General features: G+C 68.1%; 50 protein-coding genes. 15 read left to right on the top strand and 35 right to left on the bottom strand.

Features of this window, described 5'->3' with window-relative positions:
• Positions 1-1409: NAD(P)/FAD-dependent oxidoreductase (locus ABKW28_RS11225; protein WP_348609427.1), on the top strand; the 1409-nt coding region annotated here is incomplete at its 5' end.
• 25 nt (positions 1410-1434) lie between these two features.
• On the top strand, positions 1435-2721 hold the full coding sequence (locus ABKW28_RS11220; protein ID WP_348609425.1) for a helix-turn-helix domain-containing protein: 1287 nt from the start codon (positions 1435-1437) through the stop codon (positions 2719-2721).
• A 3-nt stretch (positions 2722-2724) separates the two neighbouring features.
• On the opposite strand, the gene ABKW28_RS11215 is transcribed toward ABKW28_RS11220, so the two are convergent.
• The 5 genes from ABKW28_RS11215 to ABKW28_RS11195 all read right to left on the bottom strand — a co-directional run bounded on the left by ABKW28_RS11215 (position 2725) and on the right by ABKW28_RS11195 (position 7470).
• A complete protein-coding gene (locus tag ABKW28_RS11215) occupies positions 2725-3270 on the bottom strand; it encodes a DUF1990 domain-containing protein (protein ID WP_348609422.1) in 546 nt (181 codons plus the stop codon).
• A 22-nt stretch (positions 3271-3292) separates the two neighbouring features.
• Positions 3293-4633 (bottom strand): MFS transporter, encoded by a 1341-nt coding sequence (locus ABKW28_RS11210; protein WP_348609419.1) that lies wholly within the window; start codon positions 4631-4633, stop codon positions 3293-3295.
• 204 nt (positions 4634-4837) lie between these two features.
• Positions 4838-5779 carry an alpha/beta fold hydrolase gene (locus ABKW28_RS11205; protein WP_348609416.1) on the bottom strand — a complete coding sequence of 314 codons (942 nt, stop codon included), beginning with the start codon at positions 5777-5779 and terminating at the stop codon, positions 4838-4840.
• Between the two features lie 49 nt (positions 5780-5828).
• The gene (locus ABKW28_RS11200) at positions 5829-6977 is read right to left on the bottom strand and encodes an ATP-binding protein (protein ID WP_348609413.1); all 1149 of its coding nucleotides are present in this window, start codon (positions 6975-6977) and stop codon (positions 5829-5831) included.
• 79 nt (positions 6978-7056) lie between these two features.
• Positions 7057-7470, bottom strand: a complete 414-nt coding sequence (locus ABKW28_RS11195; protein WP_348609410.1) for a BLUF domain-containing protein — start codon at positions 7468-7470, stop codon at positions 7057-7059.
• A 70-nt stretch (positions 7471-7540) separates the two neighbouring features.
• Between ABKW28_RS11195 and ABKW28_RS11190 the strand changes: the two genes are divergently transcribed.
• Entirely contained in the window at positions 7541-8701 is a 1161-nt protein-coding gene (locus ABKW28_RS11190) for a M20 family metallopeptidase (protein ID WP_348609407.1), read from the top strand.
• 21 nt (positions 8702-8722) lie between these two features.
• Here ABKW28_RS11190 and ABKW28_RS11185 read toward each other — a convergent pair whose 3' ends face one another.
• The 7 genes from ABKW28_RS11185 to ABKW28_RS11155 are packed head-to-tail and all read right to left on the bottom strand — an operon-like array spanning position 8723 to position 15168.
• Complete coding sequence (locus ABKW28_RS11185) at positions 8723-9631, bottom strand: ribokinase (protein ID WP_348609404.1); 909 nt, start codon at positions 9629-9631, stop codon at positions 8723-8725.
• The gene (locus ABKW28_RS11180) at positions 9628-10581 is read right to left on the bottom strand and encodes a nucleoside hydrolase (protein ID WP_348609402.1); all 954 of its coding nucleotides are present in this window, start codon (positions 10579-10581) and stop codon (positions 9628-9630) included. The genes ABKW28_RS11185 and ABKW28_RS11180 overlap by 4 nt, the downstream gene beginning before the upstream one ends.
• On the bottom strand, positions 10578-11333 hold the full coding sequence (locus tag ABKW28_RS11175) for a glutamine amidotransferase (RefSeq protein ID WP_348609399.1): 756 nt from the start codon (positions 11331-11333) through the stop codon (positions 10578-10580). Before ABKW28_RS11175 ends, ABKW28_RS11180 begins: the two co-directional genes overlap by 4 nt.
• Positions 11334-11378: 45 nt before the next feature.
• Positions 11379-12416, bottom strand: coding sequence for a phosphotriesterase-related protein (locus ABKW28_RS11170; protein ID WP_348609396.1), 1038 nt, complete (start codon positions 12414-12416; stop codon positions 11379-11381).
• Positions 12417-12420: 4 nt separating this feature from the next.
• Positions 12421-13452 carry an ABC transporter permease gene (locus tag ABKW28_RS11165; protein WP_348609394.1) on the bottom strand — a complete coding sequence of 344 codons (1032 nt, stop codon included), beginning with the start codon at positions 13450-13452 and terminating at the stop codon, positions 12421-12423.
• Between the two features lie 4 nt (positions 13453-13456).
• On the bottom strand, positions 13457-14218 hold the full coding sequence (locus tag ABKW28_RS11160; protein WP_204797172.1) for an ATP-binding cassette domain-containing protein: 762 nt from the start codon (positions 14216-14218) through the stop codon (positions 13457-13459).
• The gene (locus ABKW28_RS11155; protein WP_348609391.1) at positions 14215-15168 is read right to left on the bottom strand and encodes a substrate-binding domain-containing protein; all 954 of its coding nucleotides are present in this window, start codon (positions 15166-15168) and stop codon (positions 14215-14217) included. Before ABKW28_RS11155 ends, ABKW28_RS11160 begins: the two co-directional genes overlap by 4 nt.
• Positions 15169-15318: 150 nt before the next feature.
• On the opposite strand from ABKW28_RS11155, the gene ABKW28_RS11150 reads away from it, so the two are divergent.
• Entirely contained in the window at positions 15319-16311 is a 993-nt protein-coding gene (locus ABKW28_RS11150) for a LacI family DNA-binding transcriptional regulator (protein WP_348609389.1), read from the top strand.
• Between the two features lie 3 nt (positions 16312-16314).
• Here ABKW28_RS11150 and ABKW28_RS11145 read toward each other — a convergent pair whose 3' ends face one another.
• A complete protein-coding gene (locus ABKW28_RS11145; RefSeq protein ID WP_348609387.1) occupies positions 16315-17214 on the bottom strand; it encodes a glucosyl-3-phosphoglycerate synthase in 900 nt (299 codons plus the stop codon).
• Positions 17211-17837 carry a hypothetical protein gene (locus ABKW28_RS11140; RefSeq protein WP_348609436.1) on the bottom strand — a complete coding sequence of 209 codons (627 nt, stop codon included), beginning with the start codon at positions 17835-17837 and terminating at the stop codon, positions 17211-17213. Before ABKW28_RS11140 ends, ABKW28_RS11145 begins: the two co-directional genes overlap by 4 nt.
• Positions 17838-17928: 91 nt before the next feature.
• On the opposite strand from ABKW28_RS11140, the gene ABKW28_RS11135 reads away from it, so the two are divergent.
• From ABKW28_RS11135 to ABKW28_RS11120, 4 genes are all read left to right on the top strand, one after another.
• Positions 17929-18240 (top strand): hypothetical protein, encoded by a 312-nt coding sequence (locus ABKW28_RS11135; protein ID WP_348609385.1) that lies wholly within the window; start codon positions 17929-17931, stop codon positions 18238-18240.
• Positions 18241-18336: 96 nt separating this feature from the next.
• Positions 18337-18717, top strand: coding sequence for a histidine kinase dimerization/phospho-acceptor domain-containing protein (locus ABKW28_RS11130; protein WP_348609382.1), 381 nt, complete (start codon positions 18337-18339; stop codon positions 18715-18717).
• A gap of 48 nt (positions 18718-18765) precedes the next feature.
• On the top strand, positions 18766-19179 hold the full coding sequence (locus ABKW28_RS11125; RefSeq protein ID WP_348609380.1) for an ATP-binding protein: 414 nt from the start codon (positions 18766-18768) through the stop codon (positions 19177-19179).
• A gap of 23 nt (positions 19180-19202) precedes the next feature.
• Positions 19203-19385, top strand: coding sequence for a DUF1059 domain-containing protein (locus ABKW28_RS11120; RefSeq protein WP_193670697.1), 183 nt, complete (start codon positions 19203-19205; stop codon positions 19383-19385).
• 7 nt (positions 19386-19392) lie between these two features.
• On the opposite strand, the gene ABKW28_RS11115 is transcribed toward ABKW28_RS11120, so the two are convergent.
• From ABKW28_RS11115 to ABKW28_RS11100, 4 genes are all read right to left on the bottom strand, one after another.
• Positions 19393-19980: a rhomboid family intramembrane serine protease gene (locus tag ABKW28_RS11115; protein WP_348609377.1), complete on the bottom strand. Its 588-nt coding sequence runs from the start codon at positions 19978-19980 to the stop codon at positions 19393-19395.
• 105 nt (positions 19981-20085) lie between these two features.
• Entirely contained in the window at positions 20086-22704 is a 2619-nt protein-coding gene (locus ABKW28_RS11110) for a reprolysin-like metallopeptidase (RefSeq protein ID WP_348609372.1), read from the bottom strand.
• A gap of 67 nt (positions 22705-22771) precedes the next feature.
• Complete coding sequence (locus ABKW28_RS11105) at positions 22772-23461, bottom strand: dihydrofolate reductase family protein (RefSeq protein WP_348609370.1); 690 nt, start codon at positions 23459-23461, stop codon at positions 22772-22774.
• A gap of 108 nt (positions 23462-23569) precedes the next feature.
• Positions 23570-24340: an enoyl-CoA hydratase-related protein gene (locus tag ABKW28_RS11100; RefSeq protein WP_348609368.1), complete on the bottom strand. Its 771-nt coding sequence runs from the start codon at positions 24338-24340 to the stop codon at positions 23570-23572.
• 237 nt (positions 24341-24577) lie between these two features.
• On the opposite strand from ABKW28_RS11100, the gene ABKW28_RS11095 reads away from it, so the two are divergent.
• Positions 24578-25981: a sugar transferase gene (locus ABKW28_RS11095; RefSeq protein WP_348609365.1), complete on the top strand. Its 1404-nt coding sequence runs from the start codon at positions 24578-24580 to the stop codon at positions 25979-25981.
• 70 nt (positions 25982-26051) lie between these two features.
• Here the strand turns inward: ABKW28_RS11095 and ABKW28_RS11090 are convergent, their stop codons facing one another.
• The 11 genes from ABKW28_RS11090 to cysD form a co-directional block, all read right to left on the bottom strand.
• A complete protein-coding gene (locus ABKW28_RS11090; protein WP_348609363.1) occupies positions 26052-27026 on the bottom strand; it encodes a GDP-L-fucose synthase in 975 nt (324 codons plus the stop codon).
• Positions 27019-28068, bottom strand: coding sequence for a GDP-mannose 4,6-dehydratase (gene gmd, locus ABKW28_RS11085; RefSeq protein ID WP_348609361.1), 1050 nt, complete (start codon positions 28066-28068; stop codon positions 27019-27021). Before gmd ends, ABKW28_RS11090 begins: the two co-directional genes overlap by 8 nt.
• A gap of 116 nt (positions 28069-28184) precedes the next feature.
• Positions 28185-29393, bottom strand: coding sequence for a glycosyltransferase (locus ABKW28_RS11080; protein WP_348609358.1), 1209 nt, complete (start codon positions 29391-29393; stop codon positions 28185-28187).
• Positions 29368-30189, bottom strand: a complete 822-nt coding sequence (locus tag ABKW28_RS11075; RefSeq protein ID WP_348609356.1) for a glycosyltransferase — start codon at positions 30187-30189, stop codon at positions 29368-29370. Before ABKW28_RS11075 ends, ABKW28_RS11080 begins: the two co-directional genes overlap by 26 nt.
• Complete coding sequence (locus ABKW28_RS11070) at positions 30176-31153, bottom strand: hypothetical protein (RefSeq protein ID WP_348609353.1); 978 nt, start codon at positions 31151-31153, stop codon at positions 30176-30178. Before ABKW28_RS11070 ends, ABKW28_RS11075 begins: the two co-directional genes overlap by 14 nt.
• Before the next feature lie 319 nt (positions 31154-31472).
• On the bottom strand, positions 31473-32669 hold the full coding sequence (locus ABKW28_RS11065) for a hypothetical protein (protein ID WP_348609351.1): 1197 nt from the start codon (positions 32667-32669) through the stop codon (positions 31473-31475).
• Between the two features lie 62 nt (positions 32670-32731).
• Positions 32732-33742, bottom strand: a complete 1011-nt coding sequence (locus ABKW28_RS11060; protein ID WP_348609350.1) for a glycosyltransferase family 4 protein — start codon at positions 33740-33742, stop codon at positions 32732-32734.
• 70 nt (positions 33743-33812) lie between these two features.
• The gene (locus ABKW28_RS11055) at positions 33813-34910 is read right to left on the bottom strand and encodes a glycosyltransferase (RefSeq protein ID WP_348609347.1); all 1098 of its coding nucleotides are present in this window, start codon (positions 34908-34910) and stop codon (positions 33813-33815) included.
• Between the two features lie 1071 nt (positions 34911-35981).
• On the bottom strand, positions 35982-36866 hold the full coding sequence (locus tag ABKW28_RS11050; protein WP_348609345.1) for a glycosyltransferase family 2 protein: 885 nt from the start codon (positions 36864-36866) through the stop codon (positions 35982-35984).
• A 55-nt stretch (positions 36867-36921) separates the two neighbouring features.
• On the bottom strand, positions 36922-38169 hold the full coding sequence (locus ABKW28_RS11045; RefSeq protein WP_348609434.1) for a GTP-binding protein: 1248 nt from the start codon (positions 38167-38169) through the stop codon (positions 36922-36924).
• Between the two features lie 62 nt (positions 38170-38231).
• Positions 38232-39146: a sulfate adenylyltransferase subunit CysD gene (gene cysD, locus ABKW28_RS11040; protein ID WP_348609342.1), complete on the bottom strand. Its 915-nt coding sequence runs from the start codon at positions 39144-39146 to the stop codon at positions 38232-38234.
• Between the two features lie 140 nt (positions 39147-39286).
• Between cysD and ABKW28_RS11035 the strand changes: the two genes are divergently transcribed.
• Entirely contained in the window at positions 39287-40453 is a 1167-nt protein-coding gene (locus tag ABKW28_RS11035) for a nucleotide sugar dehydrogenase (protein WP_348609432.1), read from the top strand.
• Positions 40454-40493: 40 nt separating this feature from the next.
• A complete protein-coding gene (locus ABKW28_RS11030; protein ID WP_348609340.1) occupies positions 40494-41078 on the top strand; it encodes a hypothetical protein in 585 nt (194 codons plus the stop codon).
• On the opposite strand, the gene ABKW28_RS11025 is transcribed toward ABKW28_RS11030, so the two are convergent.
• The 3 genes from ABKW28_RS11025 to cysC all read right to left on the bottom strand — a co-directional run bounded on the left by ABKW28_RS11025 (position 41003) and on the right by cysC (position 45200).
• A complete protein-coding gene (locus ABKW28_RS11025; RefSeq protein WP_348609337.1) occupies positions 41003-42205 on the bottom strand; it encodes a glycosyltransferase in 1203 nt (400 codons plus the stop codon). The two genes, ABKW28_RS11030 and ABKW28_RS11025, sit on opposite strands and share 76 nt — an antisense overlap.
• 62 nt (positions 42206-42267) lie before the next feature.
• Positions 42268-43323: a sulfite exporter TauE/SafE family protein gene (locus ABKW28_RS11020; protein WP_348609335.1), complete on the bottom strand. Its 1056-nt coding sequence runs from the start codon at positions 43321-43323 to the stop codon at positions 42268-42270.
• Entirely contained in the window at positions 43323-45200 is a 1878-nt protein-coding gene (gene cysC, locus ABKW28_RS11015; RefSeq protein WP_348609333.1) for an adenylyl-sulfate kinase, read from the bottom strand. The genes ABKW28_RS11020 and cysC overlap by 1 nt, the downstream gene beginning before the upstream one ends.
• 65 nt (positions 45201-45265) lie before the next feature.
• Between cysC and ABKW28_RS11010 the strand changes: the two genes are divergently transcribed.
• From ABKW28_RS11010 to ABKW28_RS10995, 4 genes are all read left to right on the top strand, one after another.
• The gene (locus ABKW28_RS11010) at positions 45266-46222 is read left to right on the top strand and encodes an asparaginase (protein WP_348609331.1); all 957 of its coding nucleotides are present in this window, start codon (positions 45266-45268) and stop codon (positions 46220-46222) included.
• Positions 46223-46422: 200 nt separating this feature from the next.
• Positions 46423-46713 carry a DUF2516 family protein gene (locus tag ABKW28_RS11005; protein ID WP_302710158.1) on the top strand — a complete coding sequence of 97 codons (291 nt, stop codon included), beginning with the start codon at positions 46423-46425 and terminating at the stop codon, positions 46711-46713.
• A gap of 89 nt (positions 46714-46802) precedes the next feature.
• The gene (locus ABKW28_RS11000) at positions 46803-47165 is read left to right on the top strand and encodes a phosphomannose isomerase type II C-terminal cupin domain (protein ID WP_348609328.1); all 363 of its coding nucleotides are present in this window, start codon (positions 46803-46805) and stop codon (positions 47163-47165) included.
• 82 nt (positions 47166-47247) lie between these two features.
• Positions 47248-48657 (top strand): polysaccharide biosynthesis tyrosine autokinase, encoded by a 1410-nt coding sequence (locus ABKW28_RS10995; RefSeq protein WP_348609325.1) that lies wholly within the window; start codon positions 47248-47250, stop codon positions 48655-48657.
• 213 nt (positions 48658-48870) lie between these two features.
• Here ABKW28_RS10995 and ABKW28_RS10990 read toward each other — a convergent pair whose 3' ends face one another.
• The 3 genes from ABKW28_RS10990 to ABKW28_RS10980 form a co-directional block, all read right to left on the bottom strand.
• A complete protein-coding gene (locus tag ABKW28_RS10990) occupies positions 48871-50610 on the bottom strand; it encodes a DUF4012 domain-containing protein (protein ID WP_348609322.1) in 1740 nt (579 codons plus the stop codon).
• 136 nt (positions 50611-50746) lie between these two features.
• Complete coding sequence (locus ABKW28_RS10985; RefSeq protein ID WP_193669870.1) at positions 50747-51142, bottom strand: hypothetical protein; 396 nt, start codon at positions 51140-51142, stop codon at positions 50747-50749.
• Positions 51143-51673: 531 nt separating this feature from the next.
• On the bottom strand, positions 51674-52738 hold the full coding sequence (locus ABKW28_RS10980) for a homoserine O-acetyltransferase (RefSeq protein WP_348609430.1): 1065 nt from the start codon (positions 52736-52738) through the stop codon (positions 51674-51676).
• Positions 52739-52784 lie beyond the last annotated feature (46 nt).

The following is a 52784-nucleotide window of genomic DNA, read 5'->3' as shown; positions in this document are numbered from 1 at the left end:
CCGCCGGGGGGGGCGGCTGCGGGCCCAACGGGCTCGCTGCCGCCCTCACCCTCGCCGCCGAGGGCGTGCAGGTGCGGGTGCTCGAGGCCGCCGACACCGTCGGCGGAGGCACCCGCACCAACGAGCTGACGGTGCCGGGCCTGCTGCACGACGAGTGCTCGGGCTTCCACCCGCTCGCGGTCGACACGCCCTTCTCGCGCCGCTTCGACCTGTCCGGCCACGGGCTGGAGTGGCTGTGGCCCCAGGCGCAGTACGCCCACCCGCTCGACGGAGGTCGTGGAGCGGTGGCCTGGCGCTCGGTGGAGGACACCGCGGCCGGGCTCGGCGCCGACGGGAGGGCGTGGCGCTCGGTCTTCGGCTACCTGAGCGAGCAGTTCGGCGACATCGCCGAGGACTTCCTGCGCCCGATGCTGCACGTGCCGCGGCACCCCTTCAAGCTCGCCCGCTTCGGGCTGCTCTCCCTGCCACCGGCGGCGCTGACCGCTCGCCGCTGGTCCTCCGCCGAGGCCCGTGGCCTCTTCGGCGGCGTCGCCGCACACGCGATGCGCCCCTTCGGCTCCCCGGTGTCCTCGGCCATCGGGGTGGCGCTCGGCACCGCCGCGCACCGCTACGGCTGGCCGGTGGCCCGCGGCGGCTCGGCCTCGATCGCCACCGCCCTCACCTCGCTGCTCGCCGAGCACGGCGGCACGGTGGAGACGGGGGTGCGGGTCGAGTCGCTGGCCGAGCTCGACTCCCCCGACATCGTGATGCTCGACGTCGCTCCGGGCGCCGCGGTGCGCATCGTCGGTGACGCCATGCCGAGGCGCATCGCCAAGGCCCTGACCCGCTACCGGCACGGGCCGGGCGCGTTCAAGGTCGAGTTCGCCGTCGAGGGCGCGGTGCCCTGGCAGCACGAGCAGTCCCGGCTGGCGGGCACCGTGCACGTCGGGGGCAGCTTCGAGGAGATGGCCGCCGCGGAGTCCGAGGTGCACCGGGGCCGGATGCCCGAGCGGCCGTTCGTGCTCGTGGGCCAGCAGTTCGTGGCCGACCCCTCCCGTGCGCGTGGTGACACCGTCCCCGTCTACGCCTACGCCCACGTGCCGGCGGGCTTCACCGGCGACGCGACGGCGGCGCTCGAGGCCCAGATCGAACGGTTCGCACCCGGCTTCCGCGACCGCGTGGTGGCCAGGCACGTGCGGTCGACGCTCGAGATGGAGCAGCACAACCCCAACTACGTCGGGGGTGACGTGGTGACCGGCGCCAACGACGCGCTGCAGCTGGTCTTCCGACCACGTCCGGCCCTGGACCCCTACACCCTCGGGGTGCCGGGCGTGTACCTCTGCTCGGCGGCCACACCGCCGGGCGCGGGCGCGCACGGGATGGCCGGCTACAACGCCGCCCGTTCGGCGCTGGCACGGCTCGGGGCGTGAGCGCGCAGCGATGGACGGAGCCCCCATGACCGAGCAGGTGCCGCACCGCCGGACCGTGCCGCCGGACTCTCCCGAGGCAGCGGAGATCGCCCGGCTCACGGCCCTGGTCGGCGAGCGTCTGCAGCGCCGCTTCGACGACCTCAACGCGAGCATGAACGAGGCCATCGAGGAGGCGATCGTCGACCTGGGCGACCCCGACCTGACCGACATGCTCCACGCGAGCGTGGAGGGCAACATCGCCACGATCCTGCACATGCTGCGCCACGACATCCCGCTCGAGCGGGTCCAGCCGATCACGGCCGCCACCGAGTACGCCATCCGGCTGGCGCAGCGCGGGGTGCCCGGCACCTCCCTGCGCCGGGCCTACCACTTCGGGTCCGACGACCTGCTGGGGCAGGCCTTCGAGGAGGTGCGCCAGATCGACGTCGACCCCGACACCCGGTTGCGGCTGCTGCACCACCTGGCCGGCTGGATGCACTCCTACGTCGACTGGATCACCCGGATCGTGCTCGACGCCCACGAGGGCGAGCGCCGCCAGGTCGAGGAGCGCAGCGCCTCGATCGCTGCGACCCTGGTCCGGCGGGTGCTCGAGGACTCGACGGGGGCCCACCACGACTTCGCCGAGCGCACCGGCTACCGCCTCGACCAGCACCACGTCGCGGCGGTGGTGTGGATGGCGGGGGCGAACCCTGCGGTCGACCACACCGACGCGCTCAAGTCGCTCGCCGACGAGCTGGGCTCGGCCACCGGGTCGAGCGCGGCCCTCTTCACCGCCGTCGACCGCAGCACGGCCTGGGTCTGGTGGGGCCGCAACGGCGACGCGAGCCCGCTGGCCGCCGACGTGGTCGAGCTCGTGCTGACGCGCCACGAGCAGGCACGCGTCGCGCTCGGCCAGACCGGACGGGGCGCGGCCGGGTTCCGCACCAGCCACCGTCAGGCCGGCGCCGCTCGCGACCTGGCCCGGGCGGCCAGCACCGGCCAGCAGGTCACCGCCCACGGCGACCGGGCCGTGGCCGTGGTGGCGATGCTGCTGCACGACATGCACGACCTGGCCGGGTGGGTGGGCGACGTGCTGGGACCGCTGGCGGCCGACACCGACAACGCGGCACGGCTGCGCGAGACCCTGCTGACGTTCCTCGTCAGCGGCAGCTACCAGGCCACGGGGGAACGGCTGATGCTGCACCGCAACACCGTGAAGTACCGGGTCGACCGTGCGCTCGAGCTGCGCTCGCGCGGCCTCGAGGACCGGCTCGACGTCGAGCTGGCGCTCGAGTCGGTGCGGCTGCTGGGCGACGTGCTGCTGTCGCGGTGAGCGTCACCCCGCCCGGTGGGCCTGGCGCACCGCCCGGGCGATGGCGCGCGCGTAGCGGCGGGCCATCACCTGCTGGAAGAGCGGCAGCAGGGGCCCGGCGGCCCGGACCAGCGGCCACGCGGGGCGGGAGTACGCGGTGACCGTGAAGACCACCGAGCCGTCGGGCTCGAGATGCACCACGAACGCCTCCTCGCCGTTGAGCGGGTGGCCGGGCAGGGTGCCGTAGGCGAACCCCCGCCGGTCCGGCTGGTCGACGACGTAGAGCACGCGCGCGGGGGCGCGGAGCGCCCACGGCCCCAGGCCGAGCCGCACCCCGACGACGTCGCCCTCCGCGGCCGGCCGGTCGCCCGGCTGCACCCTCGACCCGAGGAGGTCCTGCGCCTGCCAGCCCAGCACCGCCCGAGCGGCGGTCTCGAGCTGTGGCCTGCCCCGGCCCACCACCCGCGAGTGGCGCAGGTGGTCGAACCCGGCAGGCAGCTCACCGCGCGTCGCGCCGACGGGCTCGTAGGTCAGGGCGCCCTCGCGCCCGGCCCCCTCCCCCTGGTTCACGAGCGAGAGACTACGGGCCGGCTCAGTCCGCGGCGTCAGCGAGCACGGCCTCGGGCGAGCTCCGCAGGATCGGGATCAGCGCGGTCATGCCCAGCAGCGGCAGCACCCCGAGGATCGCCAGCGCCCACGGCAGCCCGGTGACGCCGCCGAGCCCGCCGACCATGGCGGAGCCGACGGAGCCGCCGGTCATGAAGACCAGGGTGGCGATGCCGAGGGCGACACCGCGCACGTGCACCTGCACCGCCTCGCCGACCGACGCCGAGAGGGCGGGCTGGCCGGCGCCGAAGGCGAAGGTGACCAGGATCAGGACCAGGGCGAGCAGCACCGGGGAGAGCACGGCGGAGCCCCACGCGGCGAGGAACAGCGCCAGCGACGAGGCGATCGCACCGATGGCCAGCGTGCGCACCGCCCCGATCCGGGTGAGCAGCGGGCCGGTCAGCCGCGGCATCAGCACCGCCACGAGGGAGGCGGGCAGCAGCAGCAGGCCGACCTGCCAGGGCTCCCAGCCGGCCTCGCCGACCAGCACCGCCGGCACCGCGATCAGCAGCCCGAACCACGCGGCCGGCACGGCCGCGGCGGCCAGCGCCGAGCGCACCACCACGGGGTTGCGGATCACGTCGCGGGGCAGGAACCCGTCGGGCCGGCGCCGCACCTGCAGCGCCACCAGCGGGGTGCCGAGCCCGAGCAGCAGCAGCCCGACGAGCGCGATCACCAGACCGGTCGACGGCGACTGGATCAGCAGCACCAGCCCGGCGGCGGTCAGCGCGACCAGGATCGCGCCGAGCACGTCGAGGCGCGCCCCGCTGCCCTCGGTGGTCAGCGCCCGCCACACGAACGGGATCACCAGCGCCCCGAGCATCGGGATCGCCATCACCGCGCGCCACCCGAAGGCGGCCTCGGTCAACCCGCCGAGCAGCGGGCCGAGGCTGGTCACGGCAGCCGCGGTGCCGGCCAGGCGGCCCAGGGCCAGCCCGCGCACGGCGCCGTCGTAGCGGCCGCTGAGGATCGCCACCCCGAGCGTCGGCACAGCCGCGGCGCCCGCGCCCTGCACGAGGCGGGCGAAGAGGAGCACGCCGTACGTCGGCGCCAGCGCCGCCAGCAGCGCGCCACCGGTCATCAGGCCGATGCCGACCAGCAGCGGGGTGCGGATGCCGACGAGGTCGGAGAAGCGGCCGTAGAGCGCGGTGGTGACCGCGAACATCAGCGCGTAGAGGCTGATCGTCCAGGCGGTGGCGCCGACGCCGATGCCGAAGTCCTGGCCCAGCGCGGGCAGCGCGACGGCGGCCGCGGCCGAGCCCATCCCGGCGAGCCCGAAGAGCACGCCGATGAGCATGGACACGCGGCGTGAGTCGTCGATGGGCACGATCTCTCCCAACTCCGCGGCACGGCCCCGCATTCCCGCCACCCTCGCACCGCGTCGGGACCCCACAAAGATAAATCCTGGAATTTCCTCGGAGGGATGTATGAGACGTCCACCTCGGGGAACAGGTCTAGTGACGCCAGGCCCGGCGTGTACACACCCCCCAGTGATGCCGGGCCTGGCGTCCTCACGTTCCCGGCCCGGAGATCAGCCGGCCGGCGGCGGCCCGCCGACGAACGGCAGCACCACCGAGCACCCGACCGGCGTACGCCGCTGCGGGTCGAGGGCGTGCAGCACGTGCCCGGCCGCGACCGGGTCGGCGACGATCTGGAAGTGCTCGGCGTAGTCGGTGGCGCACTCGTCCTGCACGACGATGTTGGTCATCCCCCGCTCGATGCCCGAGGTGTGCGGCACCACCAGCTCGTCGTAACGGGTCACGATGTTGGTGTAGTCGATGCCCTCGACCGCGACCCCGCCGCGACGGATCCTGCGCAGGAACCGCGAGTCGGGCGAGAACTGCCCGCAGGCCACGCAGAAGGGCACGGAGGAGTCGACCGGCATCCCGAAGGCGCTGCCGGCGAGCGCGGCGGCGCCACCGACCTCGGTGCCGTGCCACAGCGGGGCGATCGAGACGTAGCGCTTGACGTGCTCCGCCCCGCCGAGGAACTTCACGTACCAGCTCGGCATCAGGGTGCCCTGGGAGTGCCCGACGAGGTCGACCTTGCGGGCCCCGGTGGCGCGGCGTACGTCGCCGACGAAGCGCTTGAGCTCACGGGCGCTCGACTGCATCCGCCGCATCCCGCCGAAGACCTCGGTCGCCGGCCCGCCGACGTCGTCGACGCCGTAAGTCAGCGCGAAGACGCAGTAGCCCTCGTTGGCCAGCAGCGGCCCGTAGGTCTGCCAGTTGGTGGCCCGGTTGCCGAAGGTGCCGTGCACCAGCACCACCGGGCGCGGGTGCCGGCGGCTGGGTCGGCAGTCCCAGTCGTTGGTGCCGGGGGCGTCGCTCTGGGCGCCGCCGAGCAGGGCGTAGGGCAGGAAGTTGTAGGGCACCGGGTAGCGCTCGGCCGCCACCGCACCGGCGGGCAGGAGGGCGCCGGTGAGACCCAGGGCGGTGAGGAGCACGACGAGGACGGTTGGGAGGCGACGCATGCCCCCTCAACGACCCGCTGCCCCGACGGTGACGCCGGTCCTGGGTGCGTCAGTCGTCGGGCTGGCGCTGCGGCAGCTGCACGGTGACGGTGGTGCCCTTGCCGGGGGTGCTGGTCAGCGCGACGCTGCCGCGGTGCGCCTCGACGATGCCGTGCACGAGCGCGAGGCCCAGGCCGGTGCCGGGCACCTGGTCGGCGGTGGCGCTGCGGCTGCGGTAGAGCCGCTCGAAGACCTTCTTCTGCTCCGCCGGCTCGATGCCGGCGCCGGTGTCGGCGACGGTGATCACGGTGGAGTCGGCGAGCGCGCTGACGGTGACGTCGACGTGGCCGCCGGCGGGGGTGAACTTCACGGCGTTGGCGACGAGGTTGTCGACGACCTGGGTGAGCCGGTGCTTGTCGCCGGTCACCGGGGCCAGCGTCTCGGAGTCGCCGTGCACGTGCACGGCCACGCCCTTGCGGCGCGCGTCGCGGTGCCGCTCGGTGACGACCTCGCTGGCCAGGTCGAGCACGTCGACGTCCTGCAGCCGCAGCCGGATCTGGTCGAGGTTGCCGACGGCGAGGGTGAGCAGGTCGGTGACCAGGCGCAGTTCGCGGTCGGCGTTGGCGCGGATCCGCTCCAGCATGTCGCGCCCCAGCGGGCTGAGCGCGTCGTGCTCGAGCTCGTCGAGCAGCTCGGCGTAGCCGATGATGGAGGTCAGCGGGGTGCGCAGCTCGTGGGTGACGGTGGCCAGCAGCTCGTCGCGCAGCCGGTCGGCCTCGGCCTCCAGGCGCAGCCGCTCGGTGATGTCGCGCACCGTGGCGACCGCGAGCCGACCGTCGCCGTAGGGCACGGAGGCCAGCGAGATCTCGGCGGGGAACTCCACCCCGTCGCGCCGGTAGGCCGGCAGCTGCAGCAGCCCCATCGGCCGGTGGCTGTAGCCGTCGCGGCGCCGGGGGTGGGTGGGGCGCAGCCGGGGCGGCACCAGCACCTCGATCCGCTCGCCCTCGAGCTCGGCGGGGCGCCAGCCGAAGACCGGCTCGACCTGGGTGTTGGCGGCGGTGATCAGCCCGTCGTCGCCGACGACGATGACGGCGTCGGGCACCGCGTCGAGGGTGGCGCGGAAGAGGTCGGCGCTGGGCAGGACGCCGGTGTGCGGCGCCTGGCGCCCGCGGTCGCTCGAGGTCGACGCCGGGGCCCCGTCCTCGTCCGTCGACCGCACCCCGGCTCCTCGCTCTGTCGCTGCCCCGGCTCCGGGGACCGTCGCCAGTGTGCCAGGACCACGCTCACCCCCCGGGGATTCAGCGCATGGTCTGGCGGAACAGTCCGAGCAGCCACATCGGCCCGTTGCCGGGTGCCTCACCGGCGCCCGGGGTGCGTGTGCGCAGGAAGTCGCTGAAGCCGTCGAGGGGCGCATCGAGGTCGTCGACGTAGCGGAAGCCCATCGTCCACTGGGCGAAGGTGCGCTCGGCGATGCTCTCGCGGAGCAGCTCGATGATCCCGTGGTGGCGCGGGTCGGCGCAGATCTTCGCGTAGGTCTCGACCACCGCGTCGTCAGGGCCCTCGAGGGCCTGGATGATGTTGCCGTCGCGGTAGAGCATCATCCCCGTCAGCCCGAGCGCCTGGTTCTTGGCGCGGACCGCTCGCAGCATGTCGAGCAGCTGGGGCTCGGTGAGCAGCTCGGCGGCCGAGCTGACGTAGGTGATCGAGAGCACCTGGTCACCCTAGGAGCAGCATCCGCAGCCGTGGCGCCGCCGCACCGTGGCGCGACGTTAGGCTCGCCCCGTGACGGACCGTTGGCGGCAGGCTGCCGAGCGCCAGGAGTGGATGGTCGGGCACCGCCGCCACCTGCACCGCGAGCCGGAGGTCGGGCTCGAGCTGCCCGACACCCACGACCACCTGGCCACGGCCCTGCGCGAGCTGGGCCTCGAGCCGACCGTGCACCCGGGCGCCGGCGTCACCGTCGAGGTGCCGGGCACGACCGACGAGCGCCCGGTGGTGCTGCGCGCCGACATGGACGCGCTGCCGGTCACCGAGCGCACCGGTCTGCCGCACACGTCGCGGCGCGACGGCGCGATGCACGCCTGCGGCCACGACCTGCACATGGCGATGCTGCTGGGCGCCGCGTCGTGCCTGGTCGAGCAGCCGCCCCGGCGGCGTACGGTGCTGGTCTTCCAGCCCGGCGAGGAGACCGACCGGGGCGCGGTGCCGACGCTCGCGCAGCACGCCGCGCTGGCGGTGGACGACGCGGAGGCCTTCGCGATCCACGTGCACGCGACCTGGCCGGCGCACACCGTGCACCTGCGCGCGGGCACCTTCATGGCGTACGGCGACTGGTTCCGCGTCGACTACCGCGGCCCGGGGGCCCACGCCAGCCAGCCGCACCTGGCCGGCAACCCGGTGGTGGCGGCCAGCGAGCTGGTCCGGCGCCTGGGCGAGCGCGTCGAGGGGCTGCGCCGTGACGAGCACCTGGTCGCCACGGTCACGGAGTCGCTGATCGGCAACACCGTCAACGTCATCCCCACCGACGGGCGCCTGCGCGGCACGATGCGCACCCTCTCGCCCGAGCGGCGCGACCGGCTGCACACCGCGCTGCGCGACCTCGCGAGCGCCACCGCGGCCGAGGTCGGCGTCGAGGCGCGCACCACCGTCACCGAGGGCTACCCGGCCGTGGTCAACGACGCGGCGTACGTCGACCGGGTGCGCGCCGCGCTCGGCGGGCGCCCCGCGCCGGTCGAGGTGGTGGAGATGAGCGAGCCGTCGATGGTGATCGAGGACTTCGCCTACTTCCTGCAGCGCTGGCCGGGCGCGATGGTCTACCTGGGCGCGCAGGTGCCCGGCCACGAGGCGTTCAACCACGCCGCCGACGCGGTCTTCGACGAGGCGGTGCTGGCGACCGGCGCCGCGCTGCACCTGCTCGCAGCCGACGGCCTGCCGGCGGCCTGAGGACCACCGGCAGGCCGGGCGTCAGTGGGCGGCCAGGTCGGCGCGCACCCGGGCACCGGCGTGCACGGTGTGGGCCGCGGCCAGGGCGTTGGCCCGGCGTACCGCCTCGAGGAGGTCGGCGCCGTCGGCGAGCTGCTGGGCCAGGGTGCCGCAGAAGACGTCGCCGGCGCCGCTGGCGTCGGTGGCCTCGGTGGGCACCCCGGGCACGGCGACCGGGGCGTCGTCGCCCTGGAAGCACAGCGCACCGGCGGCGCCGAGGGTGACCACGACGCTGCCGTGGTGGCCGAGCGCCGCGACGCAGACCGCGACCCCGGTGGGGTCGGTCGGCTCGGGCCGGCCCACCAGCCGGCCCAGCTCGCTGCGGTTGGGCACCAGCACGTCGACCCCGGCCAGCAGCTCGCGCACCGGGGTGGGGTCGGCCGGCATCGGCGCCGGGTTGAGCACCACCCGGGCGCCGTCGGCGGCGGCGACGGCTGCGGCCACCGCGTCGACCGGCACCTCGAGCTGCAGCAGCAGCACGTCGGGCCGGGCGGCCGCGACGGCGGCCTCGACCTCGCTCGCGGTGAGCGAGGCGTTGGCCCCGGGGTCGACGACGATGGTGTTCTCGCCCTCGGCGTCGACGGTGATCACGGCGATGCCGGTGCCGAGGTCGTCGCGGCGCGCCACGGGCGAGACGTCGACGTCGAGGTCGGTGAGCGCGGCGAGCGCCCGCTCCCCCGGCTCGTCGTCGCCGACCGCGCCGACCATGCTGACCCGGGCGCCCAGCACGGCCGCGGCGGCCGCCTGGTTGGCGCCCTTGCCGCCGGGCGAGACCAGCCGGGTGCCGCGGGTCAGGGTGGTCTCCCCGGGCCTGGGCAGCGCGGCGACGCCGAGGGTGGTGTCCTCGTTGAAGGAGCCGACCACGCAGACCCGGCCGCTGGCCGCGCTCACGTCGTCCCCAGCCGGTCGAGCGCCGCGAGCACCAGGTCCCAGTAGCGCTCGGCGTCGAGCCCCATCGCGACGTGCACGTTGGCGGGGTGCTCGGGGTAGCGGTCGTAGAGGTCGACGACGGTGGTGCCGCGGGTCCAGGTGCCGTCGAGCTCGACGGCCACGAACGCCTCGCGCCACTCGATGACGTCGGGGTCGAGCAGCGGCGCGATCGTGCACGGGTCGTGCACGGGCGGCGCGGCGAACTCCCAGATCCGCTCGTAGGAGTCGCCGAAGAAGCCCATCCAGGCCGCGCAGGTGCGCCCGACCTCGTGCGGCATCGCCGACATCCGCTCGACGACGGCGGGGGTGGCCAGCGCCTGGTGGGTCAGGTTGAGCCCGACCATCCGCAGCAGCACGCCCGAGCGGAGCACCACGTCGAGCGCCTCGGGGTCGGCGTAGGTGTTGAACTCCGCGGTCGGCGTGTGGTTGCCGCGCTCGGTGGAGCCGCCCATGAAGACGAGCTCGCGGATGCGGTCGGCCAGGTCGGGGCGCTCGGTGAGCAGGTGGCCCAGGTTGGTCATCGGCCCGGTCACCACGACCGTGACCGGCTCGGGCGACTCCTCGAGGCTGCGGGCCAGCAGCTGCACGGCGCTCTCCTCGACCGGGGCGACGGTGGCCTCGGGCAGGTCGGGCCCGTCGAGGCCGCTGACCCCGTGCACGTAGTTGCCCAGCGCCAGCTCGCCGCGCATCGGTCCGGCGGCGCCGACGGCCACCGGCACGTCCTCGCGCCCGGCCAGCGCCAGCACCCGCTGGGCGTTGCGGGTGGCGTCCTCGACGGCGCAGTTGCCGAAGCAGGTGGTGATGCCGATCAGGTCGGTGCCGGGCGACCCCAGGGCGAGCAGGATGGCGACGGCGTCGTCGTGGCCGGGGTCGCAGTCGAGCAGGACCGGCACCGGGGTGGCGGCGCTCATGCCTTGGCCAGCCAGCGCAGCATGCCGCCGACCAGCGGGGCGAAGCCGTCCCAGGCCAGGAAGTCCTCGGGGCACCAGTGCGGGCCGATGTCGGAGGTCCACACCAGCGAGCGGCCCTCGCCGACCTCGCGGGTGGCCACCAGCACGTCGTCGTCGACGGTGGCCACGACGGTGGCGTCCTCGCGGGGGCGCACCACGTTGTAGCCGAGCAGCGTCGGCGCCGAGGCGGCCTGCTCGCCCCAGCCGGCGGCGACCGGGTGCGAGGGGTCGGTGACCGCCATGGCCACGCCCTGGGGCGCCTCGACGCGATCGTCGGCGTCGAGCATCGTCACCGGCAGCACGTCGGCCACGGCGGTGCGGGCGAAGTTGGCGCGGGCCTGGAAGCCGGTGAAGCTGAGGTAGCCGCCGGCCATCATCAGCCCGCCGCCACCGCGGGTCCACTCGGCCAGCGCGAGCAGCGGGTTGTCGGTTCGCCTGCCCTCGAGGAAGACCTCCGGGGAGAGCACGAAGCTGTTGGCGCCGACGTCGGAGAGGATCACCACGTCGTACGCCGACAGCGCCTCGACGGTGCGCGGGAACGAGCCGGGCACGTCGTGGGCGTACATCTGCTCGATCTCGAGGCCCTCCGTGGCGGCGGCGGCGATGAACGCGTCGGCGCCGGTGTGGAAGGTGGTGCTCGAGAACTCGTCGAATCCCTTGACGTGGGTCGCGGTCGAGATCCAGCTCTCGCCGGCCAGCAGGATGCGGGTCACGGTGTCTCCTCGTGGTGGTGATCAGGGTGGTGATCGTGGTGGTGATCAGGGTGGTGGTCGGCGGCGCGGGTTCTCGGTGAGCAGGCGCAGCACCTGCGCCTCGTCGACACCGTGGCGGTGCAGGCGGGGCACGAAGTACTGCAGGAGGTGGGCGTAGCCCGGGCCCCCGTGGCGGCGCAGGAGGGACTTGACGAAGACGTCCTGGCTCAGCAGCAGCCGGTCGCCGTGGCCGAGCCCGACGAGCCGGGCCAGGTGGGCGGCGTTGTCGTCGTCGGAGGGGCACTGCACGCCCTGGTCGGCGTAGAAGACCTCCATCCCGAGCATGTCGTACTGCACCCACGCGCCGCGCTCGAGCACCGCGCGCTGGTAGTCGAGGTCGGCGCCCGAGGGCCCCATGTGGCACAGCACGACCTTGGCGGGGTCGGCCCCGACGGCCTCGACGAGGTCGAGCACGTCGCCGGCGAGCCGGAACCAGCCGGGCAGGTGGACCTGCACCGGCAGCCCCGTCTCGACCTGGGCGAGCAGGGCACCGCGCAGGCTGACCTGCTCGGCGGGGGTGAAGCCGGCGCTGACGCCGATCTCGCCGATGATGCCGGCGCGCACCCCGTCCTCGCCCTCGCGCAGGTCGGCGAGGATGCGCTCGGCGACGCCGTCGGCGCCCAGCGCCTCGACGTCGACCGGGTGGGAGTCCTCGAGGTAGAAGCCGGTGCCGGCGACCACGTGGACGCCGGTGCGCTCGGCGATCCGTCGCAGCCCGGCCAGGTCGCGCCCGATCCCCCAGCCGGTGGTCTCGACGATGGTGGCCCCGCCCAGCGCGGCGAACCGCGCGACCTCCTCGCAGGCCGCCTCGACGTCGTCGAGGGCCAGGTTGGCGCGGTTGCCGAAGGGGTCCTGGCGCAGGTCCCACAGCAGGTCGGCGGTGATCGGCGCGTCGGCGTACGCCGCGGGGTCGAGGCCGCGCGAGGTGGTCGGGGTCCACCACGACGAGACGTCGTTGAGCAGGTGCTCGTGGCTCAGGGTGATCCCGAGGTCGGCGACGGGCACCGGCCCCAGGACCGTCTGGACGGTCTTGACGGGGGTCATCGGCTCAGCCCTGCTGGCCGGTGACCCGGCCGAAGAGCTTGGCGTTGAGCAGGATCGCCACGATCAGGATCAGGCCCTGGGTGATGGGCACCCAGTAGACGTCGACGCGCAGCAGCACCAGCCCGTTGCTGATCACGCCCAGGGTCAGCGCACCGATCGCGGAGCCGACGATCGAGCCCTTGCCGCCCATCAGCGCGGTGCCGCCGAGCACCACCGCGGTGATGACCTCGAGCTCGAAGAGGGTGCCGGAGTTGGCCGACCCGCTGGCCAGGCGGCTGGCGGTGATGACACCGGCCAGGCCGGCGGCCAGCCCGGTGAGCGTCAGCACGGCGAGCTGGATGCGGCGTACGTCGACACCGGCGCGTCGCAGCGACTCGGCGTTGGAGCCGGTGGCCACGACGTAGCGCCCGAAACGGGTGTGGTTGAAGACGTACCAACCGAGCGCGACGACCACCAGCGCGATCCAGGTGGGGGTGTAGAGCCCGGCGAGCTTGCCGTTGCCGATGGGCAGCAGCACGTCGGAGGTGATCGGGGTGCTGTAGCCGTCGGTGATCAGCAGCGCCAGCCCGCGCACCGCGGTGAGCGCGGCGAGGGTGACGATGAAGGACTGCAGCTTGCCGTAGGCGGTCAGGGCACCGTTGATCATGCCGATGCCCAGGCCGAGCACGAGGGTCAGCGCGACCGCGACGAGCGCGTTGCGGCTCTCGGCGAAGATCGCCAGCGACGCCGCGGTCAGCCCGAGCGTCGAGCCCACCGACAGGTCGATGTTGCCGGTGGTGATGACGAAGGTCATCGCGACCGCCACGATCACGGTGGGCGCGACCTGGCGGGCGACGTTGACCAGGTTGTCGGTGGTCAGGAAGACGTCGGTCTGGACGCTGAAGAAGACGAACAGCACGACCAGGACGGCCAGGATCGAGAGCACCCCGAAGTTGCGGGTGAGGAACTCGTGGCGGCCGAGCCGGCCGGGCCCGCCGGTCTTGCCGGCCTTGCCGGACTTCTCGGTGGAGTCGGGGGTGTCGGTCTGCGTGCTCACGGGCTCACTTCCCCATCATGGCGGTCACCAGACCGCCGAGGTCGGTGTCGGCGGGGGCCATCTCGCGGTGGTTGACGCCCTCGTGGAGGACCACGAACCGGTCGGCCACCTCGAAGAGGTCCTGCAGCCGGTGGGTGATCAGCACGACGCTGACCCCGCGCTGGGAGACGTCGCGGATCAGCTGCAGCGTCATCTCGACCTCCCGGGCGGCCAGGGCGGCGGTGGGCTCGTCGAGCACCAGCACCTTGGGCTCGAAGGTGACGGCGCGGGCGATGGCGATCGCCTGGCGCTGCCCGCCCGACATGTTGGCCACCAGCTGGCGGGTGTCGCTGATCCGGATGTGCAGGGTGGCCAGGTCCTTGGCGGCCTCCTCGTGCATCCGGGCGTGGTCGAGGCGCCGGGTCAGCGGGTGGTAGATCTCGCGGCCCAGGAAGAGGTTGCCGGCCACGTCGACGTCGTTGCACAGGGCGAGGTCCTGGTAGACCATCTCGATGCCCGCGGCGCGTGCCGAGCGGGGCCCGGGCGAGCGCAGCGCCTGCCCGTCGACGCGGATCTCGCCGCTGTCGGGGATCACCGCGCCGGCGAGCATCTTCATCAGCGTCGACTTGCCGGCGCCGTTGTCGCCGACCAGGCCGACGACCTCGCCGCGACCGACGGTCAGGTCGACGCCGCGCAGCACGTCGAGGGCACCGAAGCTCTTGCGGATCCCCCGCATCTCGACGCGGGCGACCCCGACGTCGCGGGTCTCGGTGGTCGGGGCCGTCACTCGAAGACCTCGCGGTAGGGGTCGACGTTCTCCTGGGTGACGATGGTGATCGGCACCGAGATGAAGCCCTGCGGCTCGGCGCCGTCAAGGATGGCGGCGAGCTCGTTGACGGCCTCGATGCCCTCCTGGCGCGGGTCCTGCTGGATCACCGCGGTGACCAGTCCGCTGTCGATGCCGGCGATCACCTCGGCGGTGAGGTCCCAGCCGATGACCTTGGTGTCGCTGTCGGCGTCGAGCGCGGCGACGGCCCCGACGGTGGCGGGCTCGCCGGTGGTGTAGACGAAGTCGAGGTCGCGGCGGGCGGTGACCAGGTTCTGCGCGGCGGTGGCGGCCTGCTCCTGCACGTTCTCGCCGTCGACGGCCTGGGTGAAGGTGGCGCCGGCGTCGTCGATGGCGGCGCGGAAGCTGTCCTCGCGCTGGTTCTGGATGAAGGAGCTGCGCGCGTCGACGACGCCGTACGTCGCACCGTCGGCCAGGCCCTGGTCGACGACCCACTGGCCGGCCTCCTCGCCGGCGGCCTCGTTGTCGACGCCGACGAAGGTGTCGACCGAGCCCTCGTCGAGCTGGGCGTCGATGGCGACGGTGCGGATGCCCTGCTGGGTGGCCTGGTCGAGGGCGGGCAGCACGCCGTTGACGTCGATGGCCACCACGATCAGCCCGGTGACGCCCTGCGAGACGAAGTTCTCGATGTCGCTGCTCTGCTTGGCGGAGTCGTTGTTGGCGTTGGCGATCTGCAGCTCGCAGCCGGCGGCGTCGGCGGCCTCCTGGGCGCCCTCGTTCATCTGGGTGAAGAACGTGGCGGTCTGGTTGATCTGCGTCATGCCGATCACGCACTCGTCGGCGGCCTCGCCGGCCTCGCCGGTGGTCGGCTCCTCGTTGCCGGTGCTGCACGCGGCCAGGGTCAGGGTCGCGGCGGTCGCGACGGCCGCCAGGCGGAAGGATCGGTTCATGGTGTTCTCCACTCGTCGGTAATCGATTGCCGAGACATGGGAGTGACTCTAGACACGGTGGTCGCTCAGCGTCCACACTTGTCCGGAAATCGATGTCCAAGATTCTGCGGCAACCGTCGCAGTGCCAGCCACAGCGACAGGAGACCCCACGTGGCGCCCAGCCGACCCGCCACGATGGCCGACGTCGCCCAGCTCGCCGGGGTCTCGGTGGCCACCGTCTCGCGCACCCTCAGCGGCACCCGCGCGGTCGACCCGGCCATGCAGCGCAAGGTCACCGAGGCGGCCGCCCAGCTGAACTACCAGGTCAACCTGGTCGGGCGGGCGCTGCGCCAGACCCGCAGCTCGACGGTGGGCCTGGTGGTGCCCGACCTGGAGAACCCCTACTTCTCGGCCCTGGCCCAGCAGCTCTCGCGGGTCTTCTCCGACCCCGGCATCGACCTGCTGGTCTTCAGCGCCGACGGGTCGCTGGAGACCGAGGCGCGCGGGGTGAGCTCGTTCCTGGGCCGGCAGGTCGACGCGCTGGTGATGATCCCGGTGCACGAGCAGCTCAGCGAGGCCACGGTCACGGCCGCGGCCGCCGCGGTGCACACGATCCAGCTCGACCGGCACGTGCCGGGCACGGCGGCGTCGTACGTCGGCGTCAGCAACCGTGAGGGTGTGCGGCTGGTGCACGAGCACGTCAGCTCGTGCATCGACGTCGGCACGCACCCGGTGGTCTACGTGGGCGCCGCGCAGGGGTCGTCGTCGGCCCACGAGCGCCTCGACAGCATGCGCCGCTGGTTCTCCCCCGAGGTCCCGACGCTGCTGGGCGACTTCTCGGCGGCCTGGGGCCGCGAGGCCGCCGCCCGCCTGCTGGCCGACGGCTGGAGGAGCGCGACGATCGTGACCGCCGCCGACGTGATCGCGGTCGGGGTGGTCTCGCACCTGCTCCACCAGGGCTGCTCGGTCCCCGGCGACTTCCGGGTGATCGGCTTCGACGGGGTGGGCGCGGCGGCCTTCGCCTACCCGACCCTGACCACCGTGCGCCAGCCCGTCGAGGAGATGGCCCGGTCGATCCGGGCGCTGGTGGAGTCCGACGACGAGCCGTCGTCGCGGTGGTTCGACCCCGAGCTCGTCATCGGCGAGACCAGCCCTGGTCGCTGACGATCAGACGTCCCGCGCGGGCGGCCGCTCGAGCGTCGGTACGCCGCGCTCGCGCGGCTCGGCGCCCCCCTCGCCGGGGCGGTACTGGCGCAGCGCCACCTCGGCCCCCAGCGAGCCGGCAGGCAGCTCGACCCCGGGCTCGCGGGCCAGCATCGCGGCCAGGATCTGGGTGGCCATCGCGCCGAGGTCGAGCAGCGGCTGCTGGTGGTGCGAGCGCAGCCCGAGGTCGACCTGGGCGATGGCCTCGACGCCGTGCAGCCGGGCGGTGTCGACGAGGGCGGCCAGCTCGACGGCGTAGCCGGTCGGCACCGACAGAGACTCGAAGAGCGAGCGGCGCACCGCCCACTCCCCCGCCAGCGGCTGCACCAGCCCGGCGAGCTCGGGGTGGCGCAGCGCCAGCCAGGGCCGGGCGACCAGCTCGGTGACCCGCCCGCCCTGCAGGCCGTCGGCGCCGGGGCGCTCGTAGAAGCCCTTGACCAGCGAGACCTGCGGGCGGGTGAGCAGCGGGCCGAGCAGGCCGGGCACGAAGTGGGTGTCCCAGTCGAGCAGGTCGGCGTCCATGAAGACGATCAGGTCACCGGTGGTGACGAAGAGCGACTTCCACATCGCCTCGCCCTTGCCGGGGTGGCTGCCCAGGTCGGGGCGCACCTCCCGGGAGCGGTGCACCGAGGCGCCCGCGTCGGTGGCGACGGCGAAGGTGGTGTCGGTGGAGTCGGAGTCGATGACCACCAGCTCGTCGACGAGCGCGACGGTCTCCATCAGCGCCTCGCGGGTGCGGGCCACCACCTCCCCGACGGTGCCCTCCTCGTTGCGCGCGGGCACCACCAGGCTGACCCGGTGCTCGCCCTTGGCTTCGACAAGCTCGGCCAGCGACCAGTCGTCCCACCGCGCGGTGGCGATCACGCGGGCAGGCTCCAGCGCATCACCCAATACTGGACCCCGAACGGGTCGTCGGCGTAGTCCACCTCGGGCGCCAGGCCGGGGCTCAGCAGCTCCCCGAGCCGCGAGAACCCGGCGACGTTGCCGACCATCAGCTCCTGGGCCAAGCCCGGGTCGAGCGCCCGCAGCGCCCCGACGTCCCCGGCCCGCAGCGCCTTCTCGAGCTCCGAGTCGTACGCCGCCGCCCGCTCGTCGAGGTGCCCCGGGGCCTTCTCCGACCGCCGAGCCGACCCGTTCGCCACCACCAACACCGACGACGCACCGACGCTGGTTGAGGAGGCCGCACCGACGTTGGTTGAGGAGGTTGCGCTAGCAACCGTCTCGAAACCACCGCCCGGCCCCCCACCCCGTTGGTCGAGCAGCGAGGAGCCCTGGCGACGAGCGTCGCCGAGACCCGGTGACACCCCCAGCGCCTCAGCCACCCGCAACCCCTGCGGATCAGCCACCACAGCGACGTCCTCCCCCAGCCACTCCACCGCAGCCACACACACAGCCCGCAGCTCAGCGACGGGATCGACCCGCCCGGCGTACGCCGGCAGCAGCGCGAGCACCCCCGGCACCAGCGCGACCTTGACCCCGGGGCTCATCACGCCCCGAACGATAGTCAGCCGCCGGAAACACCCGAGGCGGCAGCACCGAGCGGTTGACCGAGACCAGGACGTCCGCTGGAGTCCTCCCATGGCGTCGAACTGGTCCTGGCAGTGCTCCCGCGGTCACGAGGCGCCCGACAGGGCCGAGACCTGCCCGGTCTGCGGCGACACCGACCTCGACTGGCGCAGCACCGGCACAGCCAAGGAGTGGGACGTCGGTGCACTCCTCTACATCGTGGTCGGTCTCGGGCTGGTCGCGGGCGGGCTCGCCACGTGGGTCAACGCCGATGACGGCGACACCGCCATCGTGGTCGTCGGCGGCGTCCTGCTCGCCGCCGGCTTCTTCGTCGGGACGATCGGCGCCGTCGCCGAGGGGATCCGGATGGCCCGCCCCGACTGAGTCGGCCGGGCGCTCGATGCAGAGGGGAGCCGGCCGGTGCCGGCGCCCGGCTGCCGGCGCGCCATCATGCTCCATGATCAGTTCGAGGGCCGAGTGATGGACAGACCGAGGCTTGTCCGGGGCGACGCGGCGCCGGACTCCCGGGTCGAGGCGGTGCTGGCCGTCCTCGGCGGCGACCCGGCGTCCGAGGTCGCGCGACGCTCGTCGGTCGACGTGGCGGTGCTGCACCGGTGGGTGCGCGCCTTCGTCGACGCCGGGAGCGCCCAGGTCACCAACACCCCGGTCGCCGACGCGGCCGCGCACCGTGACCGGTTCCTGGCCGCGTTCGCGCACGAGACCCGTACGCCGCTGACCACGGCCCAGGGCTGGGTCGCGTTGCTGGCCGAGGGCGACGTCCCGCCGTCGATGATGGCGCGCACCGTGGAGAAGCTCGACGCAGCGCTGCACCGGCTCGCCGAGCGCAGCCGCGACGTCTAGCTCCTGGCGACCGCGTCGTTGGGGCGGCTGCGGGCCAACGTGGAGCCGGTGGAGCTGGCCGACCTCACCGAGGGCCTGAGCCCTGCGCCGGCCGCACCCACGCAGACGCCCGGCCCGCTGGCGGTCGACCCCGAGCTGATGCGGCTGGTGCTGCGCGACCTCTGGGCGGCAGCCCACCTGCCTCCCGACCCGGGGAGCGTGGTGCTCGAGGTCTCCGAGGTGGGGCCGTGGCAGGAGCTGCGCGTGGTCCGCACCGGCCCGCCGATCCCGCCGTCGCAGCTGCAGCTGCTCTTCGAGCCCTTCGACGCCAACGACGACGCCACCGGCATCACCATCGGGCTCTACCTCGCGCGAGCCCTGGCCGTGGCGCAGGGCGGCTCCATCGGTGTCGAGCAGGACGACGGGCACACCCACTTCTGGGTCCACGTCCCCCTGGCACCCAGTACCCTCCCCACTACCTGATCACCCTCGGAAGGATCACGCTCATGAAGTTCTCCCTCGCCTGCGGCGACGTCATGCCCGGCTGCACGTCCCGCTTCACCTCCACCTCGCGCGAGCAGCTGATGGCTGAGGTGGGCGCCCATGCCCGCGCCGACCACGGCGTCGTCGACCTCGACCCCCAGGTCGTCCGGACCATCGACAGCAAGATCGTGTCGGTCCCCGCCTAGTCAGACCTCAGGCCGGGCGAGATCGGCGCTCGGCGAGCGCTCGGGCGGCCAGCACGCCGCCGACGGCGCCGAAGAGGTGCCCCTGCCAGGAGAGGCCGGGCTGGCCGGGCAGCACTCCCCACAGGATCGAGCCGTACATCAGGAACAGCACGATGCCGAGCACGATCTGTCCGGGTCGTCGGGCGAAGAAGCCGCGCAGCACGAGGTAGGTCAGCCAGCCGAAGACCAGCCCGGAGGCGCCGATGTGGCTGGTGCCGGCACCGGCGATCAGCCAGGTGCCCAGGCCGGCCACGACCCACACGATGCCGGTGGCCAGCAGCCCGCGCCGGACGTCGCCGACCAGCACCAGGAAGAGCAGCAGCAGCGCGAGGCCGGAGTTGCTGACCAGGTGCGGCCAGCCGCCGTGCAGCAGGGGTGCCAGCAGCACCCCGACGAGGCCCTCGTCGGTGCGCGGGCGGATGCCGTTGTCGTCGAGCGTCGCGCCCGGTGTGAGCTGGTCGGCGATCTCCACGACCCACAGCAGCGCCACGAACCCGATCGATGCCACGGCAGCGGTCGGCCAGGTGGAGGTGCGGGTCGAGGTCGAGGTGCTCACTCCTCCAGGGTAGGCAAACGCCCCCACCGTTGGTCGAGCAGCGAGGAGCGCCAGCCGAGACCCCGTGAGCAAGGCGCCGACCTCACCCACGGACCCCGGGCAGACCTACTTGATCGAGAACGCCTCGTCATTGGTGTCGTAGAAGATGTTGCCGAGCGCCTCGATCTTGAACCACGCGTCGTCCGAGGTGACCTTCGGCAGCCGGACCCGCACAGCACCGTCGTTCTTCGTCTTGCGAGCGACGTTGCTCCAGGTCTCGCCACCGTCGGTGGTGAGCTTGACGCGCACGTTCTTGGCCAGCGAGCGGGTGCGAGCGACGTCCCACGCCACGCGCACCTTCTTGCCGCCCTGGAGGGTCCGGCCGTCGTCCTGGGTCTTGACCAGGAACGGTCCGGCCTTCTTCTTCATCCGCAGCTTGACGTCGTCGTAGGAGCTGCCGCCGCCCTCGGTGAAGCCGTCGCGGGCGGTGAGGCGGAAGACGAGCTTGTGGTTGTTCTCCGACGCGGTGCCGCGGTAGTCGCGGGTGGGCAGGAACTCCGAGAAGCAGTCCAGCTCACGGTCGGTGACGATGACGGTCTTGGCCTCTTCCTCCTCCTCAGTGTCGATCCGAGGCGTCGGGCAGGACCCCGTCTTGGCGTTGGTGGCGCCCCGCATCACCTGGCGCAGGTCGGGGAAGCTGCGCTTGGCGCTGCTGTCGGCGCTGTTCTGGCCGGGTGAGGGGCTGAGCAGGGCCGCCTCGTCGGTGACGACCGCGTTGTCGCTGAAGACCCGGAAGAGCGGGCCGAAGATCTTGCGGTTGCTGGTCAGGGCGGTGCCCAGGCCGGTGTTGTCCTGCTCCCACAGGAAGGTCAGGTCGTCGCCGTCCTCGTCGGTGGCCCGTCCGGAGAGCTCGAAGGGGGTGCGTGCCGGGATGACCCGGTTGCGCCCGGCCTTGACGACCGGCTTGTGGTTGGCGGTCACCGCGATCTGGTCGCCCCGGTTGGCAGCGGGGCCGCCCTTGGCGGTCTCGCCGACGAAGGCGGTCACACCCGCGCTGCCGGTCACGGCCAGCGAGGTGTAGTTCTTGCGCTCGCCGTTGCCGCTGCCGAAGGGGTCGAGCTCGTCGTTGAAGATCACCTGGAAGCCGGCTTCGCTGGGCACACCGGGGTTGGCGATGGCCTGGCTGAAGTCGCCGTAGGCGTCGTAGCCCCAACGAGCGATCCGCACGTCCACGTCGGTGACGGCCTCGACGGCCGCCTCGACTCCGGCGCGGTTGTAGTTCTCGCCACGGGTCACGGTGCGCGACTCGTCGCCGAAGCTGATCTCGAGGCTGTCGCCCGGGCTGTCGAAGCCCCGCAGCGAGACCGTCTGCACCTCGTAGCCGCTGCGCACCCGCTCGGTCACGAACGAGGTGACCTCCTCGACGGTGAGCTGCGAGAAGTAAGGGTCGGTGTGCGGCTGCAGGTCGTCGGTTCCGCAGATGCCGGCGTAGGCCATCACCGACGAGCCGGAGCCGGGCTCGACGGAGGCGTCGGCGATGTTGCCGCCGCACGCGCCCTGGGTGCCGTTGAACGTGTGGTTGGCCGCGAACTGGTGGCCGATCTCGTGGGCCACGTAGTCGATGGCGAAGAAGTCGCCGCGCGGCTCGGGTAGGCCGGTGCAACCGCCCGAGGAATAGTCCTGGCCCACGACGCCGAGGTAGGCGACACCGCCGCCGTTGACGCCGAGCACCAGGTGGCCCACGTCGTAGGCGTCGGCGCCGACGACCTGGCCGAGCACGGTGCGCATCCGGCCCAGCGCACCGGGACTGCAGAACTCGAGCATCCCGGGCACGTAGTCGTCGGCCTCCGGGTCGTCCCCGACCGGCGGGTCGAAGCAGGGCGCGGAGCCGCACGGCCCGTCGGCGCCCTGGGCCTTGGCCTCGGTGTCGAAGTTCAGGCCCTCGGTGTCGTCGATGAGCACCATCCGGATGCCGAGGTCGTCGTTGTAGACCTGGTTGACCCGGTTGATCAGCGTGAACTTCTCGGCCAGGACGTTGTCGGTGCCGAAGTAGTCCGCGTACGACGGGTCGTTGGCGATCGCGATCCGGTAGGTGCGCCGGGTGACCAGCTCGCCGGCCTCGGGGTCGGCGTTGTCGGTGCCGATGCGCGGCGCGATCTCGCGCGGCTCCTCCTGCTCGAGCAGGTCGGGCACCGGGGTGGCAGCGTCCTTGGCGTAGTAGCTCAGGTGGGCGGTCGTGCCGGCCTTGTCGTACGCCGGGTCGACCAGGTAGTCGCCGCCAGGTCCACGCACCGAGGCGTGCAGGCCCAGCGGGGTCACGTCGAGCACGACGCTGCGCCCAGGGGTGTCGAGCGACTGCCCGGCGTAGCTGCGCAGCTCGGGGTGCGCGGCGGCCAGTGCCGACTCCATCACGGTGGTGCGATGCACGCGGAAGCGCTCGGCCTCGCCCTCGGGGGTTGGCAGCTCGAAGACCTCGCCGCGTGCGGCGGCCCGCTTGGGCGCGCTGGTCAGCGCGGCCCGCGCGGCCCGCAGGTCGATGCGCACCGCGGCGAAGTCCTCGGCCTCGACGCGCACCCGGTCGCCGCTGGGCTCGAAGTCGGGCAGGACCGAGAAGATGTCGTCACCGTCGGCCGTGGAGCGCAGGGTGGTGGGCGCAGCAACGGCGGAGCCGGTGGTGGAGAGTGCGGGCAACAAGCCGGCGGCCAACGCAGTGGCGGCCAGCACGGCCAGGCGGGAGCGAGTCATGAGGTCCGTCTCGTCGAGGTGGTGGCTCCCCCGAGGACCGTCCGGAGCCGATCGTCAGTGTGCTTGATCAGTTCTTGACGCGCCAGCGTCCGAGCAGTGTGCCGTGGTCCTCGAGGAGAAGGGTCAGGTCGAGCTCAGTCTCGACCGGCGCACCCTCGGTGATCCGGCCATAGCCACCGCCCACGATCTGCGGCACGGTGGTGGCGGTCAGCTCGTCGACGCAGCCCTGGAAGACCAGGTCGCGCAGCAGGTGCGGGCCGCCCTCGCAGAGCTGGTGCACCCAGCCGCGGTCGGCGAGTTCCTTCTTCAGCAGCGCCAGGTCGACGCGGTGTGACCCGAGCGTCAGCACGTGCTCCTCGCCGAGCATCTCGCGGGCGGCGTCGACGCCGTCGGAGCGCGAGCAGGTGGCCAGGTAGACCGAGCCGGCGGGCGCGTCACGCAGCGACTCGGGCACCTGCGCCTTGCGGCTGACCAGCACGATCGGCACGTCGGCGGGCCCGTAGGCCTCGGCCTTGGCGGTGCCGGCGCCCACGACGATCACGTCGGCGAGGCCGCGCAGCACCCGGAAGACCCGGCCGTCGGCGTCGTTGTTGATCGAACCGGAGTCACCTGCCGCACCAGTCGCGGAGCCGTCGACGGTGCTGACCATGTTGCAGCGCATCCACGGCTTCGCCGCGCTCGCCTCGGCTGCGTAGAGGTTCGTCAGGTCGTCGTCACTGACGTCGTCGTTGCTCTGAGCACCGATCAGGACTCGCATGGGCCTACTCCATCCCCCAGGGCTGCACGCCGACCGGCGCGTCGACGCGGCCCTACTGTCTCAGGGTGGTTCTTTGCCACATCGCGCAGGGTGGGGTGACCGGCCGGCTCAGGAGCCGAAGGCCGGCTTATCCTTGGCCAGGAACGCGCGCACGCCCTCTGCGAAGTCGGGGCCCGTGTAGACCTCGCGCAGCAGGTCGGTGTCGCCGGCGGGCGAGGCCTCGAGCCGGCGAGCGCGGTCGAGCAGCTGGCCCTTGGTGGCCCGCAGCGTCACGGGCGAGGCAGCACGCAGCCCGTCGAGGAGGATGGTGAGCTCGGCGTCCAGGTCCTCGGTCACGGCCATCAACGCGCCCACCGCGTACGCCCGGTCGGCGCCGACGAGCCGGGAGGCCAGCAGCATCTCGCGCGTGATCGGCTCCCCGAAGACCGTGGCGCAGCGGTAGACGATGGAGGCGGCCAGGGCGTTGCCGAGGGTGCGGGCGATCGGGTAACCGAAGCGGGAGCCGGCCGAGGCGATCCGCAGGTCGCAGTGTGTGGCCACGGCCAGTCCCCCACCGACGCAGACGCCGTCGATCGCGGCAATGGTCACCTGGGGCAGAGCGAAGAGCGACTCGAGCAGCTCGCGGATCCAGTCCTCGTAGGCGACCGGGTCCTGCTCGAGAAAGTCGGAGATCTCGTTGCCGGCCGCGAACGCCCGACCGCCGGCCCCGCGCAGGACCAGGACCCGCACGTCGGCGCTCTCGCGCAGCTCGGCGCAGAGGTCCTTCAGCGCCGCGTACATGTCGCGGGTGAAGGCATTGTGGCGGTGCGGCCGGTCGAAGGTCACCTCCACCACACCGTCGGTCCGGGTCACCAGCAGGTCGGGGGTCTCCTCGCTCACGGCGGTGAGCGTACGGCGCACCGGCTTCCCGGCCCTCCAAGGTCCACACGGTGGCCGGTCCAGAGTGGTCGCGCAATTTACATCCGGTTCATCTCCGCGATATGCACCGCCGCGCCGAAGCGAGTAAAGTCAGCGCGTCTCCGGCGATCAGCCGTCGTTTCAACAGCAGCATGGGGAGTTGGCGTGACTACCACGTCCGAGCACACACAGTCCGTCGCGACCGCCACCCCCAGTCGCATGCTCCGCTACCTGCCGGCCTCGGCGCTGCTCATCGATGCCGCCTTGATGGCCGTCGTAGGTCTTGTCGCCATCGTCGGACGACGCGAGCTTGATGTCTTCGCCTCATCGGCCCAGGTCGAGGACCAGCTCGTCGTTGCTGGTCCCCTCATGATCGTGGGCTGGATCGTTACGATCGCTCTTCTCGGCGGTTACCACCGCGACGTTTTTGGCGCCGGCACCGACGAGTACCGCCGAGTCCTTGACGCCAGTCTTCTGGCGGCCGGTTTCACCGGTGTCGCCTGCTACCTAGCCCGCTTCGACCTGTCTCGCGGTTTCTTCCTCCTAGCCTACGGATTCGGTGTTCCAGCCCTCATCCTGGGCCGGATGGCGTTGCGCCGTGCGTTGCACAGCGCGCGGCGCCGCGGCCTGCTCCGCCACCGGGTGCTCATCGCCGGCTCGCGCTCCCACATCGACGAGGTCGCCCGGGTGCTGGGCCGTGAGCCCTGGCTGGGCTACGAGGTCATCGGCGCGCTGACCCCCGAGTACGACCTCAGCGAGGAGACCGCCACCGGGGTGCCGGTGGTCGGCAACGCCAACGAGGCCACGACCCTGGCGAAGGCCTACAACGCCGACTCGATCTTCTTCGCCGGCGGCGCCGTCGGCTCGTCGTCGCAGTTCCGCCAGGCGGTCTGGGACCTCGAGCACGAGTCGATCCAGGTCGTGATCGCGCCGAGCGTCACCGACATCTCCAACGAGCGCATCAAGATCCGACCCGTCGGCGGTCTGCCGCTGATGCACATCGAGCCGCCCACGTGGTTGGACGCGTCGCGCTGGGGCAAGCGCACCTTCGACCTGCTGGGGTCCTCAGCCCTCATCCTCGCCTTCACACCGCTCTTCGTCGCGGCCTCGTTGCGGGTCAAGCTGCACGACCGTGGCCCGGTCTTCTTCCGCCAGACCCGCGTCGGCAAGGACGGGCAGAACTTCAGCTGCCTGAAGTTTCGCACCATGGTGATCGACGCCGAAGTACGGCTGGCGCAGCTGCGCGAGGAGTCCGGCCACGACAGCGGCCTCTTCAAGCTCAAGGACGACCCGCGCATCACCGGCCCCGGCAAGTGGCTCCGACGCTTCTCGATCGACGAGCTGCCCCAGCTCTTCAACGTGCTGCGCGGAGACATGAGCCTGGTCGGCCCGCGCCCCCCACTGCCCAGCGAGGTCGAGACGTACGACGACGACGCCAGCCGCCGCCTGCACGTGCGCCCCGGGATGACCGGCCTGTGGCAGGTCTCGGGGCGTTCCGACCTGTCCTGGAACGAGGCGATCAGGCTCGACCTCTACTACGTCGACAACTGGTCGATGCTGCAGGACGTCTCGATCCTGACGAAGACCCTCAGCGCTGTCGTGAGCAGCCGCGGGGCCTACTGACCTGCGCTCGGCACGAAGAGAGGCCGCCAGCGCTCAGCCGGCGGCCTCTTCTCGTTGGTGCGGCTGCAACTCAGCCGGCCTCGCGGAGCCGATCGGCGTTGTCGCGGTACCATCGCACCGTGGACTCGAGCCCTTCGCGGAGCCCGATCTGTGCCTCCCAGCCGGCCTCACGCAGCTTGGTGACGTCCAGCAGCTTCTGCGGCGTGCCATCCGGCTTCGAGGTGTCCCATTCGGTCGTGCCGGCGAATCCGGTCACCTCGGCGATAGTCTCGGCGATCTCTCTGATGGTGGTGTCCTTGCCGGTGCCGACGTTGACCTGCTCCGGACCGTCGTAGTGGTCGAGCAGGAAGAGGCAGGCGTCGGCCATGTCGTCGACGTGCAGGAACTCGCGCCGCGGCGAGCCTGTCCCCCAGTTGGTGACCCGGTCAGTCCCCGAGCGCACTGTCTCGTCATAGCGGCGGATCAGGGCCGGCAGCACGTGGCTCCCGGTCGGCGAGAAGTTGTCGCCCGGTCCGTAGAGGTTCGTGGGCATCGCCGAGATCCAAGGCAGGCCGTGCTGCTTCCGCACAGCCTGGACCCCGAGGATGCCAGCGATCTTGGCGATGGCGTAGGCGTCGTTCGTGGGTTCGAGATGGCCGGTGAGCAGCGAGTCCTCGGTGATGGGCTGCGGCGCCAGCTTGGGGTAAATGCAGGAGGACCCGAGGAACAGCAGACGCTCGACGCCCGTCTCCAGCGCCGCGTCCATGACGTTGGTCTGGATGCGTAGATTCTCGGAGAGGAAGTCGACCGGGTAGGTGCTGTTGGCGAGGATCCCACCCACCTTGGCCGCCGCGAGCACGACGTGCTGCGGCTGCTCGGCTGCGAAGAACTCGAAGACCGCGTTGCGGTCGCGCAGGTCGAGCTCGCTCGACGAACGGCCAACCAGCGATTCGAACCCCGCCGCCTCCATCCGTCGCCAGATGGCGGACCCCACGAGACCTCGGTGGCCGGCGATGTAGGTGCGTGCCGAGCGGTCCAGGGGGCCGACGCTGCTGGCCTCAGACACCAGTGATCCCGGGCGCGCCGACGACAGGCCAGTTCGGAAGGCCGACCTTGTCGTACCAGGGCCGGCCCTCGTGCTCAAGCGCCTCGATGTCGGCGTCCACCATGATGCGAGCCAGCTCGTCGGTCTGCACCTCGGCCTTCCAGCCGAGCTTCTCGTGAGCCTTCGAAGCATCGCCCACCAGGGCGTCGACCTCGGTCGGCCGCAGGTAGCGCTCGTCGAACCGGACGTACTTCTCCCAGTCCATCCCGGCGTGCTCGAAGGCGGTCACGACGAAGTCGCGCACCGTGAAGTTGCCGCCGGTGGCCAGCACGAAGTCGTCCGGCTCATCGGCCTGCAGCATCCGCCACATCCCCTCGACGTACTCGGGTGCGTAGCCCCAGTCGCGAATCGCGTCGAGGTTGCCGAGGTAGACGTGCTGGTCGAGGCCGGCCTTGATCCGCGCGACCGCTCGTGTGATCTTGCGAGTCACGAACGTCTCGCCCCGTCGGGGCGACTCGTGGTTGAAAAGGATGCCATTGGTGGCGAACATCCCATACCCCTCGCGGTAGTTCCGGGTTACCCAATAGGCGTACACCTTGGCAGCCCCGTAGGGCGACCGCGGATAGAAGGGTGTCTCCTCGTTCTGCGGCGGCGGGGTAGCCCCGAACATCTCCGAGCTCGACGCCTGGTAGTACTTGCAATTGACCCCGGCGAGGCGAACGGCCTCGAGGAGTCGCATCGCGCCAATACCAGTGGTGTCTCCCGTGTGTTCGGGCTCGTCGAAACTCACACGGACATGGGACTGAGCGCCCAGGTTGTACACCTCGTCCGGATTGATCTCATGCAAGAGTGTCACCAAGCGAGCCCCATCCGAGAGATCCCCGTAATGCAGAAACAACTTTGCACCATCTGCATGGGGGTCCTGATACAGGTGATCAATGCGACCGGTATTGAAAGTCGAGGCCCTCCGAATTAGTCCGTGAACTTCATAACCTTTACCGAGCAGAAGCTCAGCAAGATAAGAACCGTCCTGCCCCGTGATACCCGTGATGAGTGCCCGCATAAAGCCTTCGCTCCTTGAAATAGTTGACCTAGCCGAGGATAACCTGCCGACAGGCCGGCGTGCGCATCTTCGACCGACATTCGCCCTCCGCACACGACGGGCCTACATATGCACCGTCAAACTGAAGTTTCGTAGGCCGACACGACCGACCCCAGGTAGGCGTCCTCACTCAAAGACGCCTGGGCATATGCGGCAGACTCCCGCCTACGCTTCGCCAGACGCAAGCTCGGCGACTTGACATACATAGATATGGCCCTACGAACAGCGTCTGGGTCATTTGCCGAAACAATCTGCCCGTCAACGCCGTCACGAACGACCGAACCGGCCTCTCTGGTCGTCACAACCCAGCAGCCCGCCGCGAGCGCCTCAGCAACTATGCGCGCAGACCCCTCAGCTCGAGACGGAAAAACGAAAACGTCCGTGGAAGCCAACGTCTTCATCAAAAGCCTGCGCGGCAACTTCCCACGATGCGTCATAAAGCTTGGAACTGCAGCGCCTTGCTCTGCTCCGGCACTCCAGTCTCCGACCAGCCCCCACTCAAGCCCCGACTCGCCCATTGCCCGTGCCGCGGAAAGATAGGTGTCGACACCCTTTCGATATTCCAGAGTACCTGCGAAAAGAACGGATACCCGAGCATTCTCAGAACGCTCGGGCACCTCAAAGTGCCGAAGCAAATCCATTTCCACTGGCGTATGGGCCACGAATATGCGATCCAAGCTAACCCCGTGCGCCACAAGAGATTCGCGGACATAGCCAGAATTCACGAGAACACGATCTGCAGTCTCTATGTCACGCAAAACCGAAGGCCAGATTCCCCGCCCAGGCAACAATGGGTCGTTGAGAACAATTGCCAACTCGCGGGGGTCCGCAATCGAATGGTCACACACCGTTAACATTCCGCGGTTCCTTGCGGCGACGACTGAATCACCCCCGAACCCCGCCCGGAAATGGTAGATTCGGCTGGTATCGCATTTCCCGTCAAGTCCGCCAAGGACGCGATCTGCAGATCGCGAATAACTCTTGAAAGATTGCGCCTCGAACTTGTGAAAGTAACCATCTCCCAAACGCTTTGCGAGCACGTGAGCAACCTGATGGAGCCCCTCGGCCGCATTCATCGCAGTTACCAAGTCATCGGGGATGCCCACACTGCGCTCACTGGCCCGCCGGCCGCGGGCTCCCAGCAGGGCTGCCAAGCGGGCCTGCCTCGGGTTCAAGTATGTCCCGGTCAAAAACGCTTCAAGCATTCCGTTACGCTCAAGCAACCGGCCAAGAATGGCTAGATGAAACTGACCGAACCCGTTAGAAAGAACCACGCGCTTGGTCATTCGTTTCACCCCAACCCGGGAACGTGGGGCGATCTAGTCGCTCCCGTTTAATGGTTCTCAATCGTTTCACGGCCCTGGCTCCAGGCTTGACAACTCGAGCCAACGCTTCACGTTCCTTACCCAATTGACCGACCATGAGTTTGCGCCGTTCGTCTGCAATCGCGTCACGGTTCTCGGGTGTTCCTGTTACCGTTCCCTCGTACAGCCGAAAGTATGCGACCACCTCGGGGATGTAGGCGAATGAACAGGAACTGAGGGCGCAAAGTAAATCAACATCCCAAGTATAACGGGACTGTTCATTGAAAGGTCGCGGTCCAGGCAAAGAACTCGTACGGTACAGGGTGGACTGCTGAACAATTGTCCCGAAGCCAGCGGCTGACCTGAAGGGCGAGAAACGGTCGCTGAACAACGGCTTGACCGGGCGATCCCGCTCGTCGATCAACCAACCATTCCCCACTACCACGTCGGCACCTGTCGCGCCGTGCTGCACTAAGGTGTCGAGGCCCCCAGGAGCGTATGCGTCGTCAGCATTCAAATAGGTGACATATTCGGTCCCCACACCCTCGAACCCGTTATTCAGTCCGTTAGCCGGGCCGTCATCATCTTCGAAAATAAGGCGCAGCGACGAGGACTCGTATGACTGCAGCAACTCTCTAGAACCGTCATTTGAGCCGGGGTCGACTACAATATGCTCAAACTCGCATTCTTGATTCCGATGAATACTATCAAGAAGTCTCGGAAGAAACTGTGCTTGGTTAAATGAGATTGTGACAACTGTGACTTCAGGAAGCGGCACGACATCCCCTTTCGCGTTGATTCTCGAGGGCGATGAAAACCCCAAATATGATCGCTAAAAGAAGCCGATGCCCCGAGCCAAACGGGCTAAACAGAGAGTTCCATGCAGTTAGAGTCATCAGAAAAATTGCAACGTTCAACTCGCTGGCACTCAGCCGATCGATCAAACCCGTTGAAAAGGCACGCCAGGCCAACCACCCAAACAGGACCCAAAATGGGATAGCCGCTACCCCATTCTCGGCCAAGCTGCCAAGAATCTGTGAGTGATACGCAGGCGGGTCCGAAATAATAGCAGTCGCCACAGTCGTTAGACCCCATTCTTGATACTGGTGGTACGCGGAGACCACGGCGTCTCTGGGAGGCGGTAGGCCTGTGCCATTCCCGAGCACCGGAGACTCGCCAATTGAATAAACGCTGACCAGCCATTCGACGCGACCTGTAAGAAGCGACGACCCGGTGTCGCTAGTAAGCGCCATTGCCTTTTGCTGCTGCTTGTCCCCCAGGTATCCGGATGTGGCGAGTTGGTCGTATTGAGAAACAATCGACACCGCCGACACAACGGTAAACGTCGCTAGGGCAGCAAGACGCCAGCTAGATCTCTTGGCAGCTTGATCGGCTCGGCGATCTATCTCTCGGTGGCGCACCATTAGAAAAACTGCAAACGCGGCAGCAGCGCAGATTAAAGCTAACGACCGATATGCCAAAAGGAAGTGCGCCACGCCTAACGCCAGAAGGGCAACAGCAAAGCTTCGCGGTCGAAAGTTCGACATGAGTCCCACGACGAGAAAGGTTACCGCGAGACCGACGCCGAATTTCCAGACCTCATCGCGCGCAAAAGTTGATGGTTGCAATGAGTAGCCGAGAAAGCCTGCGAGGCTAAGCGCTACGACCAGGCGGCGCAACGGCCTCCGTGCCGGCGAATTGATTACGCCCGCCATTGCGATCGCCGCGAACCCCACCACCATGGGCCGAAGGACCCCCTCGACCAAGACCGAAAGGCCGTTCCCCTGCGCTAGTCCAGAGACCAAGGTCCCGCTAGCCCACAGAAGGCAAGCCGCCAACAACCGGACGAACATCCTAGAGCTAACGAGGCTCCGCAGTTTGGGATCAAGACACACCACTACCCCGAAGACAGCGATCGCCAACTCCGCCGGAAAAACTTGGACCGCACCCCCGAGCGAAAGGTAGGAGATCAACACTAGGAACGCGACGAGATCCGCAAAAATCCATCGAGAGGACGCCAGCCCGCGGCTCTTCTCGCCGAGCTCCACTTGAGGCCCACGCTCACATACTTCCGACACCGTCACCCCTGCTGAACCGGATAATCTCGAGACAAAGTCGAGGCAGGAAAGAACTAGCAACAACACAAGCGGCACCCACGGTGGTTCCAATGGGGACGAACAAGATAGCAGTTGTGGCCCACAGAGTAAGCGCCACGAGATACACCTTACCGTAACCGATCCACATCCGTGCCGCGTTCAACCCACCAAAGATGGCGGTTGTTGCATTCAGTGCGCTACCCACCATAATAATAGCGAACGGAATATCTAGGTCGGAGTATTCCTCGCCCAATAACCGCAACAACGGGTCCCTGGCAATGACCAGTGCCGCTGCAACTCCCATCAACAAGATGGCCGCGAACCCCACAATTCTCGCTACTCGGAGCCTCGCCGTCTTGCTCGAGGACCGCGCTATCACCGAATCTAGAACTCCAAGGACGATGGACGTTCCCAATTGGCTGACCACTGCGAACCGCGCAATAGCGGATATCTCAGCTAGCGCCGTCACAGCACCAAGTGTTGCAAGCAATGGATAGATAGCCTGGGATTGAAGCGTGATACCAAGGTTAACGGGCAAGGTCCTCCGTACAGCTTCTTTGAGACGGACCTGTGTCTCTGAAACTCTGCTCGGGCTCAACCGAACTTGCGGCGTTCTACGCTCGAACGCCGTTTGCATTCGTCTCTGTTGTGCCCAGGCGCTAAGCAAGTTGGCAAACAGCGCCCACACCATACCCAGCGGCCATAAAAACAGCGGCAACACCCACACCAACCGAAGAACCGATAGTACTGAATTAGTGCGCTGTATGGCGGCGAACTCATACTGCACCCTCAACAGCGCGGCCACCAAATTGGCCCGGAGTGTGCTCACGAAGGCAACTTGTACGACGGCTGCGATCGCAATCGCTGACCAGATGTCTTGACCGAGCCTCAGTTGAAGCGCGAATACCAACGGTAGGAAAACCGCCGCACAGACGCGCACCAGAGTTTTTCTGGTCTCAAGCGCAGACACTTCAGTCTCTCTCAGATGAGCGGGTGACTCGACATTCTCGCCAGCAATCCTCAAAGCAGCCGAAGAAACTCCCGAATCTGCCAGTAGGGTCATCGCTGCGAGTAGAGATACCGCTAAACTATACGCCGCGTAATCCGCTTGTGTCAGGTTGCGGATCACTACAAGGCCAGCACAAAAACCAAGGGCCTGCATGGCAACCTGGTTTCGAGCATAGCCCAAAAGGGTTCGTTTCCAGTTCCTAATGGGGAACCAGCCTAGGCCAGCCGAGCCAGAGTCTGCCCAAGGAGGGAGGACGAAACAGATGGTGCATAATGACCGGCGGCATACTCTCGAGCCATAGCACCGCGATCCAAAGCGGCTGCAGGATTGCGCAACACATCACTCATTGCTCTGGTCAGGTCGTTGACGCTTTCGGACTCAAAGTAGTACGCATGCGGCCCCGCCGTTTCAGGCAGACCGCCCCGGTCGCAAGCCACCGTCACGCGACCTTCAGCAGCCGCCTCAAGCGGGGGATACGGAGCTGGATCTTCCCACGCGATGGGAAATACCAATGCAATCGCCTGCTGGTAGATTGATCGAATTTGCTCATGGTCCACCTTCCCAAGCATTTGGACGTTTCCTTCGATGCCGAGTTCGCTCACGCGCCGGTGGAGCTCCCCTTCTAACGGTCCCGTGCCAGCAATGACGACTTGGACCGCAGCACCCTCAACGATCAAGTTGTTAGCCGCCTCGAGCAGAAACTGGGGGCCCTTCTCCTTGACCAACCGACCAACGAAACAGAAGGTGGCAGCATCAACTTCGCGGCTCCCAGGGATTTCATCCAACGCTGGCACGGGGTTGGGCAGGAAGCTTACGGTCCGGTAGATTTCAGTGCTCTGCGCCAGGGCAAGGCTGCAAGCGACGACTTGAGTCACAAGATGAAGGCCGATAAGCCTCAATCCGAGCCGACCTAATCCAAGATATGCACTGCGGGGGCTGCGCTCACGAGTTGCGTCCACCAGAATTCGTCGGACTTCCCGCACAATCCGGGACGTCGGTGTTGCAGGGTTGCGTTCATCGCGTGCAGAACGAAACTGCGGATAATGAAGTTTCAGTAAGACGGGCTTTCTAGCCAATCTGCACAATAACACCAATGGCAAAGCCGTACTGTTTGTGTGAACGACGTGAGCCTTGCGGACCGCCCGCCATTGTTGCTTCAAGCTTGTGTCCGCGGTGGAGAGGACTGCGCAGTTGAACCCTGGGTCCTCATTCAGAGCTTCAGCCATCGCCTTTGCATACACCAACACACCACTGATTTCGTCACCGCGGTGAGGGTGTTGGATGAGTACAGATATCTCACGAGAACTCATTACTGCAGCACTCTCTTTCCCAGACACGAGCCACGTTTGCCCACGTCAAATATCGTTGGCTGTATTCTACTGCATTTCGCCCGGCCTCCGTGAGTCGTTCAGAATCGCTCAACGCATCGACTATCGTATCCGCGAGTTTCCGTTCACTCGGTTCCGCGATTATCCAACCCGCGTTTGCTCGTTCCACATGAGCGGACGCCCCGCACGCCCGTGTGCATATGACCGGAGTTCCATGCGCCATCGCTTCGACTATTGCTTGACCAAAGTTCTCGTTGTCTGACGGAAGGGCGTACAGGCTGGCGCCGAGCAAGGCAGCGGACTTTCCGGAGCCCGCGACCTGACCGCGCCACTCAACCCAGGGCAAGTCTTCAGTCATACTCTTCATCTCCGCCACAAACCTCTCCCCGCCGTCCCCACATATTGTTAACGACACCGGCACGTCCCGCCCCTCGTTCACGAGTATCATCGCTTCGACTAGAAGATCGAGGCGCTTCTTAGGCGCAACTCTCGACAAGAAGACCACGCCTTGTCGGACCTGTGGAGCAGCCGCGTGGTCTGCGGGGTCCACGCCGAGACCGGCAACTACAATCTTCGCGGGTTCGACATACTCGAGAGCGCCAGCTGCTTCGGATTCCGATGCGAGCATCAATCGCTGCGAATCGTTCAGGATGCGACGTCCAACCACCTTCATGAATAAGGTCTTTGCTGCCGAAGACGACTGTTCCTGGTAACTCTCGAAAACTCCGTGCGGTTGCACCACCAACGGAATTCGACGAGCCCGAGCAATGATCCACGCGGTTACGCAAGTGAACTGATAAAAGCCATGGGTGCTTACGAAAGTAGCATCGCGGGACGCACGCCACGCTGCCATCAGGTAGCGAATTGAGAAATTGAACCGTGTGTGTGTCCGGACCTTGAGCGTGACGACTCTGACGTTCGGATGCTTCGGCGAGTGCACTGTCGCGTCGGATTCATCCCGAGAGACGATTGTTACGTCGTGTCCACGTTTAGCTAGTCCACTGGCGATATTGACGACAGCGTTCGGCGGTCCGCCGTCACTCGTAGCGAGAGAAGAGATATGCATGAGGATATGCTGCTTGCCGATTGTTTCCGCCATGGTCAGGGGCCTTCTAACGTTGCATCAGTGACAGGGCGCTCGATGAGACAGACAATTCCGCACGAAGCATAGTGCAGTGAGCGGGACTAGAACATCCAAGCCACAAACTTGTTACACGAACTTCGGTCAGCCAGTTACATCAGTTGAATCAGACGCCAGTGCACCTAGATTCCATCATCAGGCCGCCACTCTGAGGAGACCACCCTAGGGGCACTTGGACGCTCGCCAGCATCCTGAGAATGACTAAGGCTGTGGTTGCCTCAGCGCGTGGCCATCTACGGAGTCTCGTTTGACGGAGGCGTCGACGGAAAGTGATTTCGCACACGGCCCGCTATCTAGGATGGCAGATCGTATCCGAACGTCTCGAAATCACAAGCATAGTATTTCTGAATGATCCGTCTGGCAGGCCTAGTTAGGTTCGCGTCGCCTCGCTGGGTCGCTCGGTTGAAGCCTACGTGCGGCGGTCCGGCTTCTGCGATGGGGGACCCCGGCCACAATGCCTCTGTCAGGTCTCGGAAGTCCTGATTAAGACTCTCATACCTCATCACCGTGCCGGCGCAGATCTCCCCGTCGGCGGTCAGGAGATATTGTTTTTGGGTCTTCTTGTGGGCCCGTTCGTTATGATTGCGACTTGGCGCCCTCAACCATTCATCGAAGAATGCCACGAACAACTCTGACGTGAGGGTTTCGCTTGGATTCCAGTGCCTGAACAGGGACATCGCTCGGTCGATGGGCTCTCGAATAACTGCAGCCACGATTCGAGGTTCGACGCCATCCAAGAGCCCGAGGTGCTGAAGTTCCGAGAGTGTCAGATGCTGGGCAGTTACGCTGAGGTCGACTACACCCCACAAGCGCTGAGACGCTTTTCGGTCGCGAGAGAACCTCGTCGCGGTCAACGAAAGCGCATTGATCTTCGATCTCCAGCGGTAAGAATTTACCTCCGAGGTCGAGGCAATACCTAAAGCAACCTCAATCGATTTTCCGGCGTTTTTTGGTACGTGCAAGAAGAGGCACGAACCGTCAGGAGTCAGCGGCACTTTACCCTGCGTTCTCGCTAGGTCGAACCCTACCCTCACGGCGCAACTCGCGTCGCTTTACGTCTATCTGCCAGTAGTAAAAAGAGAGAGCCAGTGCATAATCTAACCCTGGCCTACCGTCTAGAAACCCACGCTTGATTATGAAGAAGAATACGAAAAATACAACTGGCTTCAGGGGAACCCCCTGGAACAGTCGCCCCTGCCTAGACCTCAGTTCTCGGACTGCTTGCGAAAGTTCGGGGCGCTCGGCAATTCCAGCTTCCCAGTCGCTGTACTTGTTGTGCCGATGCAACCAAGAGGTGAACGGGTCCGGGTCTCGATGCCACAAACGGCCTTCGAGTCTGCCTACGGAACCTCTACACAATGGCTGATAGTGCCCCTCCAGCTCTCCCATACCTGGGATACCCAAGTCGGGAAGTCTTGGAAAAGTGACACTTCCATCAACCTTCATCAGTGCCCGCTTGACGACTCGATGACCGTGCTTCAGACGTTTGCCGAAGATTTCATAATCGAGTTGAACGTCGAACGCAACGTGTCCTTCGGCAGCCCACGCCCTCGACCGAAGTTCTTTCAGAAGTTCCGGAGAAACGCCTTCGTCAGCGTCTACAAACAGCACCCAATCTGAGAGAAAAGAGAGGTTCTCAAGGCACCATTGCTTCTTTTTTGGGTACGTTCCAGACCATGTGAAATTGACAACTTCCACGCCCGGTGATTTGCGCGCGATCTCTTGAGTGGCGTCTATACTGTTCGAATCCACTACGATTACTTGCTGGAAGTCCTGCAATCCCTTGAGGCACTGGCCAATCGCGAGTTCTTCGTTCTTGGTGGATACAACCACGGTCACTGCAATGCGCCTTTTTTGATCCATTGAAACTTGCCCTTGCATAAAGGTGACCTAGGCGGACAGTGGCACAACAAACACGTGGACCCTGGTTGAAACGTTAGACCGACGTGATCATTCCAGCGCCCACCGTGACGCCTGTCGCCTCGTCAATCAAGATGAATGATCCAGTGGTTCGGTTCTTGGAGTAGGGATCGCAGAGCAGCGGCGACGTGGTGCGGAGTTGAACCCGCGCAATCTCGTTGACGCCGATCTCTTTGGTCTCCTGATCACGGTGCAAGGTATTGATATCGAGTCGATATTGAATGTCCTTGACCAATGCCCGTGCGGTTCGCGTGGTGTGCTTGATTGCAAGCTTCTGACGCGGCTTCATAGGCGTAGCAGCCATCCAACAGACCATCGCATCGATGTCTTGGCTCGGCGTCGGGGCGTTCTTGACGCGAGCAATCATGTCACCCCGGGACACATCAACGTCGTCTTCAAGACGAAGCGTTACCGACATAGGCGGATATGCTTCGCCGATCTCTTCGTCGTAAAGGTCAATGCCAGCGATTCGCGATGTCATGCCGCTAGGCAGGACGACCACCTCGTCGCCGGGCTTGAGCACCCCCCCGGCGACTTGACCAGCGTAACCACGGTAGTCGTGGTGATCGTCAGACTTGGGGCGCACGACGTACTGCACGGGGAAACGTGTGTCGACGAGGTCACGATCAGAAGCGACGTGGACATGCTCAAGGTGATGGATCAGCGTGGGTCCCGAGTACCAGTCCATGTTGTCCGAGCGGTTGACCACGTTGTCGCCCTGCAGCGCCGAGATCGGGATGACCTCGAGGTCGGGGATGTTCAGCTTCGTGGCGAACTGGGTGAACTCGGCGTGGATCTTCTCGTAGATCTCCTGATCGAAGTCTACGAGGTCCATCTTGTTGATGGCCAGAACGAGGTGTGGGACCCGCAGCAGGCTAAGGATTACCGCGTGTCGACGCGACTGCTCGGTCAGGCCCTGACGAGCGTCCACGAGCACGAGCCCCAGATCGGCCGTGGAAGCCCCGGTGACCATGTTGCGCGTGTACTGCACGTGCCCCGGCGTGTCAGCGATGATGAACTTGCGGTTCGGGGTCGCGAAGTAGCGGTAGGCGACATCGATGGTGATGCCCTGTTCCCGCTCGGAGCGCAGACCGTCGGTCAGGAGCGCGAGGTCCGTGTAGTCGTACCCCTTGCCCTTGCTGGTGGTCTCGACCGCCTCGAGCTGGTCCTCGAAGATCGACTTCGAGTCCAGCAGCAGCCGGCCGATGAGGGTCGACTTGCCGTCATCGACGGAGCCGGCGGTCGCGAAGCGCAGCAGGTCCATGTTGGTGGTGACGTTCTCGACCGCCTGCTCGCCGGCGGTGATGTTCTCGGACTCGGTGGCCATCAGAAGTAGCCCTCCTTCTTGCGGTCTTCCATGGCGGCCTCGGAGAACTTGTCATCTCCGCGGGTGGCGCCACGCTCGGTGACGCGGGAGACCGCGGTCTCCTCGATGATCTCCTCGACTGTGCTGGCCGTGGACTCCACGCAGCCAGTCAGCGTGATGTCGCCGCAGGTGCGGAACCGCACGGTGCGCTCCTCGGCGACCTCGCCTTCGCGGCAGGGGTTCAGCGGGGTCTCGGTCATCAGCATGCCACCGCGCTCGAAGACACGGCGCTGGTGGGAGAAGTAGATCTGCGGGATCTCGATGCCCTCGCGGGCGATGTAGGACCAGACGTCGAGCTCGGTCCAGTTGGAGATCGGGAAGATACGCATGTGCTCGCCCTCGTGCAGGCGGCCGTTGTAGAGGCTCCAGAGCTCGGGACGCTGGTTCTTGGGGTCCCACTGCCCGAACTCGTCGCGGTGGGAGTAGACACGCTCCTTGGCGCGGGCCTTCTCCTCGTCGCGCCGTCCGCCACCGAAGGCGGCCGTGAAGCCGTTCTCCTCGATGGCGTTGAGCAGGGTGCCGATCTGGAGCCGGTTGCGGCTGGTCTTGCCGTCCTCGGTCACCACGCCCTTCGCGATTGCGTCGTCGATGCTGGCGACGACGAGCTGCACCCCGAGACGGTCAACCCAGCGGTCGCGGGTCTCCATCACCTCGGGGAAGTCCAAGCCAGTGTCGACCTGGAGGATAGGGAACGGGATCTTCGCCGGGTAGAACGCCTTCTCCGCCAGGCGGAGCATCACGATGGAGTCCTTGCCGCCGGAGAACATCAGGACGGGCTTCTCGAACTCGGCTGCGACCTCGCGGATGATGTGGATCGACTCCGCCTCCAGCTGGTCTAGCTGGCTCAGCCGGTAGTCGGCATGCGTTTCGGTCATGCTCAGATGAACCTCTCCTCGTGACAAGTCGGCTCATCGTAGACCGACACCGCCCCGCGGCCTCAAACACGCCGCTGAGGTCGGCGTCACGATGTCTAGCCGAAGACGACGCCAGCGGTGGCTCCGTCTACTCTCGCCTAGTGAAGATCGCAGTGGCTGGCCTCGGGTACGTGGGCCTCTCGAACGCCGTCATCCTCGCCCAGCACCATGACGTGTGGGCGGTGGACCTCGACGAGGCCCGGGTGGCGATGGTCAACCGTCGCGAGTCACCATTGGTGGACGAGGATCTGGTGGAGTACCTCACCCAACGAGAGCTGAACCTGCGCGCCACGATTGACGCAGACGCGGCATACGCCGGCGCAAAGTTCGTCGTAGTCGCCACGCCGACCGACTACGACCCCGAGACCAACTACTTCGACACAGGCTCGGTCGAATCGGTGATCAAGGCTGTCCGCGCGGTGAATCGAACCGCGGTCATCGTCATCAAGTCGACGGTGCCGGTCGGGTTCACCGCTCGGATGCGTGGCGAGCACCTTGGCGCCCACATCGTCTTCAGCCCGGAGTTCCTTCGCGAGGGCCGCGCTCTGCACGACAACCTGCACCCATCACGGATCGTGGTCGGCGACCGCACCGAGGACGGGCGGCGGTTCGCCGACCTGTTGATCGAGGGCGCCCTGGACGAGGACATCCCCGTGCTCCTCACCGACTCCACCGAGGCGGAGGCGATCAAGCTCTTCGCCAACACCTACTTGGCACTGCGGGTGGCCTACTTCAATGAGCTCGACACCTACGCCGCGACGCATGGCCTGTCGACGGCGCAGATCATCGAGGGTGTCGGCCTCGACCCCCGCATCGGTTCGCACTACAACAACCCCAGCTTCGGCTACGGCGGCTACTGCCTGCCCAAGGACACCCGCCAGCTCGCGGCCAACTACAACGACGTGCCGCAAAACCTCATCAGCGCCATCGTCGAGGCCAACACGACCCGGAAAGACTTCGTGGCCGATGACGTGATCCGTCAGCGCCCGGAGACGGTGGGGATCTACCGGCTCATCATGAAGGAGGGCAGCGACAACTTCAGGATGTCGTCGATCCAAGGCGTGATGAAGAGGATCAAGGCCAAGGGCATCGAGGTCGTGGTCTACGAGCCCACGATCGAGGACGAGCTCTTCTTCAACTCCGAGGTCATCGGGGACCTCGACGAGTTCAAGAAGCGCAGCGACGTCATCATCGCCAACCGGCGGGCCGACGAGCTCGCTGACGTCGACGACAAGGTGTACACCCGGGACATCTACGGGCGCGACTGATGCGCAGCCACGACCCGTCGCCTCATCGAGGAGCAGCCCCTTGAATTCCCACGCACCCATCGATCTGTCCCAGGCGCCGGGCGCCCGCGAGAGCTGGGACCGTCCCCTGAGCACCGTGCTGCTGTGGGCCTTGGTGGAGCTGCTCGTCGTCCGCAATCCCTGGCAGCTCAGCTCCAGGCTCCGCGTCATGGCGCTACGCAGGTTTGGGGCTCAGATCGGGGAGGGCGTGATCGCCAGACCGGGTCTGCGCGTTCGGTTCCCGTGGAAGCTCACGGTCGGCGACCGATCCTGGATCGGTGAAGACGTCTGGCTGCACAACCAGGACGCGCTCGACATCGGCGCCGACGTCGTCGTCAGCCAGGGCACGTTCATCACCACCGGCACCCACGCGTTCCGCACCGACATGGCCTTGCGGACCCGCCCCATCCGCATCGATGACGGGGTCTGGGTGACGTCTCGATGCATGGTGCTGGGGGGCGCCCACATCGGTGAATCGGCACTCATCCTGCCGAACACGGTCGTCAAGGGCGCAGTGCCGGCCAACAGCCTCTACGGCTCCGACACCGCCGGCGTCGTGGGGCAACGGTTCCCCGACGACAGCAGCGCCTCGACCCAAGCCCGATAGCGGTCGAGCGCCACCTGCTCACTCAGCTGGTTGCGGGCGTACTCAAAGCCATACGCCCCGAGCCGATCCAGATCCTCGAGCCGGAGTCTGTCTAGGGCTGCCAAGAGCGCCTCGGGGGCTCCGGGTTCCGCGACGACTCCCGCACCACTGGCACCGACCTCGAACGCGCCGGCGCTCCCTCCATCGGTCGCGGCAATGACCGGCCTGCCGGCCGCGAAGTAGGTGGTGAGCTTGGACGGCACACACATCTCCTTCATGCCCGGGCGCTCATGGAGGAGCAGTGCGTCGGAGGCCGCCAGGGTCGCCATGAACTGGTCGCCAGGCAGCTGATCCATGAACTCGATCGTCGAGACCCCGCGGGCACTCTGCTCGAGCGCGGCACGAGCCCCACCCGAACCGATCATCACGAACCGAACGGGAGCGCCGATGTCCGACGCCCGCTTGGCGGCCGTCACCAGGTGGTCCAGGCCCTGTTTGGCTCCCATGTTGCCGGCGTGAGTCACAACGAATCGACCGTCGTCCCAGCCCAGCTCACGGCGGCGGCGCTGTCGGTCCCCATCCGGCGCCTGGACGTGCGCCCAGTTGGGGATGACGGTCACATCGTCGGCAGCGATTCCCAGATCGCGCACGATCGCGTCCGCCATCCTCTGGTGAATGGCCACCACACCATCGGCGCGCCGCAGTAGATTGCTCTCGAGTGCTTGAACCGGTCGATCGAGTCGACCGCCCAACAAACCGAGCTCGCCGAACGCCTTGCCGTAGAGGTCCTGCACCACGACTCCGACCGGCACTCGCCAACGACGACCCAGAGCCAGCGCGGACGCCACAGGCAGGAGCGCCGGAGACACCACGACGACGGCGTCCGGCCGCTTGACTCCTGGCGCCAGAGCACGAGCGGCGAACGTCGCCTCGCTTAGGATCCTACTGATGCCCGTGGGCTGAGACGGCACCAGGTGCTTCAGCCGCTCGAGGGCCACCCCGTCCTCGAGGCCACTGCGCCGCCAACCGCCGTGCCCCTCGCTCACCTTCCACGCTGGGTAGTGTGGATGCGCGGTCACCACCTGGACGTCGTAGGCCTCGGACAAGCCTCGAGCCATCCCGGCGGTGTACGGCGCAATACCAGTCATCTCCGGTGCGTAGTTGATCCCGATGACCAGGAGCCTTCTGCGCGGATGCCCCATGGTGGCCCTCAATGTCTGCTGACGTCCTCGTCCACACCGTCGCTCGGCGGCGTATCGGCCATTGTGCGCCCCCGGGCACGCGTGCTGTGACCGTAGGTCCAGCTGTCGAGCTCGCTGACGGTGGGCGCCCCCATGAATGGCAGGCCCTGCTCCTTGCGCAGAAACCCCCACACCACAGGAACCAGAACGGCCATGCCGAGACCGATCAGGCCGATCAGTGCCGGGTAGGTCTCCTCGCGCCCCAGTGGTGCCCAGCCAGCCTTGTCGAGCAACGCCACGCCCGACATCGTCAGCACCACGACGATCCCCCGTCGGATGAATGACTGTGGCACGTGCGGGGCGATCCGGCTGCCGAGCAGGGTGCCGGGCACGGACCCGATGATCAGCGGGATGGCGATCGACCAGTCGAGGCCGTGGATGGCAATATTGGCGACGGCGGCAGCCAGCACCAGCGGCACGGCCTGCACCAGGTCGGTGCCGACGAGCTTCACCGCTGACAGGCCGGGGTAGAGCATCAGCAGCGCGATCATGATCACGGAGCCGGAGCCGACGCTGGTGATGCCCACCAGGAGACCACCGAGCATGCCGACCAGGAGTGTCGGGAGGACCTTGATCTTGGGGTCGGGGTCGCCGGTGAAACCGCCGGAACGGACCGCGCGCAGGTTGATGTACAACCGCAGCGCGTAGGTGGCGGCAGCGAAGAGCAGCGCGAATCCGATGGCTAACTTCAGCACCTTGTCGAGCTGCTCTGCATCGTTGGTGAAGAACTTGACCATGTAGGGCCCCAGGAAGGCCATCGGCACCGAGCCGATGATCAGCCACTTGGCCAAGGTGAAGTTGGGCGACCCGTGACGGGCGTGCACGGCAGCGCCACCGGTCTTGTAGACCGCGGCCGCCGTCAGGTCAGCGGTGACGATGGTGGCCGCCTCGCCCGACCCCACACCGAGGAAGATCAGTGCCGGCGTCATCAGTGCGCCGCCGCCCATGCCGGTTAGCCCGACGACGATGCCGACGATGAAGCCGGCCGCCAGGATGGACAGGGCGGTAAGGGTGATCAGGTCCATCAGGTGGCCTTTCCGGCGCTGGACAGCGCGGTAACAGCGGCGCGGAGCAGCCGGTCGATGTGGTCGGCAGCGGTGCGGGCTGCCTTGTCACCGCGACGGTAGGGGTCGGCGACGTCGAGGTCAGCAGTTGCCGGGCCCCGACGCTGCTGCAGCTGACCCAGGAGCTCGCGCCCGTGTACGCCGGAGCCGATGTCGGCGACGGCCTCGATGAACTGGCCGAGGGTGAAGACCTTGCGGAAGAGGGCGGGATTGTCGTCGAGGATGAACTGGCGGTGCGAGGCCTCGGCGGTGAGGACGATGTCGGCCCACTCAAGCTCGGCGGTGGTCAGGCGACGGCTGCGGAAGTCATCGTGACCGGTGGTGCCGGGCTGGAGGACCTCGACCATGGGCTGGTTCATCGGCTCGTCGTTGAAGCCGTGGGTGCCGGCGCTGGCGAACTCGAGCGTCGGGTCGTTGCCTGCCAGGTGGCGGGCGGTGAGCTCCATGTAGGGCGAGCGGCAGATGTTGGCAGTGCAAACGAAGAGGACCCTGAGGGGTTTCGAGACAGGCGCTAGCGCGCCTTCCTCAGCCTCCGTGGGGGCGGATGCTTCGTCGCTCACTGGGTTTCGGCGGGCGGTCGTCGCTGGCGCTCCTCGCTGCTCGACCAACGACGTGCCCTGCTCGCCTTCCGGCGGGGTGCGGAGGTCGAGGTAGCCGGCTTCGGCGAGCGCGTCGATGACGTCCTGGAGGGCGTCGTCGATGGTGCGGCCGGTGGTGTCGACGCGGACGTCGGCGTCCTGGGGCTCCTCGTAGGGGGAAGAGATGCCGGTGAACTCAGGGATCTCGCCTCGGCGGGCCTTGGCGTAGAGGCCCTTGCGGTCACGGCGCTCGCACTCTTCGAGCGGAGTGGCGACGTGGACGAGGAAGAACGCTCCCCCGGCTTCGTCGACCATGGCGCGGACCTGCTGGCGGGTCTCGTCGAAGGGCGCGATGGGGCTGACGACCGCGAGGCCGCGGTGCCGCGAGATCTCGGCGGCGACCCAGCCGATGCGGCGGATGTTGGTCTCCCGGTCCTGCTTGGAGAAGGTCAGGCCGGCTGAGAGGTTGCGGCGAACGACATCGCCGTCGAGCGAGGTGATGGTTCGGGTGCCCTGCTCAAGGATGCGGTCCATCAGCGCTTGGGCGAGAGTCGACTTGCCGCTGCCGGAGAGGCCGGTGAAGAAGAGGACGAGGCCCTGCTCCTCGGGTCCCGGCTGGTCGGCCTCGATGATGGCTGCCACGTCGGGGGCGTAGGTCGCGTCGTCGGCGGCGTCGGGCAGTGCGAGTACGTCGGCATTGCCGGCGTACATTCGCGCCACCTGGGCCCCCAGGGCGTGATCGACCGTCGCATCGCCGCGGCTCGCGAGAGGAACCGCGACGACCGCTGCGTCCTCCAGCCGCGCCGCAACAGTGAGGGTGGCGCGGATGAGCGCGGTCGGAGTCAGATCGGGGGTCCCGGTGCCGACGAAAGCCAGCAGCAGGACTGGGCCGGCGCCAGACAACCGCTGGAGCTGCTGCTCGGAGAGCGCGTCGACGACCGGCACCACCGTGCGGTCAGAGTGTTGCTGGCGCACCTGCGCGGGGCTGAGGTAGTACCGACGGAAGGGGCCGAACTGCGCGTGCGTCAACGGCTCCACCGACCCACCCGGCAAAGAGACGCGCGCCAGGGGCAGTCCCTCCGGGTCCACCAGCTCGACGCCACCCGCGGCCTCGGCACCCGCACGGACCTCCTCGGGCAGCGTCAGCGTGACGGGGCTGTTCGGCTCGTTGAACGCGACGACCGGGACCAGAGCGCCGGTCGTCAGCAGCTCGAGGTCGTCGAGTTCGCGTGGGGAAGGGCAGTACTGCGGGTAACTCACCGAAGTATCTTGACAGATTCAGTCGAGTTTCAGCGTCATCGTGGGCGCCCTCTACGGTTCGGGGCATGACTGGACCTGTCGTCGTGGCCGAGATCGTGCGTTCCGGGATCGTGGAGGGCCACCACTACGGCTCCGCAGTGGCTTTGCGCGCCGACGGGACCGTCGAATGGTCGGTGGGTGACGTGACCTCGCCGGTGCTCCCGCGTTCGTCGAACAAGCCGATCCAGGCGCTCGCCATGGTCGAGCAGGGTCTCGACCTGCCACCCGAACTGCTAGCGCTTGCCTGTGCGTCCCACTCGGGCGAGGCGCACCATCTGGACGGCGCACGGCGCATCCTGGCGGGTGCCGGTCTGGACGAGTCGGCACTGCAGACCCCGCCCGACTGGCCCCTCGACGAGGCGGCGCGGGAGGCAATGCTGCGCTCGGGCGGCGAGAAGTCGTCACTGGCGATGAACTGCTCGGGCAAGCACGCGGCGATGCTCGCGACATGTGTGCAGAACGGGTGGGACACCGCCACCTACCTCGACCCACAGCACCCGCTGCAGCTGGCGATCCGTGTGACGTTCGAACGGATGACGGGTGAGGCGGCGCAGGTCGCCGTGGATGGGTGCGGCGCTCCGCTGCTGTCGACGTCGCTCGTGGGGCTGGCGCGGGCGTTCTCGCGGCTTGCGGTGGCCGCCGACGGACCGGAGCGTCGGATCGCGGACGCGATCCGGGCGCATCCCGAGTTCGTGTCGGGGACGACCCGCGACGAGCTGACGCTGCTCACCGCCATGCCCGGGTCGATCGGGAAGGCTGGTGCCGAGTCTTGCTACGCCGTGGCGCTGGCTGACGGACGGGCGTTCGCGCTGAAGACCGATGACGGTGGGGCGCGGGCTCGGCCGGTGGTGATGGCTGCCGCGCTCGAGCGGTCTGGTGTGACCTCGGAGGAGTGGATGGACGCTGAGTCCATTCGGAAGACCGGGGAGCACGTGCTGCTTGGTGGAGGCAAGCCGGTGGGAGAGATCCGGGCCTGCTTCTGAGGCCCTGGCTGAGGTGGTGGGCCCCTTGCGGGATCTCGACGGGCGTTCGGGCCTGGCGGCCCTCTCTGCTCGATCAACGGCGTCCGCTATGTCGATGGTGTTTTCGAGACAGGCGCTGCGCGCCTTCCTCAAGCAGCGTCGGCGGCCCGGTTCGTGGTGCGTCCCGCGGACGCCTGCGCTGGCGCCCGTAGGGTGAGGGTGTGTTGGACGTCTACTCCCTCGAGCTCGGCTTCTACGCCCTGCTCGCATTCGTGCTGCTGGCGGTCAAGATCTACGCCTTCGTCAGCTCTCTGATGTTTTCAGCTGAGTCCTACGAGGCGGCGGGGAAACTCACGAAGCCGACGTGGACGATCCTGCTCGGGCTGGGGGTGGCTCTGCAGGTGCTGTTCCTCAACAACCCGATCGGCATCTTCAACCTGATCTTCACGATCGCCGCGATCGTGTATCTGGTTGACGTCCGTCCTGCCATGGCTGGGCTACGGCGTCGCTAACGTTTGGTAACACAGCATCCACTCGCGTGCCGTAGCCTTTAACCTCGCATAGCGCGTGGCACCCGGCCGCCGATGTGAGGAGATTGTTGATGATCGGCGAGAGCGAAGACCGCCCGTGGGGCTCGTGGACCGTCCTCGACGAGGGTGACGGCTTTAAGGTCAAGCGCATCCACGTCAACCCGCACTCGCGGTTGAGCTACCAGACCCACGAGCACCGCGCCGAGCACTGGGTGATCGCTGCCGGCCGCTGCACCGCGATCATCGACGGTGAGACCGTCGTGGCAGGGCCGGGCGAGTCGATCTGGGTCGAGGTCGGCCAGGCGCACCGCATCACCAATCAGGAGGACCACCCCCTGGTCGTGGTCGAGGTGCAGCTCGGCTCCTACACGGGCGAGGACGACATCTGCCGCCTCGAGGACGACTACGGCCGCACACCGGTCGCTGCCGGCTGACTTCAGGACCTGCGGGCCGGATGCCGGCCCAGCCGTTCGTTGGCACTAAAGTCCCTACCGTCACAGACGACGGGAGTCGGACATGGAACTTCGGGACTACCTGCGCATCCTCCGCCGACGGTGGATGCTGGTCCTCACGTCGACCCTAGTCGTCGTGGCAGCCGCGGCCGCCTACACCTTCACGGTGACGCCTATGTATCAGTCGACGGCCAAGCTCTTCATCTCGTCCTCGGCCGATGGCGGCGACACCGTCTCTGGCGCCTTCGCCGGCGCACAGTTCAGCATGCAGCGGGTCACGTCGTATGCCGACTTCGTCAAGGACGCCGACCTGGCGGCTGTGGTCGTCGACGAACTCGACCTCTCGACGTCTCCGGGAGCGCTGCGGGACCAGGTGACCGCCACGGTGTCGCCCGAGACCGTGATCATCGCCCTGCAGGCGCAGGACGAGTCCCCCTCCCAGGCGCAGGCCATAGCGCAGGGCTACGCCAGCGCACTGGCCGACCAGATCCGCGCCGTGGAGACCCCCGTGGGTGAGACGGAGCCGCTGGTGCGGCCCAGCGTCACGTCGGACGCGACCCTGCCGACGGCGCCGGTCTCACCGCAGCCGGTCCGCAACCTCGCCCTGGCCCTGGTGCTCGGCCTGCTGCTTGGTGTCGGCCTGGCGGTGGCCCGAGAACTGCTCGACACCACCGTGAAGTCCGTTGACGACATCCGCGAGACCACCGACGCTCCGCTGCTGGGAGCCATCAACTTCGACTCGCAGATCCGCACCGAGCCGCTCGTGACCTCGCTGTCGTCCCACGCCCCCCGGGCCGAGGCGTTCCGGGTGCTGCGCACCAACCTGCAGTTCGTCGACGTCGACGCCACCACGAAGGTCTTCGTGGTCACCTCGGCGTTGCCGGGCGAGGGCAAGACCACGACGTCGGTCAATCTCGCCATCACCCTGGCCCAGGCTGGCCAGAAGACGCTGCTCATCGAGTGCGACCTGCGCCGCCCAAAGGCGGCGTTCGCGCTCGACGTGGACAACTCGGTCGGAGTGACGACCGTACTGCTGGGCAAGGTCAGCTTCGACGACGCGCTGCAGGAGCACCCCGGCACCGGCCTGGCGGTCCTCGCCAGTGGTGCCGTGCCGCCCAACCCGGCCGAGCTGCTGCAGTCGCGAGCGATGGCCGAGCTGCTGAACCATGCCAAGGACCGCTTCGACACCATCATCATCGACGCGCCGCCGCTGCTGCCGGTCACCGACGCCGCGCTTCTCGCCTCCCAGGCCGATGGCGCCATCGTCGTCGCCGCCCACGGCCGCACCACCCGGGAGCAGCTGGCGCAGGCCGGGGAGCGCCTGGAGCAGGTCGGGGCACAACAGGTCGGCGTCGTGCTCAACATGACGCCTGCGCGCCAGCGCTCGGGGTACGGCTACGGGTACGGCTACGGATACGCGCCGACACCGGACAAACCTGCTGGAGGCAAGCGCGCCAAGCAGGACCCAGCGTAGGACCGACCCGCTCGGCCCGCCCGCGCTTGGACCCTTTCGTCTCTTAGCGGGTTTTGGGCCCCGAACGCTAGGCAGCTCGTGCCCACTGCGACCACCTGCGCACCAGAGCACGGCTACGACGCCTCGGTGCGACCGACCCCGACCGACCGATTGGCTGGCAGTTGCACAGCCCCCCCATGTCACGCCACTGGCCGTGCCGGGGCAGCGGCAGGTTCAGCAGGCACCAGTGACGTGCGTGGAGTAGTCGCGTGGTTCTATTCCGGGCGTCACCCGCACCTCGCGTGATCCGTCCGTGGAGGGCGCCGTGACCTGCCAGGTCACCTCGGCGGTCTGCTCGGGTTCCAAGAAGATGTAGGCCGTGCTCGTCGCCCGGTCGTCCAGCGAACTCTTGCGGACGTCGAACTCCTTGCCATTGATCGCGAACTCGGTCACCCGGCCCTGCGTGGGGGTGAAGAGACGCACCTCCACCAACTGCTTGCCTGGCCCCACTCCGTTGGCCCCGCCGCCGGAGAGATAGGCCGGCAGCGAGGTGGCTGCATCCAGCGGCGCAGTGGACGACAGCGTGGCTTCAAGCCGCATGGTCTCCTGCCCGTCGCGGCACATAGAGCCGGAGGCCCGCACGTCGTAGTCAAGGTAGTAGGACATCTTCGACGCGGTTCCCGAGTTCAGGGTCACGTCGAAGCGTTGGACTCCCCCGCCGGGCCCGGCCGGTTCGCCAGCGATCGTGCGTCCCTCGATGAGGTCCTGCGCACTCTCGTCGAAGAAATGCGTGTAGATGCGGTGCTCGTCACCTCCGCGGACCAGGGCAGCGAGGAGCTCGCGCGGGCGCCCCAGGTCGCCCTGCAGGATGCGGCCGAACATGGTCGACACGACCTGGCGGAAGAACGCGTCTTGTGCCTGCGGGTCGGGCCGATCGATGTAGATCTGGTTGATCAGTACGTCGACCGCGGTGCCGGCCGTCAGTTCGTAGCCGTCGACGCTCAGTGGACCGGTCGCCTCGAGCAAGTAAGAGATCGCCACGGCGTCGAGGGAGATGACACCGTCCAGCCGTTCAGGGTGGACCTCCTCCCAGCGCTGTTTCATCAGCTCGGCCGTGCGCGGGAAGGCCGGCGTGAAGTTGGCGTCGAGCATGTAGCGGCCGAGGTAGTCGGTGAAGACCTCCTCCTCGTCCTTGGTGATCGGCAGCGGTGTGCTGCGCTCGCCGAAGGAGCTCGCCGCCACCTGCCTGCCCAGCGAGATCCGCCCGTCCTCGGCGTCGAGGAGCGACAGCGCACTCGGGAGACCGCCGGTGGCGCGGATCTCTGCATTGTTCTGGAACACGAGCAGGTAGCGCTGAGGGTCCTCTGAACCCAGTGCCAGGGGCATCAGGTCGACGGCCACGGAGGCCGCGTCCATCGCGTCGGCTGCATCGCCCACCAGGCCGGCCAGCTCGTCGTAGCGGCCACGGAACTGGTCAACGTAGCCGCTGGAGTCCTCTGCCTGTAGCCGGGTGTCGGCGGCAGCCAATGCTTGCGCTGCCTGGTCGACCGGCTGCTGGAGGTCGGCTACGGCCTCGAGGGCGATCCGGCCTCCCTCCGGCAGGAGCGCATCGAGATCGGTGGCGCGCTGGGCGACCGGGGCCAGAGCCTCGCTGAGGTCGGAGACCGCTGTGGACGCGGCGCGCACGCCGCGGGCGTCGTCGCCGATCGCCGGCAGGTGAGCCAGGATCGACCAGCGCACGCCCGATGTACGGGCCTCCGCCTCTCCGGCGCTCTCCTGAAGGTCGTTGAGGGCGTCGTCGACCTCCTGCTCGTCGCCAGCCTCGAGGGCGGACCGGAAGGTGTCAGCGTCGACCACTGCTGCGCGAAGGGCGCTGTTGACCTGGAGGGCTTGCCAGCCGATCAGACCGGCCCCCAGTAGCAGGACAGCAGCCGCCCCGGCGATTAGCAGGACGGCGAGACGAGCGCGAGACATGTGCCAGACCCTAGGGGATCAGGCCGGTCGCCCAGGACGGCCGGCGAGAGGATGGGACCGCCCGACAAGCGGCGGACGCGGACGCACGAAGACCCCCCGAGCGCAGCTCGGGGGGTCTTCGCTCAAGCGTGGACCGTCAGGAGGCGCGGACGATCTTCTTGTCGCGCGAGAAGGAGCACGGGTCCTGGCCGCCGCGGGTGTACTTCACGACGGTGCGGTAGCGACCCTTGGCGGGATACGCGAACCGGAACTGATTCGAGTCCTTGACGTTCTTGGTGGCCTCCTTGACAACCCGCTGCGGCTTGGGGTTGAGGCGGGTGACCTGGATGTAGACCTGGCCGGTGCACACAGCACCCTCGTTGGTCGCGGTGTTGAGGTTGATCCGCACCTTAACCTTCTTCTTGGCCTGGACGTTCTTCGGGACCTTGACGTCGGCCTCGGTCTGGACGGTGGCCGGGTAGGCCGACGCGGACGGCGCGGTGACGCCGAACATCAGCGTGGCGGCGAAAACGCCGGCGATGAGCTTCTTCATGTTTGAGACTCCCCATATGTGACGCCGCGGGGCGCCCAAGACGATGGTTCAGTGAGGAAAGCAAACCACAGGTCCGGCGCCGCGGCAGCATCGCGTCCAGATTCGGGCGCTCCCGCAATCAACTGTTTGCCTCGCGGAAACATCCGACCCCGGTCCCGCGATGGCCCGCGAGCGCCATCTCAGGTGTTCTGCAACGCCTTGAGGACGAGGTAGCCGGTGAGCGCTACGAGGGCGATGAGCCCCACCCATTGGACGAGCATCCCGCGTCGCCGTTCGGCAACCGGGTTCGTCCTGCGCCGGCTCCTCATGCTGACCCGCTTCGCTGGCCCCACCCTTCCGCTCACTCACCACGCCCCTCCGGCCGGGTCGAGGATGGTCGACGACGCCATCCTCTTGATGCCGAACACGCGGCTGTCTAGCCATGTGGCAGGTCACGGAGGCGGCGGGTGGTCGCGGGCCTCGACGTCGTTCGGCGCTGGGGCGCCTCACTGCTCGACCAGCGGTGGTTTCGAGACGGGACTTCGTCCCTCCTCAACCACCGTCGGTGAGGAAGGTGGCGACGCGGTCGAGGTAGCCCGGGGGGTCGAGGAGGAAGGAGTCGTGGCCGTAGGGGCTGTGGATCTCGGCATGGTCGGCGTCGACACCATGCTTCTGCAGCCGCTCGGTCAGCCGCACCGACTGGGCGGTGTCGAAGCGCCAGTCGGAGGAGAAGGAGGTGACCTGTAAGCGGGTGGGGCAGCCGGCGAGGCGCTCGGCGACCGGTTCGTCGGCGAAGGGGTCGAAGTAGTCCATCAGCCGGGTCAGGTAGAGGTAGGACAGCGAGTCGAAGCGGCCCAGGAAGGTCTCGCCCTGGTGCTGCAGGTAGTGCTCGACCTCGAAGTCGGGCTCCAGGCGCCACTGGTCGTCACCCGCGGAGTCGCGCTGGTGATCGAAGCGGGTCTCCAGCGACTCCGGTGAGACGTAGGTGATGTGAGCCATCATCCGGGCCACCTTCTGCCCGTGCCGCGGCACCACCCCGCGCTCGGCGTAGCGGCCGCCGTGGAACTCCGGGTCGGCCATGATCGCCTGGCGCGCCACCGAGGAGAACGCGATGTTCTCGGCGCTCAGCCTTGATGAGGCCGCGACCACGACCGCGCGCTCGATGCGCCGCGGCTCCTCGATGACCCACTGCAGGACCTGCATGCCGCCCATCGAGCCGCCGACGGCGGCGTACAGGGTCTCGATCTGCAGGTGGTCGAGCAGGCGGCGGTGGCAGGCGACCAGGTCGGAGACGTGGAGCAGCGGGAAGTCGAGGTAGCGCGGCTCCCCCGTGGCCGGGTCGATGCTCATCGGCCCGGTGGTGCCCGAGCAGCCGCCCAGGATGTTGGGCGCGATGACGAAGAACCGGTCGGTGTCGACGGCCTTGCCCGGCCCGATCATCCGGTCCCACCAGCCCGGCTTCGCGGTGTGCGGGTCCTCCCCGCGCCGGTAGCCCGCCGCGTGCGCGTCACCGGTCAGCGCGTGGCAGATGAACACCACGTTGTCGCGCTCGGGCGACAGCTCGCCGTAGGTCTCGTAGACCACCTCGACGTGCTCGAGGCTCTTGCCACCACGCAGCCGCAGCGGGGGGGGGGGGGGGGGGGGGGGGGGCCCCCGGGGGGGG

Origin of the sequence: Nocardioides sp. 31GB23 (genome assembly GCF_040012395.1) — a bacterium.
In the GTDB taxonomy this organism is placed as follows: Bacteria; Actinomycetota; Actinomycetes; order Propionibacteriales; family Nocardioidaceae; genus Nocardioides; species Nocardioides salarius.
The sequence above is the reverse complement of the archived record's forward strand: the minus strand, read 5'-3'. Positions and strand labels throughout refer to the sequence as shown.

Coding starts and splice junctions, on each gene's coding strand:
- ABKW28_RS11220 (WP_348609425.1), top strand. CDS start 1,435: ATGACCGAGCAGGTGCCGCACCGCCGGACCGTGCCGCCGGACTCTCCC.
- ABKW28_RS11205 (WP_348609416.1), bottom strand. CDS start 5,779: ATGCGTCGCCTCCCAACCGTCCTCGTCGTGCTCCTCACCGCCCTGGGT.
- ABKW28_RS11180 (WP_348609402.1), bottom strand. CDS start 10,581: ATGAGCGCCGCCACCCCGGTGCCGGTCCTGCTCGACTGCGACCCCGGC.
- ABKW28_RS11170 (WP_348609396.1), bottom strand. CDS start 12,416: ATGACCCCCGTCAAGACCGTCCAGACGGTCCTGGGGCCGGTGCCCGTC.
- ABKW28_RS11155 (WP_348609391.1), bottom strand. CDS start 15,168: ATGAACCGATCCTTCCGCCTGGCGGCCGTCGCGACCGCCGCGACCCTG.
- ABKW28_RS11140 (WP_348609436.1), bottom strand. CDS start 17,837: ATGAGCCCCGGGGTCAAGGTCGCGCTGGTGCCGGGGGTGCTCGCGCTG.
- ABKW28_RS11135 (WP_348609385.1), top strand. CDS start 17,929: ATGGCGTCGAACTGGTCCTGGCAGTGCTCCCGCGGTCACGAGGCGCCC.
- ABKW28_RS11130 (WP_348609382.1), top strand. CDS start 18,337: ATGGACAGACCGAGGCTTGTCCGGGGCGACGCGGCGCCGGACTCCCGG.
- ABKW28_RS11120 (WP_193670697.1), top strand. CDS start 19,203: ATGAAGTTCTCCCTCGCCTGCGGCGACGTCATGCCCGGCTGCACGTCC.
- ABKW28_RS11110 (WP_348609372.1), bottom strand. CDS start 22,704: ATGACTCGCTCCCGCCTGGCCGTGCTGGCCGCCACTGCGTTGGCCGCC.
- ABKW28_RS11105 (WP_348609370.1), bottom strand. CDS start 23,461: ATGCGAGTCCTGATCGGTGCTCAGAGCAACGACGACGTCAGTGACGAC.
- ABKW28_RS11095 (WP_348609365.1), top strand. CDS start 24,578: ATGCTCCGCTACCTGCCGGCCTCGGCGCTGCTCATCGATGCCGCCTTG.
- gmd (WP_348609361.1), bottom strand. CDS start 28,068: ATGCGGGCACTCATCACGGGTATCACGGGGCAGGACGGTTCTTATCTT.
- ABKW28_RS11080 (WP_348609358.1), bottom strand. CDS start 29,393: ATGACCAAGCGCGTGGTTCTTTCTAACGGGTTCGGTCAGTTTCATCTA.
- ABKW28_RS11070 (WP_348609353.1), bottom strand. CDS start 31,153: ATGGTGGTGGGGTTCGCGGCGATCGCAATGGCGGGCGTAATCAATTCG.
- ABKW28_RS11065 (WP_348609351.1), bottom strand. CDS start 32,669: ATGCAGGCCCTTGGTTTTTGTGCTGGCCTTGTAGTGATCCGCAACCTG.
- ABKW28_RS11060 (WP_348609350.1), bottom strand. CDS start 33,742: ATGGCTGAAGCTCTGAATGAGGACCCAGGGTTCAACTGCGCAGTCCTC.
- ABKW28_RS11055 (WP_348609347.1), bottom strand. CDS start 34,910: ATGCATATCTCTTCTCTCGCTACGAGTGACGGCGGACCGCCGAACGCT.
- ABKW28_RS11050 (WP_348609345.1), bottom strand. CDS start 36,866: ATGCAAGGGCAAGTTTCAATGGATCAAAAAAGGCGCATTGCAGTGACC.
- ABKW28_RS11045 (WP_348609434.1), bottom strand. CDS start 38,169: ATGGACCTGCTGCGCTTCGCGACCGCCGGCTCCGTCGATGACGGCAAG.
- cysD (WP_348609342.1), bottom strand. CDS start 39,146: ATGACCGAAACGCATGCCGACTACCGGCTGAGCCAGCTAGACCAGCTG.
- ABKW28_RS11025 (WP_348609337.1), bottom strand. CDS start 42,205: ATGACTGGTATTGCGCCGTACACCGCCGGGATGGCTCGAGGCTTGTCC.
- ABKW28_RS11020 (WP_348609335.1), bottom strand. CDS start 43,323: ATGGACCTGATCACCCTTACCGCCCTGTCCATCCTGGCGGCCGGCTTC.
- ABKW28_RS11010 (WP_348609331.1), top strand. CDS start 45,266: ATGACTGGACCTGTCGTCGTGGCCGAGATCGTGCGTTCCGGGATCGTG.
- ABKW28_RS11000 (WP_348609328.1), top strand. CDS start 46,803: ATGATCGGCGAGAGCGAAGACCGCCCGTGGGGCTCGTGGACCGTCCTC.
- ABKW28_RS10995 (WP_348609325.1), top strand. CDS start 47,248: ATGGAACTTCGGGACTACCTGCGCATCCTCCGCCGACGGTGGATGCTG.
- ABKW28_RS10990 (WP_348609322.1), bottom strand. CDS start 50,610: ATGTCTCGCGCTCGTCTCGCCGTCCTGCTAATCGCCGGGGCGGCTGCT.
- ABKW28_RS10985 (WP_193669870.1), bottom strand. CDS start 51,142: ATGAAGAAGCTCATCGCCGGCGTTTTCGCCGCCACGCTGATGTTCGGC.